Origin of the sequence: Bradyrhizobium sp. AS23.2 (genome assembly GCF_001908185.1) — a bacterium.
In the GTDB taxonomy this organism is placed as follows: domain Bacteria; phylum Pseudomonadota; class Alphaproteobacteria; order Rhizobiales; family Xanthobacteraceae; genus Bradyrhizobium.
Genome location: NZ_LGHM01000075.1, coordinates 1 through 49,468, shown reverse-complemented (window position 1 = coordinate 49,468; position 49,468 = coordinate 1). Strand labels below are relative to the sequence as shown.

Genomic DNA, 49,468 nt, shown 5'->3' with positions numbered 1-49,468 from the left:
CAGGGCGCGTCGAACTGCGACACGGCCTTACCCATGGTGAAGCCAGCGAACTGGATGAAGGCGTAGTACACGCCGAGCGAACCGCCCGAGGTGCCGCCGTCGGTCGGGTTGATCGAACCGCCAACCAGCGCCGGCGCCGTCGGATTCGACGTGTTGAGGGCGATCGTGTTGGTACCGGCGGTGCCGCCGAAAGCGGAGCCCGTGCCCTGATAGCCGGCCGAGGTCCAGGAGAACGTCGCATCGAAGAAGGTGCGGACGACGCCGTATTCGGTGGCGGTGCGCGTGTCGATGTTGAGGTCTTCACGAGCGCGCCAGGTGTAGTAGTTGCTCAGGCGATTGCGCCCGCTCGCAGGAGAGGCCGACTGGGTGCCATAAACGTTGTTCGTGTTCAGCGCGACTTCAGCACGCAGATAGCCACCCAGCTTGATGCAGGTGTCAGTGCCCGGGATGTAGTAGAATCCGGCACCGTACAGGGAGCAGATCCGCACGTATTCGACCGCCTTGGCCTTCACGGGGAGATCGGCTGCCTGAGCTCCGCCCACAGCGAGGAGACCCGCCGCAGAACCGAGCAAAAGGCTCTTAACCAACTTCATGTTAAACCTCCAAGTTGCTCTATAGGGAAGGTTCCGGATCCGCTGGGTGAATGCACCCTAAGGTTGGTTCCCTTGTCCCTTAACTCACCGCTCAGCCGCTTCGCGCCTTCGGACACACCCGCTGAACGCGAGGGACTTAAGCGAACCACCTAAAACGGGACGACCTCGGGATGCCCCCCTCCGTCGCTCAGTCACAATTACCGAACGTCCTTGCACACACAACAACAGAACGCTCCGGGACGGGCCCACGAAGCGCGTTTTCCGGCGGGTGTTGCACAAATAACACGCAGACGTGACCAAAGCCGCTCTGCAACATGTTGTTTTTGCTTATGTTTTCGAGACGGTTCCATTTGCCGCCAAAATTCCTCACTTGAGGCACAGCGGGCGGAGCACGCCGATGTTGCGGCTCTGACGCGCTCGAATCGTAGAATCGCCGAGGCGGGCAGCGGGACGTGTCGCCCCCTCCCCACAAACCGGCCAAACCTGAAAAAATGCTCCACGACGACGCATGAAGCGCGCCGGGTCGCGGGGCGGATATCTCCATTTGAGCTGGTTACGGCAGGCACGGGCAATCGACCGATTCCCGACGCGGACCTTTGCCACGTCGGCCGATCGTCCCTCACGTGTCCAAGAAAGTCGCGACGTCGATTCCCGGAGCCCCCCGCCCGGACCGAGTTGTCGCCCCCTACCCGGCTTTGAATAGGCCGCACACGACCTTATGGCCGGACCGGTAACGGGCCTTCCTCACCCGAGCGTTTGAATTTCGATATGATCTGGCGCCAGCCCGGCTTGATATCTTTGATGCATTGCCTCGAAAGCTGCTTCCAAGTGTTTCGTATAGAGGACCCCGTCAAGCAGCGGCGCTTTCAAACGGCTCTCTCGCAGCCTCTCGCGAACCCCGTGAAGCTTTTGCTCATTGAGCGCCAAGTCGATGGCGAGCGCTTCAAATTCCTCGCTCGTTCGTGTGATCAGTTCAGGCAAGCCAAAGGCGTTGAGCAAGCTCGCCGCGACGCGGCCCGCGAAGCTATTTCCGATTTGCGTCACGACCGGCAGGCCTGCCCACAATGCATCGCTCGCAGTCGTATGCGCGTTGTACGGCAGCGCATCCAGGAAAAGATCCGCAAGGCGGTGGCGCGCCAGGTGGTCGGACAACGATGAAACGTGCCTTGCAAACACCAGGCGAGCTGGATTGACACCCAGGTCTTGAGCCTCTTTTCGCAGGTTGGATCTTGCCGTCTCCGCCATATTGGACAACCACAATATGGACTGGTCCACATTCTTAAGAATATTCATCCAACGACCAAACACAGGCCGATTGATCTTGTAGGGATTGTTGAAGCAGCAAAAAACGATCCGCCCCTCCGGCAAATCGTGGTCAGCCCTTTTGACTATGATCTCGTCGATCATCGGCCCCTTGGTATCGCGCGGCATGAAGCTGCCGGGCAAACGAACCACTTTCTCTTCAAAGAAGCGATTGCTTGGCTCTGGCACGACGATGTGATCGGCAATGATGTAGTTTGACAGCTCTTTGCTACCCAGCGTCCCCGCGAATCCGAGGAAATTGACGACGATCGGAGCGGGACCGGAGGTAAACAGCGATGGCCTGCTATTCTGTGTGTGACCCGCAAGATCGACAACAATGTCCATCTGCGCGTCTTTCATCGCCTCCAGGATTTCGCTGTTACTCTTGTATTGGCAGTCGATAAAGCGATGAAAGGCCCCCTCCAGTCGCTTGCGCAGATCGCTGCTGTCATTTGGACCGATTGAAAAGGCATAGGGCTCAAATCGATTGGTATCGTGGTTCTCGAAAATTTCGGCGGCCAGGTGCGCGACCGGATGTTGACGAAAATCGGGTGAAACATAGCCGACCCGAATCTTGTCGCGCTTATGGATCGCGCCTCCTGAACCTGATTGGGAGGCTCGTGAGACCTTCGCAGCCACCCATGCTTTCGCGCACCGCAATTGATCATCAGGCGCATCGGTCAACGAAAGCAGCGCAAAGGGGGAGCTGACAACTTTTCCGGCCCGCACCCCTTCCATCAGGTGACTGATCTCTTCCTCCAGATCATCCCAATTGCACAAGTTCATTTTCGCAGAAAGACGCGCCCCTTCGATGCCCTCCAGATCGGACCTGATCGACAGTGCCTTGTCGTAGGCAGCGAAAGCTTCGTCATGGCGCTTGAGATCGGTGAAAAGGTTACCTCGGCCGAGCCACGCTTCTGCCATATCGGGCCTGACCGACAACGCCCTGTCATAAGCAGCAAATGCACCGTCATGGCGCTTGAGCTCGATGAGAACGTTGCCTTTGCCGAGCCACGCCTCTGCCAGATCAGGCCAGATGGACACCGCCCTGTCATAAGCAGCGAATGCTTCGTCATAGCGCTTGAGGTCATAGGACACGTTGCCTCGACCAAGCCAGGCATTCTCTAGATCAGGCTTGATCGACAGCGCCTTGTCGTATGCAGACAATGCTTCGTCATAGCGCTTGAGGTTCCAGAAGACATTGCCGCGAACAACCCATGCGCCCGCGAGATCAGACTTGATCGACAGCGCCTTGTCGTACGCAGCAAGAGCTTCGTCATAGCGCTTAAGATCGGCAAAAACATCACCTCGGCCGACCCACGCATCCAGGAAACCAGGGTTGACCGATAGCGCCTTGTCGTACGTGGCGAAAGCTTCGTCATACCGCTTGAGATTCCGGAGGGCATTCCCGCGGCCAAGACAGGCATTCTCTAGATCAGGCTTGATCGACAACGCCTTGTCGTAAGCAACGAGAGCGTCCTCATAGCGCCGGAGCTTTTCAAGGCAACTTCCTTTGCCTGCATATGCATCCGCAAAGTTCGGATTGTAGAATGTCGCCTTGTCGAATTGATCGATCGCATCCGAATAGTTTCGCGCAAACTCGGCGAGTATCGTAGCTCTGTTATGGTATGAGAGAGGATTGCGCGGGTTCACCGCCAACGCGCGCGTGAAATACGTCAGGGCCTCTTGCGGCCGATTCAGGGATTTGAGCGCATATCCATAATTACTGAGCGCTTCGTCGCTGCTTCCATTCAGGGCTACCGCCGCTTTGAGATGGACCTCGGCCTCCCCAAACCGGCCTTGTATGAGCTTCACCACACCCAGGAGATGTTCGACCTCGAATATGTTCCTGGACGATTTGGCGATCTGCTGCAGTATTCTTTCCGCTTTGACCAAATCATTGGCGTGAAAGGCATCGACAGCACGTCGAAATTTGGTCTGCAGTTCACCCGCCAAGCCTGCTCCTCCCCGAGATCATCCGCTCAATCATAGCAAGCGGTCCGACGAAGGCATAGCGGTAGGTCTGCCGCTCAGTTGCGGCCTCCAGTGTCTAGAACGACGACCTCCCTCCGTTCGATCGCCACATCCGCGGTCAAAGCGGCGAACAACTGAGAGCGCGGCCCACGATGGATGAACAAGAGCGCTCCGGAGCGGCAGCCCGCCTCGGGGCCTAAAACACCGGCAGCGACGCTCAAGCCCGACGCCCGGTCACCGCGTCTCGCGAGAAGCTGCCAAGCACGAAGCGGCTTCTGGTCCAAACCAGGTGCCGCGTTTCCCGGCGATGGATGTTGGGCAGATCGCGGCCAAGGCCAGGTGAGACGTTTTCGTCGTCGGACATTGAGATAGGCCATGCATGCTTAAGGCCCGGCAGCATCGAAGAAAGGACGCACAACGCAAAAAAGCAGAACAAAATCAAAATGTTAATTGATTTGCTGGCGGAGACGGAGGGATTCGAACCCTCGATAGGCCTTTACAAGCCTATAACGGTTTAGCAAACCGCCGCCTTCAGCCACTCGGCCACGTCTCCAATATGCGGGGTATGCCCGACCCGGCGGCGTGCCGCAAGCGGCAGAATTAAGGTTGGCGCGATCTTTCACCTGAAAGCGATCGTGGAGCGGCTGCGCAAGCCCCGCGAAAGGATCCGCGCGGCGCGAAAGGCGCCCGATTCGCGCGCTCCTTAATATATGTGCGCTCTTATCTAACGGCCGGACCGCCAGATCCGCCAAAACGAGGGCGAAATCAGCACCGGGTCGCCGGCCCAGACGTTGAACCAGACGCCGGACCTGCGCCGGCAGGGAAAGCTCCAAGCCCTTAAGATATTGGGCAGGATGCCCGTCTTGTGTGGCCGTCCGAGTTCCAGGTCGCAATCATCGGGTGCAATCTGAATCGGCAGCCACTGACCCGTTCCTGGGCCATTCTCGTCGGGGTCGCTCATGCCACGCGAATCTAGGCGGCGGCACGACAAACAAGCTTGATTGAGCGCAAACAGGCCCGTCCGTGAAAACACGGGGCCGGATGCGGTTCTCCGCTCAGTGAGCGGCGACCCATGCCCTCGCCTCGCGCTGTGCAGCCGAGATCTCGACGTCCGACATCTGTCCGGCGACTTCCTGGCGCAGCGCCACGGCGTCCTTGCGGCCCTTCAGCGCGGCGAGATTGAACCATTTGTGCGCTGCGACGAGATCGACGATGCCGGAGCGGCCGCTCGCCCAATAGATCCCGCGCTCGAACAGCACGTCCGACAACGCGCTCGCGTCGATCGGCGTTGCCGTCTCCAGATCGATAGTCCCCTGAAACATAACGCATCCCCGTTTTTCTTGTGCCGCCTCGTTTCCCCGAGCGCGGCTCCCGTCCAACTCTGATCTGGCATGACCCTTCCCGGAAAACCACTCTTCCGGGATCATGCGCTGTTCAACTCATCCCCATGCCGTTTGCCGGCTTGTTGGAGGCGATGATGGCGGGCAAATTTGAATGGCAGTTTAAGTATCGCGATGAAGCAGACGTAAACGCAGCCGCGCGCCACGCGTGCGGAAAATTCAAAAAGCCCCCGATTGACGGGCACTTCTGCGATTCGTCAGATTCGGTTTACCGTCGCGATCTTCGGACAACGATAACCATCGCGCGCGGTGGCGGCGTGCAGTGGCGCCCTCCCGCAGCGCTCGTCGTCAACCGCGACCCGGCTGCGCCAGGGTTCGCCAAGGACTGGTCAAGGCTTCGCCAGGGAGCCACCAAGGCTTGCGGTCCCGAGATGCCGAAACTCTGGCGAAGGCAGCAAGTGGGCGCGCTGCATTTTGGAGACAGCAATCGTCCATCAAGAAGCTGCGGCGTGCCGGATCGCCCGGTCGGGGCCGGCCGATGACACCGTGAACGGGAAACGCGCGAGGGCGTCGCGCAACGGCGACGTCGTCGCCCTCGCCTGCCCCATAGGCGGCGCGGCCACGTCGCGGTCAGATCAACAATGTCTGGAAAAGGGATGCCGGCAATACCCCGGCCTCAGGAGAACGAGGGCGTCGGCGAACACGTCAGGACCAGATTCCACTTTGACCGCGAGGCCACTCGTGAAATTGCAGAACCGGAGAACCGGACCCGCAACGAACGAAGAAATCTCGTTTCTTCTGCCGGACCTGATCTTGGCGAGCGAACCCGCGAAGAGAACGATCCGGCCGTTGACCTGATGTCTCGCCGACACCCTCTATCGTCGACCAGAACCTTTTGAAGGGCGCTGATGACGTGCCGGCTACTTAAGAGCCGGCAACTTCAGAAGCGAAGTTACTTCTTCTTCTTCGCGACCTTGCGGGTCTTCTTCGCAGTCTTCTTCACTGCGCTCTTCGCCTTCTTCGCCTTCGCCTTCTTTGCTTTCTTGGCCATGTTGCCCTCCGATGTGTGAGATGGCTTTAATCGCTGCGTGCACTCGGGGATCGAATGCACTTCATCCCGAATACACCAACACGACGAAAAAAAACAGCGTCTCGCTTAAAGAAGTGTTGACGCAGCAACGCGCGTGCGCTTGTCGAGCGCGACGCAGGCGTGCTTCGCGGCGTGTGCCTGCGATCGCAGAGAGCGCCCGTATCGTCGATGCTCGCGAGAGATGCGGTTGCAGGAAAACGCTATGTAGCAAGTATTTTCCCGCACTCATGCATCGCGCGCGATCGATGCGATGATGTGCGTCGCCGATCACGCAATCACCTCGCGAAGGCGTTTCGCGGACTCTGAGTCGCAGGTTTTGGCAACGAAAATATTTTCATGCTTAACGGCGCGAGCGCTCGTCGGAGCGTGTGCAAGCCGCCGTTTTGCGCGAATCGCATGACGGCGATTCGGTCGCCGCATCGCAGTCGTTCGGGATGAAGTTTGCCGCCGATGGCGCGCGTGAGCGTCGCATCGCGAACCGAAAGCGAGGTTACGGAGTGTGTCCGTCACCTCGTTCGAACGCGTGATGTCAGATGCCGAGCTTGGACTTGAGCAGGTCGTTGACGCTTTGCGGGTTGGCCTTGCCGCCGGACGCCTTCATCACCTGGCCGACGAACCAGCCGAGCGACTGCGGCTTGTCCTTGACCTGCGCGGCCTTGTCGGGATTGGCCGCGATGATGTCGTCGACGACCTTTTCGATCGCCGAGAGGTCGGTGACCTGCTTCATGCCACGGCTTTCGACCAGCGCGCGGGGATCGCCGCCCTCCTGCCAGACGATCTCAAACAGATCCTTGGCGATCTTGCCGCTGATCGTGCCCTCGCCGATCAGGTCGATGATCGCCGCGAGTTGCTCGGCGTTGACCGGAGAGCCCGTGATATCCCGGCCTTCCTTGTTGAGACGACCGAACAGCTCGTTGATCACCCAGTTCGCCGCCATCTTGCCGTCGCGGGCGCGGTTGCCGAGCTTGTCCAGCACGGTCTCGTAGAACACCGCGCTCTCGCGCTCGGCGACCAGCACGCTCGCGTCATAGGCGGAGAGACCGAAGTCGACGACGAACCGCGTCTTCTTCTGGTCCGGCAGTTCAGGCAGGTCCGCCTTCAGCTCGTCGACGAAGCTTTGCGAAAACTCCAGCGGCAGCAGGTCGGGATCGGGGAAGTAACGATAGTCGTGCGCCTCTTCCTTCGACCGCATCGACCGCGTCTCGCCCTTGTTGGGGTCGTAGAGACGGGTCTCCTGGTCGATCTCGCCGCCATCCTCGAGGATCTCGATCTGGCGCCGCGCCTCGTATTCGATCGCCTGGCCGATGAAGGTGATCGAGTTCATGTTCTTGATCTCGCAGCGGGTGCCAAGCGGCCCGCCCGGCTTGCGCACGGAGACGTTGACGTCGGCGCGCAAGCTTCCCTTCTCCATGTCGCCGTCGCAGGTGCCGAGATAGCGCAGGATCGAGCGCAGCTTGGTCACATAGGCCTTGGCCTGCTCGGCATCGCGGATGTCGGGCTTGGAGACGATCTCCATCAGCGCCACGCCGGAGCGGTTGAGATCGACATAGGACATGGTCGGTGACTGATCGTGCAGCATCTTGCCGGCGTCCTGCTCCAGATGCAGCCGCTCGATGCCGACGGTGACGCTGCGGCCGCCGTCGAGCTCGACCAGCACCTCGCCCTCGCCCACCACGGGCGATTTGTACTGGCTGATCTGGTAGCCCTGCGGCGAGTCCGGATAGAAATAGTTTTTCCGGTCGAACACCGAACGCAGGTTGATCTTTGCATTGAGGCCGAGCCCGGTCCGGACAGCCTGCCTGACGCATTCCTCGTTGATGACAGGCAGCATGCCCGGCATCGCGGCGTCGACGAGCGACACGTGGCTGTTCGGCTCGCCGCCGAACGCGGTCGACGCGCCCGAGAACAGTTTTGAGTTCGAGGTCACCTGGGCATGGATCTCCATGCCGATGACCATCTCCCAATCGCCGGTGGCGCCTTTGAGAAGCTTGTGCGTGGCCGTGCTCATATTTTGCTCCCGAGCAGCGTGGCAGCGATCCGCTCCCACTCCGCCTTCAATGAATCCTTTGCCGTCGGCTGGCCGGCCTGGCGGTACCAGTAGCCGGCATTGCCGAGATCGCCTTCGACGCGGTGCAGATAGGCGTGCACCCAGGCAGCCTCACGGCTGTTGTCGTCCTGAACGATCTTGTGTGCCTGGTCCCAGTCGCCCTTGGCAGCCCACCAGAGACCGGCGAGCGGCGCATTCAGCTCCGGCGCGGGCGCCGCGCCGTCGAGGCTTGCGATGAACGCCGCCACATTCACCACCACCTCGCGGGCGTGAAGCGGCCGGCCGCCTGCTCGATCACCTCGCCGAGCGAGAACAGCGTCTCCTCGTCGAAGGGACGGCCGATCAGCTGCAGACCGAGCGGCAGGCCTTGCGCGTCCTTGCCGGCGGGCACGGCGATGCCCGGCAGGCCCGCCATGTTCACGGTGACCGTGAAGATGTCATTGAGATACATCTCGACGGGGTCCGCGCCGCCCTTCTCCCCGACGCCGAAGGCGGCCGACGGCGTCGCCGGCGTGAGGATCGCGTTGACGCCCTTGGCGAAGCAATCCTCGAAGTCCTTCTTGATCAGCGTACGCACCTTCTGCGCGCGCAGGTAATAGGCGTCGTAATAGCCGGCCGAGAGCACGTAGGTGCCGATCATGACGCGGCGGCGCACCTCTGCGCCAAAACCTTCGGCGCGGGTGTTCTCGTACAGCTCGATGATGTTCTTGCCCTGCTCGCGCAGGCCGTAGCGCACGCCATCATAGCGCGCGAGGTTGGAGGACGCCTCCGCTGGCGCCACGATGTAATAGGCCGGCAGCGCATATTTCGTGTGCGGCAGCGACACCTCGACGAGCTCGGCGCCGGCCGCCTTCAGCCATGCCGCACCCTCGCTCCAGAGCTTCTCGATCTCGGCCGGCATGCCGTCGAGACGATACTCCTTGGGAATGCCGATCTTCATGCCCTTGACGGACTTGCCGATCGCCGCCTCGTAATCCGGCACGGCAATGTCGACCGACGTCGTGTCCTTCGGGTCGTGGCCAGCCATCGAGCGCAGCAGCATCGCGGAGTCGCGCACGCTGCGCGCGATGGGACCAGCCTGGTCGAGCGAGGAGGCAAAGGCGACGACGCCCCAGCGGGAGCAGCGACCGTAGGTCGGCTTGATGCCGACGGTCGCGGTGAACGCCGCCGGCTGGCGGATCGAGCCGCCGGTGTCGGTCGCGGTCGCACCCATGCAGAGCAGCGCCGCCACGGCCGAGGCCGAGCCGCCGGACGAGCCGCCCGGCACCAGCGTTGTGTTGGAACCGTCTCGTCGCCAGGGATTGCCGACGGGTCCGAAGCACGAGGTCTCGTTCGACGAGCCCATCGCAAACTCGTCATTGTTGAGTTTGCCGAGCATCACCGCGCCGTCGCGCCAGAGCTGCGAGGTGACGGTGGACTCATAGGTCGGCACGAAATTGCCGAGGATCTTTGAGCACGCCGTGGTGCGAACGCCCTTCGTGGCAAAGAGATCCTTGATGCCGAGCGGGATGCCGGCGAGCGGGCCGCCGTCGCCTTTGGCGATCCTGGCGTCCGCCTCGCGCGCCATCGCGCGCGCCTGGTCGGGCGTCTCCATCACGAAGGCGTTGAGCACGCGCGCGGCTTCGATCGCGTTTAGATGCGCGTCGGTCAGCTCGAGTGACGTGAAAGTCTTGGCCGCGAGACCCTTGCGGGCCTCGGCGAGCGTCAGCGATGTCAAATCGGTCATTTATTGATCGGGCTGCAGAAGAACGGAGACAGGGTCTTGTCGTTGGCCGGGTCGTCTTTCCTAGCGGCCGCTTTCGCGGCAGCTTCGATCTCGTCGAGCACGGCATTGACGGCGACATTGGGATCGGCAGCCTTGCCCTGCCGCTCCATCTTGTCGAGATAGTTCATATAGGCCTGATAGGCCTTCTCATCGTCGCATAGCAGGCACATCGGACAGCGTCCTGAATTGAATTACTCAACAACCTTTGGCACCAGGAAGAAGTGACCTTCGGTCGCGGGCGCGTTGGCAACGATATCGTCGGCGATCTCGCCGTCATTGACCACGTCCTGCCGCTTCTTCATCTGCATCGGAGTGACCGAGGTCATCGGCTCCACGCCCTCGACATTGACCTCCGAGAGCTGCTCGACAAAGGCGAGCATGGCGTTGAGCTCGCCCTGCAAGTGCGGAACCTCGTCCTCGGAAACCGCGATGCGCGCCAGATGCGCGATGCGGCGGACGGTAGCGGCGTCGACGGACATTATATAAGGCCTCTCACGGCAAAACCTATCCGCCGTATAGCAGAGGCCGGTTTTGCGCCGCAACCGGGGCCGGGAGTGTGATCCGGACCCGAAGGGCCGCGCTAGCGCAAAGTGCGCAGCGGTTTTCCGAAAAGATCACGCTTAAACAATAACCTAAAGCGCGATGATGACTGTCCTCAGCCTCATCGCGCCCTAGCCGGCCAGCGCTTTCAGGCGAGCCTGCGCCGATCTCGCCAGATCGCGGGTCAATTCGGCCGCTGGGACCTCGCGGCCCAGGGCGATGGCCTGCCCCGCCCAGAGATTGGTGAAATCCACCCTGCCCTGTTTTTCGGCAGCCGCCTTCAACGGCCCCAGTGCGGTCGCAGCGTGGGGGAAGGCCGGCGCATCGGGCGAGATCGGGCCGGCCTCGCGCATCAGGCGGTTCTGGACCCCGCGCGCCGGGCGCCCGGTCATTACATTGGTGATGACGGTGGAATCGTCCCGCGCCTCGGCGAGCGCCTTCCGGCCTCCGGGCGTGACCTTGGATTCCGGACACCGCAAATACGCGCTGCCGATCTGCACGCCGGATGCACCGAGCGCAAAGGCCGCGGCAATGCCGCGCCCATCGGCGATGCCGCCGCAGGCGATAACAGGCACTTTCACCGCATCGACCACCTGCGGCACCAGCGCGAAGGTGCCGGGCTGCTCGGCGATCTTGTCAGTCAGGAACATGCCGCGATGGCCGCCCGCCTCGGCGCCCTGCGCAATGACGGCATCGACGCCACGCTCTTCCAGCCAAACTGCTTCCTTCACCGTTGTGGCCGACGAGATGACGATGCAGCCGGCCGCCTTGACCCGCTTGAGCAGCGCTTGCTCCGGCAGGCCGAAGTGGAAGCTGACGACCTCCGGCTTCAGCTCCTCTACGACCTCGCAGAAGGCGGCATCGAACGGGGCACGGTTCGCCGCGTTGATCGGCGCCGTCGGATCAAGACCGTGCTCGGTGTAGTAGCCCGCCAGACGCGTCTTCCAGCGCGCCTCGGACGCGGCATCCAGCTCGACCGGTGTGTGGCAGAAGAAGTTCATGTTGACCGGCGCCTTCACGCGCTGGCGGATGAGATTGACCTGCTCGCGCGCCTTCTCCGGTGACAACATCGCACTCGGCAGCGAGCCAAGCGCTCCGCCTTGCGCAGCAGCGACCACCAGCTCTGCATCCATCACGCCGGCCATCGGCGCCAGCACGATCGGGAATTCGGTCTTGAAGAGGTCGATCAGTCGACGGTCAGGCCACATGGTTGTTCTCACTAGTTGGCTTGCTGCAAACCCTCTCCCTTGTTGGAGAGGGTGGCGCCGAAGGCGCCGGGTGAGGGGTTTGTATCCGCGGAGACAGACCCCTCATCCGGCGCGGATTGCATCCGCACCACCTTCTCCCACAAGGGGAGAAGGGAAAGAAGCACTGGAGTTACGCCGGCCGGCAAGGAGCTGCTCGGCTTCAGTCGCGATGCGTTCGACGATCTCCGCGGCGGGCGGAATGTCATGGATCAAGCCGACCGCCTCTCCTGCAAAGACCGCGGCAACCTCGAAATTGCCCGCAGCCTTCGCCGCAGCATACTCAACGGCGACCTCGCTTGCGCGTTGCATCAGCTCGATCTCGCGGCCGGTCCAAATTCTGATGTGATCGTTGACCAGCGTTCGCGCGGTGAACGGGGCCGGCCAGAACAGGCTGCGCGACCAGTCGATGATGACACCGCGCACCGTGTCGTTTGGATCTGCCGCGCGAATGCGCTGCTTCGCCTCCGCGGCGCCATTGGCCTCGACGCTCGCATAGAAGCGCGTGCCGATCAGCACGCCGGATGCGCCCAGCATCATCATCGCCGCCAGACCGCGACCGTCGGCAATGCCACCGGCCGCGACGACCGGCACGCGCCCGGCCGCAAGATCGACGATCGCCGGAACGATATCGACGGTGGTGCGCGATGCGCCATGGCCGCCAGCTTCGGTGCCCTGCGCAATCAGAATCTCCGCGCCGGCGTCCAACGCCTGCTTCGCCATGTCCTCGCTCTGCACCTGGCAGATCAATCGCGCACCGCACGCCCTAATGCGCGCTGCAAACGGCGCTGGATCACCGAATGACAGCATGATCGCCTGCGGCCCGGCGTCCAGCGCCATGTCCAGAAGGTCCGGCTGTTTTGCCAGGCTCCAGGTGATGAAGCCGATGCCGAACGGTGCAAAGCCCTTCAGCTCCCTGGTCTCAGCCTCGAGCCGCGCCCGGTCGCCGTAGCCGCCGCCCAAAATTCCGAAGCCGCCAGCCTCGCTGACGGCGCGCACGAGCCGGCTGCCCGCGATCGTATCCATCGGCGCGAGCAGGATCGGATGCCTGATCCCCAGGAGCTGGGTCAGCGGTGTCGCGATCGGCATGGCGCATCCCTCCGGTATGGACAGCGAGACTAAGCCCGACTAGCATTCTCGAAAAATGAATTCCTTCGAACGCTACTATCTCCAAAGCGAAACGATGCCATGGAACTAAGCGATCTCCAGACTTTTGCGGCCGTGGCGCGTGCCGGCGGCATCACCCGGGCGGCCGAGGAGCTCAACACGGTGCAATCCAACGTGACCCAGCGCGTGAAGGCGCTGGAGGCCGAGATCGGCACACCGTTGTTCGAGCGGCACAGCCGCGGCATGACGCTGACCAGCGCGGGCAAGCGCCTCCTGCCCTACGCGCAGCGGATGGCGGCACTCTCGCGCGAAGCCATGCTCGCCGCCCGCGACGATGGCGAGCCCAAGGGTCCGCTTGCGATCGGTTCGATGGAAACCACGGCCGCCGTGCGGCTGCCGCCGCTGCTTGCCGATTTCCACCGCCGGTTTCCCGCCGTGCGCCTTTCCTTGCGCACCGCGCCGACCGCTGATCTCGTCGCCGCCGTGCTCGACGGCACGCTCGACGGCGCCTTCGTCGCGGGCCCGATCGAGCATGCCGACCTGATAGCCACAGGCGCATTCCGCGAGGAGCTGGTGCTTGTCAGCGCGCGGCGCTGGAGCTCCCTTGCTGAGCTGCGCGCCGGCACGCCGACCTCCGGCCCGACCGCGCTGGTGTTCCGCACCGGCTGCACCTACCGCCAGCGGCTCGAACAGGTTTTTGTCGAGTTCGGCTGGCCGTCAGCCGCACGCTTCGAGCTCGGTACGCTCGATGGCATGATCGGCTGCGTCGCCGCCGATATGGGCGTGACGCTGCTGCCCCGTGCTGTCGTCGAACGTAGCGCGATGAACGGCAGCGTGTCGATGCACACGCTGAGCCCGTCGCACGCGCGCGTCGAGACGCTCTTCATCCAGCGCCGCACCGGACATCAATACAGCGCGCTCAGCGGTTTCGCCGCCTGCCTGAAGAAGGATGATGACGTCATCGCGGCCTGAACGTTCCATGTCACGAAGTTCCGCGACACAAATCTGTCGCCGTTGAATCAATCGACGCCGGGCACATTCGATACTGCGTTCAGCCGTCGCAACGCCGCACGTCGAAAAGCTTTGAAGCCCGAGGCTATTCTACGTTAGGATGTGTCACTGGCCAGCGCAAAACCACAACGAAGCCAAAACATCGGGAGGACTATGATGCGCAATACGCTCGTGTTGTGCTGTGTCGCCGCGCTGTCGGTGACGATCGGAACTGCAAGCGCACAGGACTGGACCAAGTCGAAGTGGGGACCGAACGACGAGATCGGTGCCGCCAACTACATGACGCCTGAACTCGTGCTGAAGGCCGCTTCGCTGGTGAAAACCGGAAAGACCTACGCACTCGGCATTCCCGTCTCGCCGCAGACGCCCGCATATCCGCCGCGCGCGTTCAAGCTCACCATCGTACAACCCGGACAGGCCGGCAGCCCGGGCCTCGGGCCGAACAAGGCCACCTACAATGACGACATCCTGGATACCTGGGTCGGCATCGGCAGCCAGATCGACGGCCTCGGCCATCTCGGCGTCGAGCATGTCTATTACAACGGCAACAAGCTCGCCGATTTCGCCGATCCCAACGGCCTGAAGAAGCTCGGCATCGAGAAGGTGCCGCCGATCGTCACGCGCGGCGTGCTGCTCGACATGGCCGCCTATTACAACACCGACATAGTGAAGGAAGGCACAGCCTTCAACGTCAAGGAGATCGAGGAAGTCGCCAAGAAACAGGGCGTCGAGATCCGCCAGGGCGACGTCGTCATCTTCCACACCGGTTGGCTCAGCCTGATCGGCAAGGACGACAAGCGCTACTCGGCCGGCGAGCCCGGTCTCGGGGTCGAAGGCGCAAAGTACCTCACCGGCAAGGGCGTCGTCGCGATCGGCGCCGACACCTGGGCGCTCGAGGTGCTGCCGTTCGAGTCCAAGAACGTCTTCGAGGTGCACCAGATCCTGCTCGCGATGAACGGGACCTACATCCTCGAGAACATGGACACCGCCGCGCTCGCCCGGGACAAGGGCTACGAATTCCTGTTCGTGCTCGGACAGCCGCGCTGGACCGGCGGCGTGCAGGCGATGATCAACCCGATCGCGATCCGCTGATCTGATACCCGGGCGAGGAGCCTCCTGCCGGCCGGCAGGCGCCCTCGCCCGATCTCTCCGTCACTGCGGCCTGAGATGCCACCGCCGCAGCGCAACGAAGGCCCAGATGGCCTCGACGAGGCCGAACGGCCAGGCTCCTTGCAGGAAGCCGTAGGCCGAGCCGAGCGCGCAGGACGCGGCGAACAGCAGCACGAACCAGTGGCTGCGATCCTCCAGGGCATAGCAGACCAGCATGGCGGTCACGGCAAACAGGCCGAATAGTGTCAGTGCATCCATGGTCCGGGGTTCACTCCGCAGCGCGACGCGTGATATGCGCTAGTGCCATGCCGGCTCCTATCCTACCCCTCGTCGATGTTGCAACCCACTGGCCCGCGCGCGGCGCGCTGGTCGGGCTCGATCTCGGCACAAAGACCATCGGCGTCGCCGTATCCGATCCGGACCGTCGGCTTGCGACCGGCGTCGAGACGATCCAGCGCAAGGCGTTCAAGCAGGACGCGGCCCGGCTGCTCGCGATCGCGGCCGAGCGCAAGGTGGTCGGCTTCGTGCTCGGCCTTCCCATCAACATGGACGGCAGCGAGGGTCCGCGCGCGCAATCCACCCGCGCCTTCGCCCGCAATCTTGCCGGCCTCACCGTGCTCCCCATCGGCCTGTGGGACGAGCGCCTCTCGACCGCGGCGGTCGAGCGCGAGCTGATCGGCATGGACGTCAGCCGCGCCAAGCGCGCCGAGGTCATCGACGAGCATGCCGCGATCTTCATCCTGCAAGGCGCGCTCGACCGCCTCGCCAATTTGCGCACCGGGACCGACTGATCCATGACCGTCGTGATCGCGGCGCTGCTGCCGGTCTTCATCCTCATCGTGCTCGGCGTCGTGCTCAGGCACAGCCTGATGCGGCTCGACACGCAATGGCACGGGCTGGAGCGGCTGACCTATTTCGTGTTGTTTCCGATGCTCCTGATCCAGACGCTGGTGAAGGCCGACCTGTCCAAGGTGCCGGTCGCCGGCGTCGGCGGCGCGCTGCTGCTGTCCGCGCTCGCTATGTCGGTCCTGTGCCTCGCGCTGCGCCCGACCCTGTCGCGGCTCGACATCGACGGCCCCGCCTTCACGTCGATCTTCCAGGGCGCGACGCGCTGGCAGACCTATGTCGCGCTCTCCGTCTCCGCCAACATGTTCGGCGATGTCGGGCTGGCGCTGGCGTCGGTGGCGATGGTCGCGATCATTCCGCTGGTCAATGTGTTCAGCGTCGCCGTGCTCGCCCACTACGCCGCGCCGGAAAAGCAATCCGTCCGCGCCATCGTCATGACCGTGATCCGCAATCCCCTGATCTGGGCCTGCGCGATCGGGCTCTTCATCAACGTCATCCATTTGCCGCTGCCAAGAATCTGGCACGAGGTTGCCGATGCGCTCGGCCGTTCCTCGCTCGCCATCGGCCTGCTCGTCACCGGCGCCGGCCTGCAGCTCAGAGGCCTGCTCCGCCCGAGCGCCAGCGCGACGATCGGCGTCGCATTCAAGCTGGTCTTGATGCCCGTGCTCGCGCTGGCGCTCGCCGCCTGGTTTGGCCTCTCCGGCGAGAGCCTTGCGATCGTCGCGATCTGCGCGGCGGTGCCGACCTCGCCCAGCGCCTATGTGCTCGCCCGCCAGATGGGCGGCGATGCGCCGCTCCTGGCGCAGATCATCACGCTGCAGACGATCCTGGCGGCGATCACGATGCCGATCACGATCGCGCTGGTGGCCTGAGCGCTAGACGTAGCGCCCCAACGTAAAGAAGATGACTGCATTGCATGCCGAATGAGCCACCACAGGGGTCCACGTGGAATTGCTGGTCCATCGAAGGTGCCCAAGAACAAGTCCAAAGGCAAAAATGATTGCGCGTCCAAACCAATCGTATTGAGTATGATTTAGTGCCCATACAGCCGACGTAAGGACGATGGCGCCGACCGGTCCGAGAAAAGATTCCGACCAACCGCGAAACAGGAAGCCGCGAACCACAAACTCTTCCATAAGAGGTGCGGCGATACAGCCGCCAATGAGCCACGCAAGCAATCCGCCGGCACCTCCTACGATAAGCGCGGAGTCGGATTCATATCCCCCCCGTGCTCATCTTCGACAGCACAAACCCCTCAATCGACATAAAGATCGTCGTGATGGCGAGAGCCCGGACGATTTCGCCCCCGGATGGCCAACTCAGAGCGAGGTATTCGCCGAACTCTCTCCCGGCCATCCGGATCGCAACCCAAAGCACTGCGATGGCCGGCGGCGCTCCCGAAATCAGGAAAACTCCATACCAGCGTCCCTGTGACGCCAACGTCTGGAATTCTCCTGGAGCGAAAGCCTTCGGTCCGACGCTCGCGGCCAGAATGACGTTCAACACCATCCAGCCCGTCAGAACGGAAGCGCCGTACGCAATCAAGGCAACTAGCGTTGTCTCCCAAAAATCCCACGTCCGAGCAGACTGCGAGCCGAGGATGGGATCGCCTACGTTTTTGAAATCGACCATAATGGATTTTCACAACAACTTTTCAGGGATAAAAGCACTCTCCTCTACCAAGAGTATCTAGGCGTATCGTCGAGCGTCAATAAGAAATGGCCCCCACAGCGGCGGCACGCCTACAGGGCCTGCGGAAAGCTCGGAGTGGCAGACGCTTCGCTATGCGCCCAGCCACATCGTCAGCACCACCGCGGTCATGTTGTTCAGCGCGTGGAGCACGATCGTGAGCCAGAGCGAGCCAGAGCGATAGCGCATGTAGCCGAACCACAGGCCGATGGTGAAGACTTCGGCGAGGAAGTACATGTCGTACTGCAGATGCACGACCGTCCACACCAGTGACGACAGGATGATCGCGCCGGGCACGCGCAGGAAGCTTGCCGACCAGCCGCGATAGAGGAAGCCGCGCGCAAGGACTTCTTCCGACATCGGCGCTGCCACGCTGAAGGCGACGAGCAGCAGGAGCGCCGCGCCCGTGTCGCGGCCCGACTTCAACAGATCGGTCATGAAGCCCGGCGTCGCCTCGCGGCCAAGGCCGCGCGATATCGTCTCCCAGGCCAGCACGAGAACGATGAGGCCGACCGCACCGAACAGGAGCTGCTTCCAGGATGGCCAATGCAGCGCGAGATAGTCGACGAAGGAGGCCTTCTTGATGCGGATGGCAAGCCACACCGCGGCAAGCGTCGCCGGCAGGCCCATAATCACCGACAGCGCGAGCGCCTGGGGCTCGCGGCCGACGAGCTGGATCGAGGCCATGTCGATCGGGAGCCCGCGAAGCGCCACCAGCAGGAGGATCGCGCCGACCTGGCCGACGAACATCGCGACGAAGATGAAGAGGCTCCACAGCGCCGTGCCCCAGAACTTCCAGACGCGCGGCGCGTGCTCTGCAGGCGTCACGGTGAGCGGCGGGTGGTCGGGATTGAGGGAATCCATCAGGAGGCCTTCGTTAGGCACGCCAAACTATCTCGTCATGCCCGGGCTTGTCCCGGGCATCCACGTTCTTCGTGCCGCGCTGCAAGACGTGGATGGCCGGGTCAAGCCCGGCCATGACAATACGGATACAACATGCCCCGCTCACGGCAGCGCCCGTTCCAGCAGCGCGCGCACCTCGCCGCCCTCCAGCTCCACAGCGCCATACATGCTGGCGTGATTGGCAGCGAGCCGCGTGGCGGCGAACAGTTCGGCGTTGCGCGGCGACACGCCGTTGAGCGCGGCGGCAGCGGCGAGCAGTGCAAGCTTCTCGACGGCGAGACGTGCGACACGCTCGCCATCCGCGCGGCGGAAGCTCTTGCCGATGAACGCGACGGCCTCGCCCGCCCCTGGCAGCCCCTTGGTCTCGGTCGCAAGCGATTGCAGCACCGCCATCGCCGCCTCCGGCTCGCGCGCGAGCGCCCGTAGCACGTCGAGGCACATGACGTTGCCCGATCCTTCCCAGATCGCGTTGACCGGCGACTCCCGGTAGTGGCGCGCCAGGATTCCGTCCTCGACATAGCCATTGCCGCCGAGGCATTCCATCGCCTCGTAGAGAAAGCTAGGGGCACTCTTGCAGGTCCAGTATTTGATCGCGGGCGTGAGCAGCCGCATATAGGCGGCCTCCGCAGCATCGTACGGCGTGCGGTCGAAGGCGCGGCAGAGCCGCATCATCAGGGCTGTGCTCGCCTCGACATGCAGCGCCATGTCCGAGAGCACGGCCTGCATCAAGGGCTGATCGGCGAGATGCTTCTGGAACACGCTGCGGTGACGCGCATGATGCAGCGCATGCGCAAGCCCCGAGCGCATCAGGCCGACGGAGGCGATCGCGCAATCCTGCCGCGTGAGCTGCACCATCTGGATGATGGTGCGGATGCCCTTGCCCTCCTCGCCGACGGCTTCCGCGTAGGCGCCGACGAACTCGACTTCCGAGGACGCGTTCGAACGATTGCCGAGCTTGTCCTTCAAGCGCTGGAACTGGACGGCGTTGACCGATCCATCCGGTGCAAAGCGCGGCATGAAGAAACAGGTCAGCCCCGCACCGGCCTGCGCCAGCACCAGGAACGCATCGCACATCGGCGCCGACATGAACCATTTGTGGCCGGTGACGCGATAGGCATTCCCGTCGCGCACAGCGCGCGTCATGTTGGCGCGAACGTCGGTGCCGCCCTGCTTCTCGGTCATGCCCATGCCGAGCGTCATGCCGCACTTTTCCCACCACGGCGCGAAGGTGGGATCGTAGCTCTTTGTTGACAGCACCGGCATCACCTTGCCGAGCAGATCCGGCTGCATCGCCAGCGCAGCAACGGAAGCGCGCGTCATCGTGATCGGACAGAGATGGCCGGTCTCGACCTGCGAGGCGATGTAGAATCTTGCCGCGCGAATGACCTCGGCGGCATCGCCCGCAGGCTTTCCATCCGCCGTCCACGTCGAATTGTGCACGCCGGCATGCGCGCTGTGCGCCATCAGCTCGTGATAGGCCGGATGAAACTCGACCTGGTCGCGGCGATTTCCCTTTGCATCGAAGGTGCGGAGCTTCGGCGTGTTCTCGTTCGCCACGCGCCCGCGATCGGCCATCGCGGCCGAGCCCCAATGCTTGCCGAACTCCGACAGCTCCCGTTCCGCCGCTGCGCCGCCATTGGCCCTGACCGCCTCGACCAGCGGCCGATCCACGGCAAAGAGATCGACGTCCTCGAACGGCGGCGACTGGTTGAAGACCTCGTGGGTCGCGAAGCTGGGCTGGGTCATCTTGTTTCCTCGGCGCGGAATCAGTTCCGCCGCGGCTGGATCGGGAAATCATAGGCCGCCCCGCCGGCCCCCGGCAGGGAAAAATGCCACCACTCCTTCGAATAGTTCACAAAGCCTTGCCGGGCCATCGCAGCCACCAGCCGCTTGCGCCAGGCGCGCTGGTCCGGCGTGATCGACGGTGCTGCGGTATGCCCCTTCGCGTCAGTACAATCATATCCGGTGCCCATGTCGACGCTGCCTTCAGGGGGCCGCGCCTCAACCGGCGCCGTGCAGTCGGCATAGGCCTTCGATAGGTCATATTTGCCGGAGTTGTCGGCTTTCAGATCGACCAGGGTGAGGTCGAGCGCGGCTCCGGTCGAATGCTGCGAACGGCTCGCGATGTAGCCGAGGCGGAACAGCTCCGTCTTGGGAATCCTTGGATTGTAGCGCCGCTCGGCGGCCGTCTCGCGACCGTTCTGCGACCACTTCACCATGTCGAGCGAGGCCCGGGCCGGCCGGTAGCAGTCGAACATCTTCAGCGACAGGTTCTGCGCGGCCAGTTCCTGCTGAACTGCTTTCAGCCGCAGCCCCACCTCCCGCTTCACCACGCATTCGCCGGCGCCGTAGCCGTTCAGCGGACGGCCGATGAAATTATTGGAGGTGGCGTAGCGGATGTCCTGCACGATGGTGGGATCGATGTCGCGCAAATAGACGAAGCCGCCGGGGAGCAATTGGGCTTGGGCCCTGCCAGCGAATATCGTAACCAAGAGCACTGTTAGAATTGTCTTCAACGGAAGCCCCCCACATCGTCATGGCCGGGCTTGTCCCGGCCATCCACGTTCTTGTTGCGTCGAGAAAGTCCGTGGATGCCCGGGACAAGCCCGGGCATGACGGAGAGAGAGCCCGCGCCGACAGATCAGGGGATAACTCACTTCCTCACCTTTGGCCCTTGCCCACCCCGCCATCCACGCCTATAGCTCTGCTTTTAATGACATCGAAATCGACCTTTGTCCTCGGCCACCGGCATTTGCTGGGCATCGAGGGCCTTTCTGCGGCCGACATCACCGGCCTCCTCGACCTGTCCGAAGAATATGTCGAGCTCAACCGCCAGGTTGACAAGAAGCGCACCGTCCTGCGTGGACGGACGCAAGTAAACCTCTTCTTCGAGGCCTCCACCCGGACCCAGTCCTCGTTCGAGCTCGCCGGCAAACGGCTGGGCGCCGACGTCATGAACATGTCGGTGTCCTCGTCGTCGATCCGCAAGGGTGAGACCCTGATCGACACCGCGATGACGCTGAACGCGATGCATCCGGACATCCTGGTGGTGCGCCATCACGCCTCCGGCGCGGTGGAACTGCTGGCCCGCAAGGTTGATGGTTCCGTGATCAATGCCGGCGACGGCGCGCACGAGCATCCGACGCAGGCCCTGCTCGACGCGCTGACCATCCGCCGCAACAAGGGCCGCATCGAGGGGCTCGTGGTCGCGATCTGCGGCGACGTGCTGCATTCGCGCGTTGCCCGCTCCAACATCATCCTGCTCAACACGATGGGCGCGCGCGTCCGCGTCGTCGGTCCCTCCACACTGCTGCCGCCGGGCATCGAACGGATGGGCGTCGAGGTCGCGCGCGACATGCGCGAGGGCCTCGAAGGCGCCGACATCGTGATGATGCTGCGGCTCCAGCGCGAGCGCATGAACGGCTCGTTCGTGCCGTCATCCTCCGAATATTTCAACTATTTCGGGCTCGACCAGAAGAAGCTCGCTTACGCCAAGCCGGACGCACTCGTGATGCATCCCGGCCCCATGAACCGCGGCGTGGAGATCGACTCGGCCGTGGCCGACGGCGCGCAATCCCTGATCCGCGAACAGGTGGAGATGGGTGTCGCCGTGCGCATGGCCGTGCTGGAAGCGCTCGCCCGCAACCTGCCGAACGCGTGATGCCGATGTTGATTGACCGCCGACCGATCCTGCTCGCCAACGCCCGCGTCGTCGATCCTTCGCGGGATTTCGACGGCGTCGGCGACGTCCTGATTGCCGATGGCACCATCCGCGAGACCCGCCGCGGCATTGGCGCTGCCGGCGTCCCCGAGGGGACCGACATCGTCAACTGCTCCGGCAAGATCGTGGCGCCGGGCCTGGTCGACATGCGCGCCTTTGTCGGGGAGCCCGGCTTCAGCCATCGCGAGACCTTTGCGTCCGCAAGTCAGGCGGCCGCGACCGGCGGCATCACCACCATCATCTGCCAGCCCGACACCTCGCCCGTCATCGACAATTCGGCGACCGTCGACTTCGTGATGCGGCGTGCCCGCGACACCGCGATTGTCAACATCCAACCGATGGCGGCGTTGACCAAAGGCATGCGCGGCGAGGAGATGACCGAATTCGGCCTCCTCAAGGCCGCCGGTGCGATCGCCTTCAGCGACGGCGACCGCAGCGTGACCGATGCGCAGGTGATGCGCCGGGCACTGACCTACGCCCGTGATTTCGACGCGCTGATCGTGCACCACACCGAAGACCCTGATCTCGTCGGCGAAGGCGTGATGAACGAAGGCGAGTTCGCGACCCGGCTCGGCCTGATGGGCATTCCGAACGCCGCCGAAGCGGTGATCCTCGAGCGCGACATGCGCCTCGTCGCACTGACCGGCGGTCGCTACCACGCGGCCTCGTTGTCCTGCATCGACTCGCTCGACATCCTCAAGCGCGCCCGCGACGCCGGGCTCACCGTCAGCGCCTCGGTCTCGATCAACCATCTCGCGCTGAACGAGAACGACATCGGTCCCTACCGTTCGTTCCTGAAGCTGTCGCCGCCGCTGCGGACCGAGGACGACCGCCGCGCGCTGGTGGCAGCGGTGGCCTCCGGCCTCGTCGACGTCATCATGTCCGACCACAATCCGCAGGACGTCGAGGTCAAGCGCCTGCCGTTCGCGGAAGCCGCTCCCGGCGCCGTAGGGCTCGAGACCATGCTGCCGGCGGGCCTGCGCCTCGTGCATAATGGCGAGATGGAACTGAAGACGCTGATCCGGGCGATGTCGACGCGGCCGGCGGAACTGCTCGGGCTAGCAGGCGGAACCCTGCGTACTGGCAGCCCGGCCGACGTGATCGTGATCGACCCCGATACGCCCTGGGTGGTCGATCCCGCCGACCTCAAATCGCCCTGCAAGAACACCCCGTTCGACGAGGCCCGCTTTACAGGCCGCGTGGTGCGCACCATTGTCGGGGGACGGACGGTCTACGAGCATGTCTGACGAGCGGGATCATGCGTGGCGTCTCGGTTCGACATGCAGATGCGGCCATTGGAGATGCGGCCATGTGGCTTGAAGCATTCCTGCCGGTGGCACTCGTCATCGGCTACCTCCTCGGCTCGATTCCGTTCGGGCTGGTTCTCACCAAGCTCGCCGGCACGCAGGATCTGCGCTCGATCGGCTCCGGCAATATCGGCGCCACCAACGTGCTGCGCACGGGACGCAAGGGCCTTGCCGCGGCCACCCTGTTGCTCGACGCGCTCAAGGGCACGGCGGCGGTGGTGATCGCCGGCTACATCGCAGGGCCCAATGCCGCGATGATGGCCGGGCTCGGCGCCTTCCTCGGCCATCTCTTCCCGGTCTGGCTGAAGTTCAGAGGCGGCAAGGGCGTCGCCGTCTATATCGGCATCCTGCTCGGCCTGTTCTGGCCGGGCGCGGTGGTGTTCTGCCTGCTCTGGCTCGCGACCGCCTTCACCACCCGCTATTCCTCGCTCTCGGCGCTGGTGGCAGCTTTCATCACGCCGCTGTTCCTCTGGTGGTTCGGCCACCCCGCACTGGCCTCGCTGTTTGCGGTGCTGACGCTGCTGCTGTTCTACATGCATCGTGAGAACATCAAGCGGTTGCAATCGGGCAAGGAAGGCCGGATCGGCGAGAAGGCCTGAGCCGGAAAAAGTACAGATACCGCCGCACCCCCTCCGCATTATGTGCCAAATTCTGTTCGCAACTCGCGGCCGACTCGCGGCCGGAGTGGCGAACGGGTTCTACGGCTGTCATCCTGACAGCGGAAATGGCGTTACGCGGTTGCTCAGAATGAGCGAGAAGATTGTCGGCGCGAATAACGAGGTTGGCTCGCGGGGTGCAGCCCGCAGCGCGGCAAGCCGGCTGCTCTCGATGACCAGTATCTGGTCCGATGCGCCCTCGCCGCTTCCTGCGCCAGAGCCTGCTCCCGTTTTGCCGCCCGCGCCGCAGCCCGATCCCGTCGCGCAAACTCCGGTGCCTGTCGAGGTCGCAACCACGGTCGCGACCGTGGCGTCCGATCAGGCGACCTCAAAGCAATGGCCGCCGCAAAAGCTGTCACTGGCGCTTCAGGGCGGCGGCACCTTTGCCGCCTTCACCTGGGGCGTGCTGGAGCGGCTGCTCGAAGAGCCATCCATCGCATTCGACAGCATCAGTGGCGCGAGCGCCGGCGCGGTCAATGCGCTGCTGCTGGCTTGCGGCCTTGCCGAGGGCGGCCGCGAAGCTGCCCGCGCCCGGCTGAACCGGTTCTGGGTCCGGCTGATGCACGAGGCCTCGTTCCGCTCGCTGATGCTGGTCGGCGGATTTTCGCCGGCGGGAAGCTCGGTCGCATTCGGTCCGACGCTGCGCTCCGGCCAGTTCGATCCGTTCGATCTCGACCCGCTGCGGCAGGCGTTGTCGCGCGACATCAATTTTGCCGCCTTGCGCGACGCGGCGTGCCCAAAACTGCTGATCGCGGCGACGCGGATCCGCGACGGCCAGCAGCAGATCTTCCGCAACGACGCTGTTACCCCTGACGTCGCGCTGGCCTCGACCTGTCCGCCTCTGGTTCACTGCGCCGTCGAGATCGACGGCGAGGCCTATTGGGACGGCGGCTTTGGCAGCAATCCGCCGCTGCTGAAGCTGGCGCAGGAAACGACGACCTCCGACGTCCTGCTCGTCCAGGTCACGCCGGCGCTCGACAGCTACGTGCCGATCACGCTCGCCGCGATCGACCGCAGGCTCGATCAGATCGCGGCCAACGCCGCCCTCAAGGCTGAGATCGCAGCGATCGAATGGGCTCAGTCACACTCCGCGCCTTCGCTGCGACTGTTCAAGATCGCAGCAGAGGACTTCGTCGACGGCCTGGCGCAGCGCTCATCGACCGATCTCGGCCGCGGCTTCATTCGGCTGCTGCATCGGAGCGGCCGCGAGGCCGCCGAGCACTGGCTTGGGCAAGGCGCGACTAGGGCTGCAGCATCGCCCGCATCCGGTCTGCGCGCTGTTTCCGCCGAACCCGCGCTAGCCTGATTTCGCCAGCGCGTCCTCAAGGAACCACGCTGCCGCAAGCGCATGCGCGTCATTGCCGAAGCGCGCGATCACCTGAACGCCGATCGGAAGACCGCCGACCTTCAGCACCGGCACGTTGACGCAAGGGTTGCCCATCAGCGTCCAGAGCCGGTTGTAGCGGGGGGAGCCGGTCGTCGCGAGCTCCTTGGCCGGCGCGGTGCCCGGCGCCGAATAGGTGAGCAGCACATCGACGCCCTCGAACACTTCACCGAGCTCGCGGCGGCCGCGGCGGCTGATCCGCCGCGCCTCGTCATATTCCTTCGGCGTCAGGCCGACGGTCGCATCGAGGCTGGCGCGCAGCATTGGCGCGATCTCGTCGTGACGCTCCGAAAACTCCCAGGCGAGCGCGCGATGCGCCTCGAAATCCTGGATGATCGGGTGGATGCGCCAAGCCTCCCGTACCGCCTCGGGCAGATCGATGGTCTGCACGCTGGCGCCGGCACGCTCGGCGGCTTTGATCGCAGCCTGCAAGCCCTCCTCGGCCGCCGGCTCCACGGTATCAGCAAATTCCTGCCTGACCACACCGATGCGCGGAGATTTGGCCGCAACGATGCCGGAGAACTCGGTCCGGCCGGTCATCGCCAGCAGTCCACGCGCGAGATCTTCCGCACGCGATCCGAACAAGCCGACGGTGTCGAGCGCCCACGAATAGCATTTCACGCCGACCGTCGGCAGCATCCGGAACGACGGCTTGATCGCGGCGGCCCCGCAATAGGCCGCAGGCCGGATCACCGAGCCGCCGGTCTGGGTGCCCAGCGCCAGCGGGATCATGCCGGCGCCGACGGCCGCCGCCGAACCCGAGGACGAGCCGCCCGGCGAATGGCCAGTATTGTGCGGATTGAGCGTCGGGGTTGGATCGCGCGAGGCGAACGCCGTCGTCGTGGTCTTGCCGATGATGGTGGCCCCCGCCCGCTTCAGCATCATCACGACAGGCGCATCGCTCCGCGGCTGCCAGCCGCGATAGATCTCCGAGCCCATCTCGGTCGGGAAATCGGCGGTGTCGATGATGTCCTTGATGCCGACCGCGATGCCCCGCAGCGGGCCGGAGGCCTGCGCCTTCGCGGACTTGTCATGGCGGACGAAGGCGCGGACGTCCTTCTCCCGGGCCTCGATCGCCACATGCGACTGGGCGATGGCGGCATCGGGCGAAAGCTCGCCCGCTTCGATGCGGCGCTGGAGGTCGGCGAGTGAGATCATGGGAGTCCCTACGTGAACGTGCCACGTTCGTTGAATGGCATAGGCAGGCTGTGCTCATCCAGAATGGCTTTGTAGTGATTGAGATACGACCAAAGCTGGTTTCTGAGCTGGTTGGCGGGTTCGTACTCTTCTGACGAACGATCGATGGCCGCACAGGCATCGTCCGCCAGGCAGCACAGCGAGTGGAGAGTGTCGCCCTGAATCAGCACGCCGGGGAAACGCCGTCCCGGATGACGCATCACTGCCGCGTTTGTCGTGTCTGCGAAAATCTCGACCGGTGCGACACGCATTTCAATTCCTCAGAAACTAATCCGCTTGGCCACTATCCATTTATTAGGCTCTCGCAGCCGGGTCCACCCCTTCCCTACGCTCTCAGGTTGTTCCATGCTATCCCCACAAGGAGACCCCGTGGACGCCATCTATCCGAGCATAGAGCTGACCGAGGCTGAGAGGATCGACCGCCTGCGGCTGATCCGCTCCGACAATGTCGGGCCGCGCACTTTCCGTTCGCTGGTCGATCATTTCGGCAGCGCACGCGCCGCGCTGGAGCGCCTGCCCGATCTGGCGCGCCGCGGCGGCGCGACGCGGTCGGGGCGCATCTGCAGCGTGGATGAGGCAAAGGCCGAACTCGCCGCGAGCCGCAAATTCGGCATCGCCTGGATCGCGCCCGGAGAGGATGGCTATCCGGCACGGCTTGCGACGCTCGACGATGCGCCGCCGCTGCTCGCGATACGCGGTGACAACGCGACGCTGATGCGTCCAATGATCGCGATCGTCGGCTCGCGCAATGCCTCCGGCGCCGGGCTGAAATTCGCCGGTCAGCTCGCGCGCGAGCTCGGCGAGGCCGGCTTCATCGTCATCTCGGGGCTGGCGCGCGGCATCGACCAGGCCGCGCACCGCGCGAGCGTCGAGAGCGGCACGGTCGCGGTGCTCGCTGGCGGCCATGATTGCATCTATCCACCCGAGCATGGCGATTTGCTCGCATCGATCCTCGATCACGAGGGTGCTGCGATCTCCGAGATGCCGCTCGGCCATGAGCCGCGCGCCCGCGACTTCCCCCGCCGCAACCGGCTGATCTCGGGCGCCTCGCTCGGCGTCGTCGTGGTGGAGGCGGCGCACCGCTCGGGCTCGCTGATCACCGCGCGCATGGCGGCCGAACAGGGCCGCGAGGTGTTCGCGGTCCCCGGCTCGCCGCTCGATCCGCGCGCTGCCGGCACCAACGATCTGATCAAGCAGGGCGCGACGCTGGTCACCGAAGCCGCCGACATCATCAACGCGGTCCAGCCGATCATGGAGCGGCCGCTGATGCATCCGGTAGGCGAGCCCGACAGCGAACCATTCGAGAGCGATCCGCAAGCGCACGACCGCGACCAGATCAGCGGCCTGCTCGGCCCTGCCCCGATCTCGATCGACGATCTCGTGCGGATGTCCGGCGCCTCGCCCGCGATCGTGCGCACGGTGCTGCTGGAGCTCGAGCTTGCCGGCCGGCTCGAACGCCACGGCGGCGGATTGGTGTCGCTGCTTTAGGTTCGATCGGCTGTCCGGGCGGGCACCTCTCCCCAGCGGGGAGAGGTGCCCGGGGCTCGCATCGGTTCAAGTAAAACTCATTCCGCTTCAGGTCTCGTTGCGCCCATCGAAGCGTGTGCGCGCCGCGGCGATCTGCTCTAGGTGTTCGATCGCCCACTCCCCGAGCGCCTTCACCGGCTCCTGCAGTCCGCGGCCGAGATCGGTCAGCTCGTAATCCACCCGCGGCGGAATGGTCGGAAAGATCGTGCGCGTGACGAGGCCGTCGCGCTCCAGCCCGCGCAGCGTCAGCGTCAGCATCCGCTGCGAGATGCCGTTGATCATGCGCTTCAGCTCGTTGAAGCGCTTGGGGCCGTCGCTCAGCATCATGATGACGAACACGCTCCATTTGTCGCCGACGCGGGACAGCACGGAGGCCACGCCGCGGCAGTCGGCATGATCAGGGTCAGGCATTCGCGGTGCAGGCAAATCGGTGTGTTTCGGTTTCAATAATGTGCCCATGGCTCAAAAAAGTGCGTTCTTGCGGGGATTTTGGTAGTCACTCATGTAGTGCGGGTTACAAATCTATACCACGGATGACCCCAATGAAACTCCTCCATATCGACTCCAGCGTGCTCGGCCCCCACTCCGTCAGCCGGCAGGTTTCCGCCGCAATCGTCGACCGGCTGCGGCAGGCGACGCCGTCGCTCGACATCGCCTATCGCGACCTGACCCAGACCCCGCTCGCCCATCTCTCCGGCTCGCACCTCGCGGCCGCCCAGGGCGCGCCCGCACCGGCGGAACTCGGCCCCGACCTTGCCGCGAGCGCGGCGGTGCTGAACGAGTTCCTCGATGCCGACGTCGTCGTGATCGGCGCGCCCATGTACAACTTCACCATCCCCAGCCAGCTCAAGGCCTGGATCGACCGCATCATCGTGCCGGGGAAGACGTTTCAATACGGCGCGAACGGCCCGCAGGGGCTTGCCGGCAACAAGCGCGTGATCGTGGCGATCTCGCGCGGCGGCTATTACGGCGCGGACACGCCGGCCGCGTCAATGGAGCACCTCGAAACCTACCTGCGTGGGGTGTTCGCTTTCATGGGCATCACGAGTCCCGAATTCATCACCGCTGACGGCATCCAGGTTGGCCCTGAGCATCGCGAGAAAGCGCTGGCGGGCGCACTTCAGGCCGCCACCAGCTTGCGTGCAGCGTAGAGCTCACGCGGACAACAGCCGCTGCCGGATTCCGGCGGCGGCTGAAAGATCGGCCGAGCTAAAACCAGGCGCCCTGAACGCCCAGGATCACGGCCACCAGCGAGATGAACAGGCCGATGCCGGAGAAAAGAGCCACCCCGATGAACTCGGACATGTCAGAGCGCTTGGCGGGAATGGCGGAACGTTCGGTGTAAATACGCGGTGATGAAATCGGCGAAAAAATGCGGGCTGCTTTCGGCATAATGGACTCCATTAAAAATGAGTCTTTTGACCCCCTGCCCGTAGAAATGTCTTTGCAGCTCACGCGAAGGTTCAACGCGTCACGCAACGTTCAGAAAATACAGCTCGCAAGACGTAGGAACCGGACGGCGCAACCGCTTGCCGCTGCGAGGTCCGGTTCAAATTCTCACTTCACTTGATCAGCCGCGATAGATCGGCGCGCCGCTCGGAGACGCAACTGCGCCGCCGTCGACGAAGATCTCCTGGCCCTGAATGTGCGCGGAATCATCGGAGGCGAGGAACAGCACGGTCTTCGAGATGTGATCCGGTTCACCAATACGTCCGAGCGGCGTCGACAGCGCAATCCGCTTCTCGAATGCCTTCTCGGCCTCGGGGGGTTGCGATCGCGGCGCCCCAGATCGGCGTGCGGATCGCACCGGGCGCGACCACGTTCACGCGGATGCCGCGCGGCGACAGCTCCGATGCCATGATCCGCGCCATCGCCCGCACGCCGGCCTTCGCGGCGCCGTAGGCCGAATAGCCGGGGATGCCGAGCACCGAGATCACCGAGCCGTTGAGGATGATCGAGGCGTTGTCGTTGAGATAAGGCAGCGCCGACTGAACGGTGAAGAACACGCCGGTCAGATTGGTGCCGATGACCTTCTCGAAGACATCCAGCGTCGCCGAGCCGAGCGGCGTGCTGCCGGGAATGCCGGCATTGGCGAACACGATGTCCAGCTTGCCGAACTTTTCAGCCCCCTTCTTGATCGCAGCTTCCGTCGCGACGACGTCGGTCGCATCCGCTGCCACCGCCAGCGCGTTCGGTCCAAGTTCCTTCGCTGCGGCCTCCAGCGTCTCCTTGTTGCGCCCGGTGATGATCACCCTGGCGCCCTCGGCCACGAACAATTTTGCCGTCGCCAGCCCAATGCCGCTGTTGCCGCCGGTGATCAGGGCCGTCTTGTTCTTCAGTCTCACGCTCGCCTCCAGTGGTTGCATCATAAAACTAAATTGCCATCTAGGGCAGATAGTTTTATGATGCAACCACACAAGCGCGTGATCGACGCCGAAACCTGGCGAATGCTGTGGGACGAAGACGATGGTGAAACGAACGAGTTTTGAGGGCGATGCCTGCCCGATCGCGCGCTCGCTGGAGGCGATCGGCGATTGGTGGTCGCTCCTGATCATCCGCGAGGCGCTGTTCGGCGTGCGCCGCTTCGGCGAATTTCAGAGCAAGCTCGGGATGGCGAAGAACATTCTGTCCGTGCGGCTGCGCGCGCTGGTCGACCACGGCATTTTGACCACGGCCCCCGCCTCCGACGGCAGCGCTTATCAAGAGTACGTGCTGACGCCGAAGGGCCGCGGCGTCTTCCCGGTCCTGGTGGCGCTCCGGCAATGGAGCGAGGAGTTCGACGATCGCCCCGAAGAGATCGCGACCATCCTTGTCGATCGCGACAAGGGCCGCCCGGTGAAGAAGCTCGAGCTGCGCGCGGAGGACGGTCGCCTGCTCACCCCCGCGGAGACCACGTTGAAGCCGCAGCCGGCGCGGCGGCGACGGTCGGCTTGATGGCGCCAAACTGTCACGACACCGTCATTGCGAGCCAACGGGTCCGCGCGAAGCGCGGCCCGATGACAGGCTCCGCGACGAAGCAATCCAGAATCCCGCCGCGGAAAGACTCTGGATTGCTTCGCTGCGCTCGCAATGACGACGATAGAGAGGGCTCCCCGTCTCCGCCCCCCCTCACGACAGCTTGCGCTTGCTCCGCAGCCTCAAGTGCTCGTCGGCCTCTAACTTGGTCATGCCCAGGAGATGATGCAGCACATCGAGCTTGTGGCGCTCGGCGAGCTTGCGCAATGCCGCCACCTGCTCGGCGATGAAGGCCACTGCCTCATCCGCGCCGCCCTCCCCTGGTTCCTCACTGCGCAAACGTGCCTGCACGCCTGACGCGGCGCGCGCGCGCTTCCTTCCCGGCTTTGTCACCAGACCCACCCGAATCCATTCCCCGGAGAAACTTTACGCCGACAGGGATCGCAACTCCAAGGTGGTATTCTACAACTTTCTCGATATGAAACTTTTCCCATCGGGAGGGCTTTCAACACCCCTCGATTTGACAGCGACGGCCTCACCACCCATGTTCGGATCGAAACGGCCGACCCGAATCCCTTCGAAATCGGCCCAGGATTTTCCCGTAAGTTACTGGAACTACATGAATATCGTCATTGTGGAGTCGCCGGCGAAAGCCAAGACGATCAACAAGTATTTGGGCTCGTCCTACGAGGTTCTGGCCTCGTTCGGCCATGTCCGCGACTTGCCCGCGAAGAACGGTTCCGTCGATCCCGACGCAAATTTCAAGATGATCTGGGAGGTCGACCCCAAGGCGGCCGGCCGGCTCAATGACATTGCCAAGTCCCTGAAGGGTGCTGACCGCCTGATTCTCGCCACCGACCCTGATCGCGAGGGCGAGGCCATCTCCTGGCACGTGCTGGAGGTACTTAAAGAGAAGCGCGCGCTGAAGGACCAGAAGATCGAGCGCGTGGTGTTCAACGCCATCACCAAGCAGGCCGTCTCGGACGCGATGAAGAATCCGCGCCAGATCGACGGCGCGCTGGTCGACGCCTATATGGCGCGCCGCGCGCTGGACTATCTGGTCGGCTTCACCCTTTCCCCCGTGCTGTGGCGCAAGCTGCCGGGCGCCCGCTCGGCGGGTCGCGTGCAGTCGGTGGCGCTGCGGCTCGTCTGCGACCGCGAGCTCGAAATCGAGAAGTTCGTGCCGCGTGAATACTGGTCGCTAATCGCGACCCTGCTGACGCCACGTGGCGATGCCTTCGAGGCGCGTCTCGTCGGCGCCGACGGCAAGAAGATCCAGCGCCTCGACATCGGCAACGGCGCGGAAGCCGAAGACTTCAAGAAGGCGCTGGAAGCTGCCGCCTACGCCGTGACCTCGGTCGACGCGAAGCCGGCCCGGCGCAATCCGCAGGCGCCCTTCACCACCTCGACGCTGCAGCAGGAAGCCAGCCGCAAATACGGTTTTGCGCCGGCGCACACGATGCGGATCGCGCAGCGCCTTTATGAAGGCATCGACATCGGCGGCGAGACCACCGGACTCATTACTTATATGCGTACCGACGGCGTCCAGATCGCCCCCCGAGGCGATCACCCAGGCACGCAAGGTGATCGGCGAGGACTACGGCAACGCCTACGTGCCGGGCGCCCCGCGCCAGTACCAGGCCAAGGCCAAGAACGCGCAGGAAGCCCACGAGGCGATCCGCCCGACCGACATGTCCCGCCGTCCTGACAGCATGAGCCGCAAGCTCGATGCCGATCAGGCCAGGCTTTACGAGCTGATCTGGAAGCGCACCATCGCGAGCCAGATGGAAGCCGCCGAGCTCGAGCGCACCACCGTCGACATCACCGCGAAAGCCGGCGGCCGCACGCTGGAGCTGCGCGCGACCGGTCAGGTCGTCAAGTTCGACGGCTTCCTCGCGCTCTACCAGGAAGGTCGCGACGACGAGGAAGACGAGGATTCCCGCCGCCTGCCCGGCATGAGCGCGGGCGAAGCCTTGAAGCGGCAATCGCTCGCCGTCACCCAGCACTTCACCGAGCCGCCGCCGCGTTTCTCCGAAGCCTCGCTGGTCAAGCGCATGGAAGAGCTCGGCATCGGCCGGCCCTCGACCTATGCCTCGATCCTCCAGGTCCTGAAGGACCGCGGTTACGTCAAGCTCGAGAAGAAGCGCCTGCATGGCGAGGACAAGGGCCGCGTCGTGGTCGCGTTCCTGGAAAGCTTCTTCAGCCGCTACGTCGAATACGACTTCACCGCCGGCCTGGAGGAGCAGCTCGACCGCATCTCTAACAACGAGATCTCCTGGCAGCAGGTGCTGAAGGACTTTTGGCGCGACTTCATCGGCGCCGTCGACGACATCAAGGATCTGCGTGTGGCGCAGGTGCTCGACGTGCTCGACGAGATGCTGGGGCCGCACATCTATCCGCCCCGCGCCGATGGTGGCGACGTCAGGCAGTGCCCGAGCTGCGGCAACGGCCGGCTCAACCTGAAGGCCGGCAAGTTCGGCGCCTTCGTCGGCTGTTCCAACTATCCGGAGTGCCGCTATACCCGTCAGCTCGCCGCCGATGGCGAAGCCAGCGCCGACCGTTCGCTCGGTCAGGATCCCGACACCGGCTTCGAGGTCTGGGTCAAGGCCGGCCGCTTCGGGCCCTATATCCAGCTCGGCGAGCCCAAGGATTATGCGGAAGGCGAGAAGCCGAAGCGCGCAGGCATTCCCAAGGGCACCTCGCCCGGCGATGTCGATCTCGAGCTCGCGCTGAAGCTGTTGTCGCTGCCGCGCGAGATCGGCAAGCATCCGGAAACCGGTCAGCCGATCACGGCGGGCCTCGGCCGCTTCGGACCGTTCGTGAAGCACGAGAAGACCTATGCGAGCCTGGAAGCGGGCGACGAGGTCTTCGACATCGGCCTCAATCGCGCGGTGACGCTGATCGCCGAGAAGGTCGCCAAGGGCCCGAGCCGCCGCTTCGGCGCCGATCCCGGCAAGGCGCTCGGCGACCACCCGACGCTCGGCACCGTCACCGTGAAGAGCGGACGCTACGGCGCCTATGTCACGGCAGGCGGCGTCAACGCGACGATCCCTGCCGAGTTCGAGAAGGACACCGTCACGCTGCCGCAGGCGATCGCACTGATCGACGAGCGCGCGGCCAAGGGTGGCGGCAAGACCAAGGCGAAGAAGGCAGCCAAGCCGGCCAAGAAGCCGACCAAGGCCAAGAAGGCTGCCGATGGCGACGACGCCGCGTCGAAACCTAAGAAACCGGCCGCGAAGAAAGCCGCGGCCAAATCCAAAACTGAATCAACCAGCAAGGCGCGCGCAGGCGTGGCGTCGACGGCCAAGACGTCGCCCACCAAGGCGCCCGCCACCAAGGCTCCGGCCAAGAAGAGTGCCGGCAAGAATTAGAGGTTAAGTGAAACGCAAGAATGACCGTGGCTTTCCCGACCGGAATGCCATCGTCGCCTTCATCAAGGCAAATCATGGAAAGGCCGGAATCCGCGAAATTGCGCGCGAGTTCGGCCTGAAGAACGCCGATCGCGTCGAGCTCAAGCGCATTTTGCGCGAGCTCGCCGACGACGGAATCATCAAGAAAAAACGCCACAAGGTTTCGGATCCGGAGAGCCTGCCGCCGACGCTGCTCGCCGACATCACCGGCCGCGACAGCGATGGCGAATTGATCGCCTCCCCCGCCGAATGGGACGAGGTCGAGAGCGGCGAACCGCCAAAGATCGTCATCGAGATGCTGCGCCGGCCGAAGCCCGGCACTGCGGCAGGCGTCGGCGACCGCGCGCTGCTGCGCATCGAGCGCACCGACGAGACCGAAGGCCGGGCCTATCGCGGCCGCATCATCAAGATCATCGACAAGGCGAAGAGCCGCATCCTCGGCGTCTTCCGCAGCCTCCCCGAGGGCGGCGGCCGCCTTGTCCCCGTCGACAAGAAGTTCGCCGACCGCGAGCTCAACATCGCCCGGACCGATACGTCAGGCGCGCAGGACGGCGATCTCGTCAGCATCGACATCGTCCGCTCGCGCGGCTTTGGCCTCGCCTCGGGCCGGGTCAAGGAGAAGCTCGGCTCGGTCAAGTCGGAGAAGGCGATCAGCCTGATCGCGATCTACGCCCACGAGATCCCGCTGCAATTCTCGCCCGCGGCCGAGCGCGAGGCGGAGGCGGCAGAGCCGGCCAACCTTAGGGGGCGCGAGGATTGGCGCGACGTCCCGCTCGTCACCATCGATCCGCCCGACGCCAAGGATCACGACGACGCGGTCCATGCGCAGGCGGATGACGATCCGAACAACAAGGGCGGCTTCATCGTCAACGTCGCCATTGCGGATGTCAGCTTCTACGTGCGGCCGGGCACCGCGCTCGACCGCGACGCGCTCGATCGCGGCAACTCCGTCTATTTCCCCGACCGCGTCGTGCCGATGCTGCCCGAGCGCATCTCGAACAATCTCTGTTCGCTGGTGCCGGGAGAGCCGCGCGGCGCGCTCGCGGTCCGCATGGTGATCGGTCCGGACGGCCGCAAGCGCTCGCACACGTTCCACCGCATCCTGATGCGTTCGGCGGCGAAGCTGAACTACGCCCAGGCACAGGCCGCGATCGACGGACGGCCGGACGACACCACCGGCCCCCTGCTCGATCCGATCCTCAAACCCCTCTATGCGGCCTATGCCTGCGTCAAGCGTGCCCGCGACGAGCGCGATCCGCTCAATCTCGATCTGCCCGAGCGCAAGATCCTGCTCAAGAGCGACGGCACGGTCGATCGCGTCGTCGTTCCGGAGCGTCTCGACGCGCACAAGCTGATCGAGGAGTTCATGATCCTCGCCAACGTCGCGGCAGCGGAAATGCTGGAGAAGAAATCGCTCCCGCTGATCTACCGCGTGCATGACGAACCGACGCTTGAGAAGGTCCACGCGCTCTCGGAGTTCCTGGAGACGCTGGACGTCCCCTTCGCGAAAACCGGCGCGTTGCGCCCGACGCTGTTCAACCGCGTGCTGGCCCAGCTCGAGGGCCATGACTATTACCCGCTCGTGAGCGAGGTGGTGCTGCGCGCCCAGGCACAGGCCGAATATTCCTCGGAGAATTACGGTCATTTCGGCCTGAACCTGCGCCGCTACGCGCATTTCACCTCGCCGATCCGCCGCTATGCCGACCTCATCGTGCATCGCGCGCTGGTCCGTGCGCTCGGCCTCGGCGAAGGCGCGCTGCCCGACAGCGAGACGCCGGAGAGCCTTGGCGAGGTCGCCGCGCATATTTCGCTGACTGAGCGGCGCGCGATGAAAGCCGAGCGCGAGACCGTCGACCGCCTGATCGCTCACCATCTCGCCGACCGCATCGGCGCCAGCTTCCAGGGCCGCGTCTCCGGCGTCACGCGCGCAGGCCTGTTCGTCAAGCTGAGCGAGACCGGCGCCGACGGCTTGATCCCGATCCGATCCCTTGGCACGGAATATTTCAACTATGACGAGAGCCGCCATGCGCTGGTCGGCACGCGCAGCGGCACCATGCATCAGCTTGGTGACGTGGTCGACGTCCGTCTGATAGAAGCAGCCCCGATAGCCGGCGCGTTGCGCTTCGAGCTGTTGTCGTCGGCCGGCGAGACCGCACCCCGGGAGCGCAGGCAATTCCGCCCGTTGCGCAAATCGTCCAAGGCGAATCCCGGACGCAGCCCGAAACAGAAGAAGCGCAGGCCGGAGAAGCAGAAGAAGTCCGGCAAGGGGAAGAAGAGCAAGGGAAAGAAGGGCAAGGCATGGTCACAATGAGCACGACCCCAAAAATCTGGACGCGCGAGACCGGCCTCGTCGAGAAGCGCGACGTCTGGAGCGCGATGAAGCGCGGCTTTCGCGGGCGCTGCCCGCGCTGCGGCGAGGGCAAGCTGTTCCGCGCCTTCCTGAAGACGGCGGACAATTGCTCGAAGTGCGGCCTCGACTTCACGCCGCATCGCGCCGACGATCTGCCCGCCTATCTCGTGATCGTCATCGTCGGTCACATCGTGGTCCCGAGCATCCTCTGGATCGAGACCAACTATTCGACACCGGTCTGGCTCACCTTTGCGGCCTATCTACCCTTCACCTTCTTCGCCTCGCTGGCGCTGCTGCAACCGGTGAAAGGAGCCGTGGTCGGATTGCAATGGGCTCTGCGCATGCACGGGTTTGACGAGAACCCTCCGGATGGTATTCCGCCTGTGTAAGCAAAATAAGCAAGAACAGTTTGGGTGAGGACATGACGGATACGGTGCAGACAACGGAGAAGGCTAGGGTTCACGAGGAGAAGGAAGCCGATCATCATCCCTATTTTCGTCCGAGGGATGCGGCGACCCTGATCCTGGTCGATCGCAGCGGCACCATTCCGAAGGTTCTGGTCGGCAAGCGCCACGACAAGGTGGTGTTCATGCCCGGCAAGTTCGTCTTCCCCGGCGGTCGTGTCGACAAGGACGACCACCGCGTTCCGGTCGCAGCTCCCATCACCTCCGAGCTGGAAACCAATCTCGCCAAGGGCAGCCCGAAGACCCCGGCTTCGCGCGCGAAGTCGCTCGCCATCGCCGCGATCCGCGAGGCCTGCGAGGAGACCGGCCTCTGCCTCGGGCGCAGGGCCGAAGGCAAGGTGGCTAAGCTTGAAGGCGCCTGGAAGCCGTTCGCGGATGCGGGCCTCCTGCCCGATCCCTCAAGCCTGTTCCTGATCGCACGCGCGATCACGCCGCCCGGCCGCGTCAAACGCTTCGACACGCGCTTCTTCACCGCGGATGCCTCCGCGATCACCCATCGCGTCGAGGGCGTGATCCATGCCGATGCCGAGCTCGTCGAACTGGTCTGGGTGGAGCTCGGCTCGAAGCCGCTTGCTGACCTGCATCCGATGACGCGGAACGTGCTCAACGAGCTCGACACGCGCCTTGCCACCGGCCCGCTGCGCCACGATGCGCCGGTGCCGTTCTTCCATTTCTACGGCGGCAAGATGCAGAAGGATATCTTGAGCTGATCGGCTCTCGGCGTCGGGCACGGCGCAGAGACCATCCTCCGTCATTCCGGGGCGCCGCGTCAGCGGCGAGCCCGGAATCCATCGGGCCGCGGAGATTGCGGGGAAATGGATTCCGGGCTCGCGCTGCGCGCGCCCCGGAATGACGTGCTGAGAGCGCATCGAAAAACAAAATATTCTTCCCGCCCCTGCGGATGGCGGAGTTCCCGGTCGTCCCTATGTCTCCCCCAACGACACCCAGAACGGATACGGGGCGATGGCACAACGGCAACTCAAGCTTGGCGCGTTCATGCGCCCGATCAGCATCCACACCGGCGCCTGGCGCTATCCCGGAGCCTGGCCGGACGCCAACTTCAATTTCGGTCACATCAAGACGCTGATCAGGAAGCTCGAGGCCGGCAAGTTCGACGCCTTCTTCATGGCCGATCACCTGGCCGTGCTGAACATGCCGATCAACGCGCTCAAGCGCAGCCACACGGTGACGTCGTTCGAGCCCTTCACGCTGCTCTCGGCGCTCTCCGCCGTCACCGAGCGGATCGGCCTGATCGCGACAGGCTCGACCACCTTCGATGAACCCTACCATGTCGCGCGGCGCTTCGCCTCGCTCGACCATCTCAGCGACGGCCGCGCGGGCTGGAACATCGTCACCACCTCGAACCCCGACGCTGCGCTGAATTTCGGCCTCGACGATCACATGGAGCACGCCGAGCGCTACAAGCGCGCCCGCGAATTCTATGACGTGGTCACCGGCCTCTGGGATTCCTTCGCCGACGACGCTTTCGTGCGCGACGTCGAGGAAGGCCTGTTCTTCGAGCCGTCGAAGATGCGCGTGCTCGATCACAACGGCAAATATCTAAAAGTGCGCGGTCCCCTCAACATCGCCCGCCCGGTGCAGGGTTGGCCGGTGATCGTGCAGGCCGGCGCCTCGGAAGACGGCAAGCAACTCGCCGCCGAGACGGCGGAAGCCGTGTTCACCGGCGGCGGCAGCCTCGCCGACGGACAGAAGCTCTATGCCGACATCAAGGGCCGCATGGAGAAAGCCGGCCGCGATCCCGAGCATCTCAAGATCCTCCCCGGCGCCTTCGTCGTGGTCGGCGACAGCATCGACGAGGCCAGGGAGAAGCGCGCTCTCCTCGACAGCCGCGTGCATTACGACAGCGCCATCGCCTCGCTCTCGGTGATCCTCGGCACCGATGCCTCAGGCTTCGATCCGGACGGCCCGCTCCCCGAAATCCCCGAGACCAACGCCAGCAAGAGCGGCCGACAGCGCATGGTCGACCTCGCCAAGCGCGACAAGCTGACGGTTCGCCAGCTCGCCCAGCGCGTCGGCGGCTATGGCGGGTTGTCCTTCGTCGGAACGGCCAAGACCATCGCCGATCAGATGGAGGAATGGCTGGTCGGGCGCGGCTCCGACGGCTTCAACATCATGTTCCCGTTCCTGCCCGCCGGCCTCGACGACTTCGTCGACAAGGTGGTGCCGGAGCTGCAGCGGCGCGGGATTTTCCGGAAAGAGTATGAAGGGGCCACTTTGAGGGAGAATCTGGGCCTGCCGCGCCCCAAAAACCGCTTCTTTGAGGCCTGATCGGGCCGATTTGGGTGGTTTTCCGGCCTAGAGCCCGTTCGGGGCTCCAGGTTCTTGTTTTTGACGCGTTTTCTTTACGCGAACCGGCACCCACTTCGCTGGAAAACGCTCCGAAACCTTGACATCAGGCGGTTTCTGGCTAGGTTGCCGGCCAACGCGGGCCGTTTGGCCGGCTCCAGATTCCCTTCATTTTGAGGTCCTGAACATGGCCAAAGCGGTCACCATCAAGGTCAAGCTCGTGTCCTCGGCTGACACCGGCTTCTATTACGTCGCCAAGAAGAATTCGCGCACCATGACCGACAAGCTGGTCAAGAAGAAGTACGATCCGGTCGCGCGCAAGCACGTCGAATTCCGCGAAGCCAAGATCAAGTAAGATCGCGGGACGCTAGCGACTTAGGCGGGGCCCTCGAGGCCCCGTTTTTATTTGCGGCCGATGGTCGTAGCCTGCCGTCCATGATCACAACCCTGGACGAGGGACACGTCGGTGGCTACTCGGTCGCCTATAGCCGCGACGACACCTATTTCCCCGTCTATGTCACGGCGGCCCTCGCCGCGGTCTTCTGCACCACTGCCCTCGTCACCGGCGCGCTCTACTGGCTTGTGCTCGCAGCGCTTGCGGCCGGTTTCACCTACTACAACATTCCGCTGCTCGAGACCGGCCGGCCCATTATCGGCGCGAACCAATACGGCGTCTTCATCCAGGCCTTCGGCCTGATCCGGTGGCGCGCCATCGAGCGCATCGATCTCGTCGAGATCGCCGAACGCGCCATGACGGTGCACGAGCTTCAGATCGTGCTCAATGCGCCCCTCACCAGCGCGCTGGTGGCCGACTGGCGCAAGCAGCCTTCCTGGCGCTGGCTGATGCGCCTGCCCTGGCGGATGAGCCACACCAACATGGTACGGATCAATGTCGAGCCGTTCGATCAGCCGCCGGACATCATCCATCGCACGTTCCTGAGGATGTGGCGCTACTACCGCAGCTAGGGCGTTTTCGAGCGACATTGCGCTCGGCTGTCTCGAGCGTTTTCAAGCGAAGTGGATACCGGTTCGCGTAAAGAAAACGCGTCAAAAACAAGAATCTAGAGTCCCGTTCCGATTCCATCGGAACGGGCTCTAGTGCACGACCTCGCCATGCACTGTGAGATCGAGACCGTCGCGCTCCATATCCGCCGAGACCCGCAGACCGACGAACAGCTTGACCACATAGAGAATGATCAGACTGACGACGGCGTCATAGACCAACACCGTGCCGACACCGATGCACTGGTTGATGAACTGGCCGGGATTGCCTTCGAGCGCGCCCGCTGTGCCGCCATACTGCTCGACAGCGAACACTCCGGTCAGAAGCGCACCGACAATGCCGCCGACGGCGTGAACGCCGAAGCAATCGAGCGCGTCGTCGTAGCTGAACATGCCCTTCAGCCCGGTGCATCCCCAGTAGCAGAGGACACCGGCTGAAATGCCGATCACGAAGGCGCCGATCGGGCCGACGAAACCGGAGGCAGGCGTGATGGCGACGAGGCCTGCGACCGCGCCCGAGCACATACCGACGACCGTCGGCTTGCCCTTGAGCGACCATTCGACCAGCATCCAGGTGAAAGCCGCAACGGCCGTTGCGATCTGCGTCACCAGCATCGCCATGCCGGCCTGCATGCCTGCCGTCACCGCGGACCCCGCATTGAAGCCGAACCAGCCGACCCAGAGCAACGAGGCGCCGATGAAGGTGAGCACCATGTTATGGGCCGGCCCCGTCTCCTTGCGCTTGCCGAGCATAATGGCGCACATCAGGCCCGCCACGCCGGCATTGATATGCACGACGGTTCCGCCGGCGAAATCGAGCACCTTGACCCGGGCGGCGTCGTTGCCGGAGGCGAAGATTCCGTCGGGGCCCCACACCCAATGCGCAATCGGCGCATAAACGAAGATCGCCCACAGGCCGATGAACCACAGCATCGCGGAGAATTTCATCCGCTCGGCAAAGGCCCCCGCGATCAGCGCCGGCGTGATGATTGCAAACGTCATCTGGAAGCAGATGTAGACGCTTTCGGGAATCGTCGCCGCGAGCGGATTGGGATTGCCGATGCCGCCCTTGCCGATGTCGCTCAGGATGTCCCTCAGGAACACGCGGTCGAACCCGCCGATGAACGGCGTGCCGGCGCGGAATGCCAGGCTGTAAGTCAGGATCGCGAACAGGATCGTGACCAAGCAGGTCACAGCGAAGCTCGTCATCACCGTGTCGCCCACGTTCTTCTTGCGCACCATGCCGCCATAGAACAGCCCAAGCCCCGGGATCGTCATCATCAGCACCAGGGCAACGGAGGTGAGCATCCAGGCGGTGTCGCCGGAATTGGGCGTGCACTTCTCGAGGATCTTGCCGCCGCAAGCCGGCGGGCCCGCGTCCTCCGCAAAAGCAACGTCGCCGAGGGCGACGCAGAGAAGCGCAATTCCCAACAACGCGACCACCAACGTCACGAGCCTTTGGCGCGTGGATTTTCCTGATTCCATTGTCGTCCTCCCAAGGCGCAAGAGATGTCGCAAGAGATGTCGTCTGGCCGTGGCTTTGACTGGAATCCGCGAGATGAACGTTCGCGCCGGCGCGATGGCGCCAGCGCGATCAGCTCGGATTTTTGCGACACAACGATCGGGACTCGGCGCGCTGAGGTCGTCGAGCTTCAATGGCTGGAGACTGGCGTCGACCAGCCTCATGGCTTATCGGCCTTTCCCTTCGCGCCAGATCGGGAAGCGTCGGAGACGGTTCCAATTCTCCGTCAAGGCAGGCAAGATTCACGCCATGGACGGGTTTCTCACCCAACCCACTGACTGCGCTTCGATTCCAATTTGCTGCTTTGCGACAAGCCCGTTTCACGCTGCTTCACGCAGTGGCGCTTCGCCCAACAAATGAGCAGACTGCGCCTATGCCGTTCGCAACACCGGCGGCTGCGACGGCCGGATCAGCGCGAACGCGACCTGGATGATGCCGCCGGCAAGGCCAAGCGCCACGCCGATGCGCCAGGCCATCGTGTATGAGCCGAGCGAGTCATAGAGCACCCCGCCCCCGTAGGCGCCGAGGAAGCTGCCGATCTGATGGCTCATGAAGGCGAGTCCCTGGATCATCGCCTGCCAGCGCAGGCCAAACATCTCGGCGACCGCGCCCGCGACCAGCGGGCCGACGCCCATCCACAGGAAGCCCATGATCGCGCCGAACAGCAGCGTCGAGAATGGCGTCGCAGGCAGCATGAAGTACCAGGCGAGCGCGAGCGAGCGCAGGATGTAGATCCCGCCCAGCAGCGCCAGCTTGTTCCAGCGCTGGCCGGCCCAGCCGAAGAACAGCGAGCCCAGCACGTTGAAGCCGCCGATCATGCCGAGCGTCTGCGCGCTCAGCATCGGATCAAGGCCACAGATCGCGAGATAGGACGGCAGGTGTGTGGTGAGAAATACGAGCTGCATGCCGCAAACGAGATAGGCGCAGGTCATCACCATGAAGGGCGCATTGCCGAACGCCGCCTTCGCCACCGACGCGGCCGTGGCATCGCCGATGTCGTCAGCGGACGGCGTCGGCAGCGGAATCCTGTCGATGCGCCCGGCATACCAGGCGGCGGGAATCATCAGCACCGACATGACGACGAAGCCGGCGAGCCCGATGCGCCAGCCAAAACCCTCATTGAGCATCTGCCCGATCGGCGCCGACAGCAGCGCACCGAGCGAGCCCGCGCCGGACACAATGCCGAGCACGGTGGAGCGCACCGTTGCGGGCACCGCGCGCGCCGCCACCGACATCGCGATCGCCGCCGCGGTGCAGGCCAGCGAGGTGCCGATCAGCACGCCCCCGCCGATCATCACGCTGATGAGGCCGTTGGCGGTCGCCATGAAGACGAGGCCCGCAATGTACATCAGCGAACCCGCGATCATGATCGGCCGGAAGCCGTAGCGCACCGTCATTGCGCCGGCGAGCGGTTGCAGGAAGCCCCAGGCGAGGTTCTGCACGGCCAGCGCCAGCGTGAAGTCCGACACCGAGATGTGGATGTCGTGCGTCAGCGGTTGCAGGAAGATGCCGAGGCTTTGCCGCAGCCCCATGCTCAGCGTGAGCATGATCGAAGCGCCGATCAGGATGGGCAAGGTCGGACGCAGGACCTGCAACAGGGGCATTTTTCTTCTCCCTCATGGGCGCGGCGCAGTAGCCGTCGTCTGCAATTCCCGCTGATTTTGGTTACACAGACCTGTTTACTTAGTCTATAGTTAGCGGGTGCTGTCAAGCGCAGAGGACTTATCCCGTCGCATGGCTCCCTCGCCCGCCCAACAGACGATGAAAGAGCGGATCCTCGAAACAGCCGACAAGCTGTTCTATCTGCAGGGCATTCGCGCAATCGGCGTTGACACCATCGCGGCCGAGGTGGGCATCTCCAAACGCACGCTCTACAACCACTTCCCCTCCAAGGACGCGCTGATCGCGGCCTATCTGGAGCGCCGCTTCGTGCAGCCGCGCCCGTCCGACAAGCCTCCGGCCGAGCAGATCCTCGCCACCTTCGATTCGCTGGAGCGGCGTTTTGCGGCGAAAGACTTTCGCGGCTGCCCGTTCGTGAATGCAGTGGCGGAGCTCGGCGCAGAGGACCGCGCGGTAAAAAAAATCGCCGTCGCGTTCAAGGAAAACCGCCGCATCTGGTTTCGTGATCGGCTGAACGAGCTCGGTATTGCGGACGCGGATGCGCTGGCGACCCAGCTCGTGCTGCTGGTCGACGGCTCGATCGCGCAGGATCTCGTCCGCGACGATCCAGCGATGGCCCGCGCGGCGAAGGAAGCCGCGAAGGTGCTGCTGCGGAGTGCGGGCGTGGAAGTGGCAGAGGATACGGCGAAGCCTGCGGTGACGCGAGCCAAGCGCACGCCACAGTAACTGCTGTCTTCGTGTCGCAAGCTGTCATCACCCGCGAAGGCGGGTGATCCAGTATTCCAGAGACAGTGTGGTTAGAACCGAGAAGCCGCGGCGTACTGGATTCCCCGCCTTCGCGGGGAATGACAGCAGAGCTTGGGACACCGCGCAATGTTGGCAAAATGCGCCTGTTTTGCCCGACGTGTCAAACAGGTTGCTGCTCGCGTAAGCCGTTGATCCGGCTATCGTCGGCTACTGTGCATGGGGTTGTTTTCGCGCTTTTTGTTTCGGGCGCTTCTTGGCGCACTATTTCTCCGGCGTCGTCCCGGACAAGCGAAGCGCAGATCCGGGACCCATCACCACAGGGAGGAGTTTGGCGGAGACTCGTGGTTATCAGCTCGCGCCATAACCCCTCCCCGGGGTTATGGGGTCCCCGCATTCGCGGGGACGACAGCCGAGTTGGTGGCGCGCAGCCTGCGTCACGCCGCCTGCGACACCACGCGATTGCGGCCGTCGTGCTTGGCGCGGTAGAGCGCCGTGTCTGCGCGCTTGAGGACATCGGCGACCGCCTCGCCCTTCTGCTCCAGCGTCGTGAGGCCGATCGAGATCGTGACCTCGATGCGCTTCGTCCCCTTGTGGATCGCGAACGGCTCTCCGGCGATCGAGCGGCGCAGGCGCTCGGCAACCATGCCGGCGACATGGAGATCGGTCTCCGGCATCACGATGACGAACTCCTCGCCGCCGTAGCGGCAGGCGAGATCGATGCCACGGATCGACTTGCGCACGCGCACCGCGAACTCGCGCAGCACATCGTCGCCGGCATCATGGCCGTAACTGTCGTTGATCGACTTGAAATAGTCGATGTCCAGGATCATCAGCGCCAGCGGCTTGCCGCGGATCGAGGCCTGCTCGGCAAGGGTCGCCAGATGGCTTTCCATGTAGCGGCGATTGTGCAGGCCGGTGAGCGCATCGGTGATCGCCATCTCGATCGAATTCTGCACGTTGTCGCGCAGATGGTCGGTGTAGCGGCGGCGGCGGATCTGGGTGCGGGCGCGGGCCAGAAGCTCGTTCTTGTCGATGGGACGCAGCAGATAGTCGTTGACGCCGATCTCGAGGCCGCGGAGCAGTCGCGTCGAGTTCTCGGGATCCGCGATCGCCAGGATCGGCACATGACGCGTGCGCTCCAGCGAGCGTGCCTGGCTGCACAGCCGCAGGCCGTCGAAATTGTTGAGGTCGAGCGAGACGATCAGGAGGTCGTAATTGCCCTCGGCGGCGTGGAACAGCGCTTCCGTCGGGTTCGGCTCGACATCGACGGTGTGCTCGGCCGCGAGCAGCGTCGCCAGCCGCTCGTAGGAGGACTCGCGGTCGTCAACCAGCAGGATGCGGCCGCCCTTGCCCGTATCTGCGACCGCGCTGCGCTCCGGCGCCTGCATGCCGATCTCGATCGAGGTGATGGCGCGCATGCGCAGTTCATCGGTCATCATCTTCAGCCGCGTCAGTGAGCGCACGCGCGCGATCAGCACGACATCGGAAACGGGTTTGGTGAGGAAATCGTCGGCACCGGCCTCCAGCCCGCGGTTGCGGTCAGCGGGGCTATCGAGCGCCGTCACCATCACGACGGGAATGTGGTGCGTGGCTGGATCGGACTTCAGGCGGCGGCAGACCTCGTAACCATCGATGTCGGGCATCATCACGTCGAGCAGGATGATATCGCACTCGGCGCGGCGGCAGATCGCCAGCGCCTCGGTGCCGTTCGAGGCGGTCATCACGTCAAAATATTCGGCGGAGAGTCGGGCTTCGAGCAATTTGACGTTGGCAGGGACGTCATCGACGACCAGGATACGCGCGGACACTGAAATTCACTCCCTACCCGATGAAACGTCGGACCGTCTCAATGAATTTGCCGACCGAGATCGGCTTGGACAAATAGGCTTCGCAGCCGCCCTCGCGGATGCGCTCTTCGTCGCCCTTCATGGCGAACGCGGTGACCGCGACGACGGGAATGGCGCGCAGCTCCGGATCGTCCTTGATCCAGCGCGTCACCTCCAGGCCCGAGACCTGCGGCAATTGGATATCCATCAGCACGAGGTCGGGCCGCATCTTGCGAACGAGGTCGAGCGCCTCGTAGCCGTTGCTGGTGCCCGAAGTCTGGTAGCCGTGTGCCTCCAACAGGTCGCGGAAGAGCTTCATGTTGAGCTCGTTGTCTTCCACGATCAGGACGGTCTTAGCCATCCCGCCCTCCTGATTGGCCCGAAGACCGATACATATGACGCCTCAGGCGCCGCTCGCCGGCGCTTCGAAAACTGGATTCAAACTAGCCTCAGATTTGCTTGAGTTTCGTTAAACCCGAGGGTCGACTTTTTGCGATGTGGTTTCCAGCTGCTTGTCTGCGGTCGCAAGACTCAGGCCGAAGACTCGGGCATGATGATTCCAAATTAGAGACCGAAAGTTAATGGAAAGGCAAACCGCCCCCTTGAAAAAGCCTGTTCACAACCCCCGTGAAGTCGCTGAAATCGTTGCGATTCAGGCGCTCTCTTTCGTTGCGAGCGAGCCTGAGCGGCTGGGCCTGTTCCTGGCCGAGACAGGTGTCGGTCCGGAGACCCTGCGCAACGCCGCCTCGGATCCGAATTTCCTCCTCAGCGTGCTCGATTTCGTGATGCGCGATGACGCCACCGTGAAGGCCTTTGCCAGTGCCTCGGAACTGCATCCGACCAACGTTGCCGCGGCGCGGCAGGTGCTGGGCGACGCGCTCGGTGACCCCTCCTGGGAGCGCGACGTGCCGTGAGCACCCCCGACCCGGCCGGGCCCCGCTGCTTCTGCCGGGATTGTCTGGCCGATCTGGATATGGGCGTGCGGCGCTGTTCCGCCTGCGGTTCCCCTCGCCTCGTCCGCCACCGCGCGCTGTCAACGCTGACCATCGCCCATATCGACTGCGACGCCTTCTATGCGACCGTCGAGAAGCGCGACAATCCTGACATCGCCGACAAGCCCGTCATCATCGGCGGCGGCAAGCGCGGCGTGGTGTCGGCCGCCTGCTACATCGCGCGCACCTATGGCGTTCGCTCGGCCATGCCGATGTTCAAGGCGCTGGAAGCCTGCCCGCATGCAACCGTGATCCCGCCGGACATGGCGAAATACGTCCGCGTCGGCCGCGAGGTGCGTCAGGCCATGCAGGCGCTGACGCCGCTGGTCGAGCCGCTCTCGATCGACGAGGCCTTCCTCGATCTCTCCGGCACCGAGCGCGTGCACGGCATGGTTCCGGCCAAGGTTCTGGCGCGGTTCGCCCGCAACATCGAGCGCGACATCGGCATCAGCGTCTCCGTCGGCCTGTCCTGCAACAAGTTCCTGGCCAAGATCGCCTCCGACCTCGACAAGCCGCGCGGCTTCGCGGCGCTCGATCAGGAGGAAGCCCGTTTGATGCTGGCGGAAAAGCCGGTCGGCTTCATCTTCGGCGTGGGACCGGCGACGCAGGAGCGGCTGGTCCAGCGCGGCTTCCGCATCATCGCCGACCTGCAAAAGGCCGACGAGATCGAGATGATGCGGCAGTTTCCCAGCGACGGCCGCAGGCTGTGGCGGCTCGCCCGCGGCATCGACGACCGCCACGTCGAGCCCGACCGCGGCGCCAAGACGATTTCCAGCGAAACCACCTTTGAAACCGATATCCGCGATTTCGCAACGCTGGAAAAGATCCTGTGGCGGCTCTGCGAGAAGACGTCATCGCGGCTGAAGAGCAGCGAGCTTGCCGGCTCGACCATCACGCTGAAGCTGAAGACCGCCGACTTCCGCCAGCGCACCCGCTCGCAATCGATCGCGGCCCCGACGCAGCTCGCCGCGAAGATATTTTCGATCTGCCGCGAGATGCTGGCGAAAGAGATCGACGGCACCGCCTTCCGCCTCATGGGCGCCGGCGTCAGCGCGCTCCGCGAAGGCTCGGCCTCTGACGACACCGACATGCTCGACCGCCGCGCCGCGCACGCCGAACGCGCGGTGGACAGTTTGCGCAAGAAGTTCGGCAATGCCGCCGTCATTCGCGGCATTGCCTATGACGGGCCGGAGAAGGCGCAGGAGTGATGGATCCACCCTTCGCCTTCCACATCGTCATTGCGAGCGCAGCGAAGCAATCCAGAGTCTTTCCGCGGTGGCAGTCTGGATTGCTTCGCTGCGCTCGCAATGACGGGATTCGGCGGCGCCGCTTGCCGAGAGGCAGACAGCGATGACGGCTGAACGCGATCTCACTAGCCTACTGAGACACATGAAGCCGGAGCTCCGACCAGGCACCTTCGTGTTTTGCACGATCCCGACAAACGCAAGCATTCCGTCAGAGGTCAACCCGCTGGCGACATTCCGCGAGCAGGAAGGAACGACGCTCGTGATCTTACGCGAAGAGGCTGAGGCGGCTGGACTCCGCTACGCGTTCGCCTCGCGACTGATCACCTTGACGGTTCACTCCGCGCTCGATGCGTTGGGCTTTCTGGCGGAAGTTACGGCGCGTCTTGCCGAAGCCGGCATCAGCGTGAACGCCGTTTCGGCTTTCCACCATGATCATCTCTTTGTGCCGGCGGACGGAGCCGACGAAGCGATGGCTGTTCTGCGAGCCATATCCGCAGCAAAGTAGGATGGGTAGAGCGAAGCGAAACCCATCAAGCTCCTTCGGCGCAACAAGGGCGATGGGTTTCGCTTCGAGGCTGGGCAAGTATCTGTTTTGCGCCCACCTTACACGGCGTATTCGAATGTTGGACGAATTTGGCCTCGGAGTGGCGGTGGGGCGGCCCGTAGCCGGGCG

General features: G+C 64.0%; 48 protein-coding genes, 1 tRNA gene and 2 pseudogenes. 23 read left to right on the top strand and 28 right to left on the bottom strand.

The features are described 5' to 3' along the window. The 5 genes from AC630_RS16850 to AC630_RS16825 form a co-directional block, all read right to left on the bottom strand. On the bottom strand, positions 1-593 hold a 593-nt coding region (locus AC630_RS16850), incomplete at its 3' end, for a porin (protein ID WP_143198092.1). Between the two features lie 744 nt (positions 594-1,337). After that, on the bottom strand, positions 1,338-3,851 hold the full coding sequence (locus tag AC630_RS16845) for a tetratricopeptide repeat protein (RefSeq protein ID WP_074119619.1): 2,514 nt from the start codon (positions 3,849-3,851) through the stop codon (positions 1,338-1,340). 477 nt (positions 3,852-4,328) lie between these two features. Beyond that, positions 4,329-4,422: transfer RNA gene (locus AC630_RS16835), tRNA-Ser, on the bottom strand. Between the two features lie 171 nt (positions 4,423-4,593). After that, the gene (locus tag AC630_RS16830) at positions 4,594-4,830 is read right to left on the bottom strand and encodes a hypothetical protein (protein ID WP_074119617.1); all 237 of its coding nucleotides are present in this window, start codon (positions 4,828-4,830) and stop codon (positions 4,594-4,596) included. A 94-nt stretch (positions 4,831-4,924) separates the two neighbouring features. After that, positions 4,925-5,191, bottom strand: coding sequence for a hypothetical protein (locus tag AC630_RS16825; RefSeq protein WP_074119616.1), 267 nt, complete (start codon positions 5,189-5,191; stop codon positions 4,925-4,927). A 155-nt stretch (positions 5,192-5,346) separates the two neighbouring features. Here AC630_RS16825 and AC630_RS45455 point away from each other — a divergent pair, with 155 nt between their 5' ends. Further along, positions 5,347-5,751, top strand: a complete 405-nt coding sequence (locus AC630_RS45455; protein WP_167561225.1) for a hypothetical protein — start codon at positions 5,347-5,349, stop codon at positions 5,749-5,751. Positions 5,752-6,828: 1,077 nt separating this feature from the next. On the opposite strand, the gene gatB is transcribed toward AC630_RS45455, so the two are convergent. From gatB to AC630_RS16785, 7 genes are all read right to left on the bottom strand, one after another. Next, positions 6,829-8,307, bottom strand: coding sequence for an Asp-tRNA(Asn)/Glu-tRNA(Gln) amidotransferase subunit GatB (gatB, locus tag AC630_RS16815; RefSeq protein ID WP_074119614.1), 1,479 nt, complete (start codon positions 8,305-8,307; stop codon positions 6,829-6,831). Next, a complete protein-coding gene (locus tag AC630_RS16810) occupies positions 8,304-8,606 on the bottom strand; it encodes a hypothetical protein (RefSeq protein WP_143198091.1) in 303 nt (100 codons plus the stop codon). The genes gatB and AC630_RS16810 overlap by 4 nt, the downstream gene beginning before the upstream one ends. Further along, complete coding sequence (gatA, locus tag AC630_RS16805; RefSeq protein ID WP_074119613.1) at positions 8,597-10,072, bottom strand: Asp-tRNA(Asn)/Glu-tRNA(Gln) amidotransferase subunit GatA; 1,476 nt, start codon at positions 10,070-10,072, stop codon at positions 8,597-8,599. Before gatA ends, AC630_RS16810 begins: the two co-directional genes overlap by 10 nt. Then, entirely contained in the window at positions 10,069-10,281 is a 213-nt protein-coding gene (locus AC630_RS16800) for a hypothetical protein (RefSeq protein WP_074119612.1), read from the bottom strand. The genes gatA and AC630_RS16800 overlap by 4 nt, the downstream gene beginning before the upstream one ends. Before the next feature lie 21 nt (positions 10,282-10,302). Then, the gene (gatC, locus tag AC630_RS16795; protein ID WP_008548395.1) at positions 10,303-10,590 is read right to left on the bottom strand and encodes an Asp-tRNA(Asn)/Glu-tRNA(Gln) amidotransferase subunit GatC; all 288 of its coding nucleotides are present in this window, start codon (positions 10,588-10,590) and stop codon (positions 10,303-10,305) included. 192 nt (positions 10,591-10,782) lie between these two features. Then, positions 10,783-11,859, bottom strand: a complete 1,077-nt coding sequence (locus tag AC630_RS16790) for an NAD(P)H-dependent flavin oxidoreductase (RefSeq protein WP_074119611.1) — start codon at positions 11,857-11,859, stop codon at positions 10,783-10,785. Positions 11,860-11,961: 102 nt separating this feature from the next. Continuing rightward, positions 11,962-12,984 carry an NAD(P)H-dependent flavin oxidoreductase gene (locus tag AC630_RS16785; protein ID WP_074119610.1) on the bottom strand — a complete coding sequence of 341 codons (1,023 nt, stop codon included), beginning with the start codon at positions 12,982-12,984 and terminating at the stop codon, positions 11,962-11,964. 99 nt (positions 12,985-13,083) lie between these two features. On the opposite strand from AC630_RS16785, the gene AC630_RS16780 reads away from it, so the two are divergent. Then, positions 13,084-13,974, top strand: a complete 891-nt coding sequence (locus AC630_RS16780; RefSeq protein WP_074119609.1) for a LysR family transcriptional regulator — start codon at positions 13,084-13,086, stop codon at positions 13,972-13,974. A gap of 195 nt (positions 13,975-14,169) precedes the next feature. Next, entirely contained in the window at positions 14,170-15,105 is a 936-nt protein-coding gene (locus AC630_RS16775; protein WP_074119625.1) for a cyclase family protein, read from the top strand. A 60-nt stretch (positions 15,106-15,165) separates the two neighbouring features. Here the strand turns inward: AC630_RS16775 and AC630_RS16770 are convergent, their stop codons facing one another. Beyond that, positions 15,166-15,381: a hypothetical protein gene (locus AC630_RS16770; RefSeq protein WP_074119608.1), complete on the bottom strand. Its 216-nt coding sequence runs from the start codon at positions 15,379-15,381 to the stop codon at positions 15,166-15,168. A gap of 47 nt (positions 15,382-15,428) precedes the next feature. Between AC630_RS16770 and ruvX the strand changes: the two genes are divergently transcribed. Together ruvX and AC630_RS16760 are read left to right on the top strand one after the other, a co-directional pair. Further along, a complete protein-coding gene (gene ruvX, locus AC630_RS16765; RefSeq protein WP_074119607.1) occupies positions 15,429-15,914 on the top strand; it encodes a Holliday junction resolvase RuvX in 486 nt (161 codons plus the stop codon). 3 nt (positions 15,915-15,917) lie between these two features. Continuing rightward, complete coding sequence (locus tag AC630_RS16760) at positions 15,918-16,841, top strand: AEC family transporter (RefSeq protein WP_074119606.1); 924 nt, start codon at positions 15,918-15,920, stop codon at positions 16,839-16,841. 3 nt (positions 16,842-16,844) lie between these two features. Here AC630_RS16760 and AC630_RS42905 read toward each other — a convergent pair whose 3' ends face one another. The 5 genes from AC630_RS42905 to AC630_RS16740 form a co-directional block, all read right to left on the bottom strand. Then, positions 16,845-17,147 carry a CPBP family intramembrane glutamic endopeptidase gene (locus tag AC630_RS42905; protein WP_502691517.1) on the bottom strand — a complete coding sequence of 101 codons (303 nt, stop codon included), beginning with the start codon at positions 17,145-17,147 and terminating at the stop codon, positions 16,845-16,847. Between the two features lie 37 nt (positions 17,148-17,184). After that, positions 17,185-17,601 (bottom strand): hypothetical protein, encoded by a 417-nt coding sequence (locus AC630_RS42900; protein WP_083636296.1) that lies wholly within the window; start codon positions 17,599-17,601, stop codon positions 17,185-17,187. 150 nt (positions 17,602-17,751) lie between these two features. Next, positions 17,752-18,522 (bottom strand): CPBP family intramembrane glutamic endopeptidase, encoded by a 771-nt coding sequence (locus AC630_RS16750; protein WP_074119605.1) that lies wholly within the window; start codon positions 18,520-18,522, stop codon positions 17,752-17,754. Positions 18,523-18,663: 141 nt separating this feature from the next. Next, on the bottom strand, positions 18,664-20,307 hold the full coding sequence (locus AC630_RS16745; RefSeq protein WP_074119604.1) for an acyl-CoA dehydrogenase family protein: 1,644 nt from the start codon (positions 20,305-20,307) through the stop codon (positions 18,664-18,666). 20 nt (positions 20,308-20,327) lie between these two features. After that, entirely contained in the window at positions 20,328-21,077 is a 750-nt protein-coding gene (locus AC630_RS16740) for a M15 family metallopeptidase (protein WP_074119603.1), read from the bottom strand. 20 nt (positions 21,078-21,097) lie between these two features. Here AC630_RS16740 and AC630_RS16735 point away from each other — a divergent pair, with 20 nt between their 5' ends. From AC630_RS16735 to AC630_RS16720, 4 genes are all read left to right on the top strand, one after another. Beyond that, positions 21,098-22,222, top strand: a complete 1,125-nt coding sequence (locus tag AC630_RS16735; protein WP_502691515.1) for an aspartate carbamoyltransferase catalytic subunit — start codon at positions 21,098-21,100, stop codon at positions 22,220-22,222. Further along, the gene (locus tag AC630_RS16730) at positions 22,222-23,529 is read left to right on the top strand and encodes a dihydroorotase (RefSeq protein ID WP_143198088.1); all 1,308 of its coding nucleotides are present in this window, start codon (positions 22,222-22,224) and stop codon (positions 23,527-23,529) included. The genes AC630_RS16735 and AC630_RS16730 overlap by 1 nt, the downstream gene beginning before the upstream one ends. 62 nt (positions 23,530-23,591) lie before the next feature. Continuing rightward, positions 23,592-24,188: a glycerol-3-phosphate 1-O-acyltransferase PlsY gene (gene plsY / locus AC630_RS16725; RefSeq protein ID WP_074119601.1), complete on the top strand. Its 597-nt coding sequence runs from the start codon at positions 23,592-23,594 to the stop codon at positions 24,186-24,188. A gap of 148 nt (positions 24,189-24,336) precedes the next feature. Next, a complete protein-coding gene (locus AC630_RS16720; protein ID WP_074119600.1) occupies positions 24,337-25,551 on the top strand; it encodes a patatin-like phospholipase family protein in 1,215 nt (404 codons plus the stop codon). Here AC630_RS16720 and AC630_RS16715 read toward each other — a convergent pair. Further along, positions 25,543-26,787, bottom strand: a complete 1,245-nt coding sequence (locus AC630_RS16715; RefSeq protein WP_074119599.1) for an amidase — start codon at positions 26,785-26,787, stop codon at positions 25,543-25,545. The two genes, AC630_RS16720 and AC630_RS16715, sit on opposite strands and share 9 nt — an antisense overlap. 8 nt (positions 26,788-26,795) lie before the next feature. After that, positions 26,796-27,077, bottom strand: a complete 282-nt coding sequence (locus AC630_RS16710) for a DUF6959 family protein (RefSeq protein ID WP_074119598.1) — start codon at positions 27,075-27,077, stop codon at positions 26,796-26,798. 94 nt (positions 27,078-27,171) lie between these two features. Here AC630_RS16710 and dprA point away from each other — a divergent pair, with 94 nt between their 5' ends. Next, positions 27,172-28,314 carry a DNA-processing protein DprA gene (gene dprA, locus AC630_RS16705; RefSeq protein ID WP_074119597.1) on the top strand — a complete coding sequence of 381 codons (1,143 nt, stop codon included), beginning with the start codon at positions 27,172-27,174 and terminating at the stop codon, positions 28,312-28,314. 87 nt (positions 28,315-28,401) lie between these two features. Here the strand turns inward: dprA and AC630_RS16700 are convergent, their stop codons facing one another. Then, complete coding sequence (locus AC630_RS16700) at positions 28,402-28,812, bottom strand: winged helix-turn-helix transcriptional regulator (protein ID WP_074119596.1); 411 nt, start codon at positions 28,810-28,812, stop codon at positions 28,402-28,404. Between the two features lie 83 nt (positions 28,813-28,895). On the opposite strand from AC630_RS16700, the gene AC630_RS16695 reads away from it, so the two are divergent. Further along, positions 28,896-29,504: an FMN-dependent NADH-azoreductase gene (locus AC630_RS16695; RefSeq protein WP_074119595.1), complete on the top strand. Its 609-nt coding sequence runs from the start codon at positions 28,896-28,898 to the stop codon at positions 29,502-29,504. A gap of 58 nt (positions 29,505-29,562) precedes the next feature. On the opposite strand, the gene AC630_RS16690 is transcribed toward AC630_RS16695, so the two are convergent. Together AC630_RS16690 and AC630_RS16685 are read right to left on the bottom strand one after the other, a co-directional pair. Next, positions 29,563-29,745, bottom strand: a complete 183-nt coding sequence (locus AC630_RS16690; protein WP_074119623.1) for a hypothetical protein — start codon at positions 29,743-29,745, stop codon at positions 29,563-29,565. Positions 29,746-29,923: 178 nt separating this feature from the next. Continuing rightward, positions 29,924-30,698: pseudogene (locus AC630_RS16685) on the bottom strand (glucose 1-dehydrogenase). 121 nt (positions 30,699-30,819) lie between these two features. Here AC630_RS16685 and AC630_RS16680 point away from each other — a divergent pair. Continuing rightward, positions 30,820-31,287, top strand: a complete 468-nt coding sequence (locus tag AC630_RS16680) for a winged helix-turn-helix transcriptional regulator (protein WP_074119594.1) — start codon at positions 30,820-30,822, stop codon at positions 31,285-31,287. A 174-nt stretch (positions 31,288-31,461) separates the two neighbouring features. On the opposite strand, the gene AC630_RS47025 is transcribed toward AC630_RS16680, so the two are convergent. Beyond that, positions 31,462-31,605: a hypothetical protein gene (locus AC630_RS47025; protein WP_245330421.1), complete on the bottom strand. Its 144-nt coding sequence runs from the start codon at positions 31,603-31,605 to the stop codon at positions 31,462-31,464. A gap of 322 nt (positions 31,606-31,927) precedes the next feature. Between AC630_RS47025 and topA the strand changes: the two are divergent. The 7 genes and pseudogenes from topA (at position 31,928) to AC630_RS16640 (ending at position 40,805) form a co-directional block, all read left to right on the top strand. Beyond that, a pseudogene (topA, locus tag AC630_RS16670) lies at positions 31,928-34,679 on the top strand (type I DNA topoisomerase). Positions 34,680-34,686: 7 nt separating this feature from the next. Further along, positions 34,687-37,029: a ribonuclease R gene (rnr, locus tag AC630_RS16665; RefSeq protein WP_074119593.1), complete on the top strand. Its 2,343-nt coding sequence runs from the start codon at positions 34,687-34,689 to the stop codon at positions 37,027-37,029. Beyond that, positions 37,017-37,457: a DUF983 domain-containing protein gene (locus AC630_RS16660; protein WP_074119592.1), complete on the top strand. Its 441-nt coding sequence runs from the start codon at positions 37,017-37,019 to the stop codon at positions 37,455-37,457. Before rnr ends, AC630_RS16660 begins: the two co-directional genes overlap by 13 nt. Before the next feature lie 32 nt (positions 37,458-37,489). After that, positions 37,490-38,242 carry an NUDIX hydrolase gene (locus tag AC630_RS16655; protein ID WP_074119591.1) on the top strand — a complete coding sequence of 251 codons (753 nt, stop codon included), beginning with the start codon at positions 37,490-37,492 and terminating at the stop codon, positions 38,240-38,242. 253 nt (positions 38,243-38,495) lie between these two features. Further along, positions 38,496-39,821 carry an LLM class flavin-dependent oxidoreductase gene (locus tag AC630_RS16650; protein ID WP_074119590.1) on the top strand — a complete coding sequence of 442 codons (1,326 nt, stop codon included), beginning with the start codon at positions 38,496-38,498 and terminating at the stop codon, positions 39,819-39,821. 205 nt (positions 39,822-40,026) lie between these two features. Continuing rightward, on the top strand, positions 40,027-40,194 hold the full coding sequence (rpmG, locus tag AC630_RS16645; protein WP_007603295.1) for a 50S ribosomal protein L33: 168 nt from the start codon (positions 40,027-40,029) through the stop codon (positions 40,192-40,194). An 80-nt stretch (positions 40,195-40,274) separates the two neighbouring features. Continuing rightward, positions 40,275-40,805 (top strand): hypothetical protein, encoded by a 531-nt coding sequence (locus tag AC630_RS16640; protein ID WP_074119589.1) that lies wholly within the window; start codon positions 40,275-40,277, stop codon positions 40,803-40,805. A 129-nt stretch (positions 40,806-40,934) separates the two neighbouring features. Here the strand turns inward: AC630_RS16640 and AC630_RS16635 are convergent, their stop codons facing one another. Together AC630_RS16635 and AC630_RS16630 are read right to left on the bottom strand one after the other, a co-directional pair. Then, positions 40,935-42,326, bottom strand: a complete 1,392-nt coding sequence (locus tag AC630_RS16635; RefSeq protein WP_083636295.1) for an ammonium transporter — start codon at positions 42,324-42,326, stop codon at positions 40,935-40,937. Between the two features lie 408 nt (positions 42,327-42,734). Next, complete coding sequence (locus tag AC630_RS16630) at positions 42,735-43,967, bottom strand: MFS transporter (RefSeq protein ID WP_074119588.1); 1,233 nt, start codon at positions 43,965-43,967, stop codon at positions 42,735-42,737. A gap of 130 nt (positions 43,968-44,097) precedes the next feature. Between AC630_RS16630 and AC630_RS16625 the strand changes: the two genes are divergently transcribed. Then, positions 44,098-44,709 (top strand): TetR/AcrR family transcriptional regulator, encoded by a 612-nt coding sequence (locus tag AC630_RS16625; RefSeq protein WP_074119587.1) that lies wholly within the window; start codon positions 44,098-44,100, stop codon positions 44,707-44,709. 455 nt (positions 44,710-45,164) lie between these two features. Here the strand turns inward: AC630_RS16625 and AC630_RS16620 are convergent, their stop codons facing one another. Together AC630_RS16620 and AC630_RS16615 are read right to left on the bottom strand one after the other, a co-directional pair. Further along, positions 45,165-46,538, bottom strand: coding sequence for a PleD family two-component system response regulator (locus AC630_RS16620; RefSeq protein ID WP_074119586.1), 1,374 nt, complete (start codon positions 46,536-46,538; stop codon positions 45,165-45,167). A 13-nt stretch (positions 46,539-46,551) separates the two neighbouring features. Further along, complete coding sequence (locus AC630_RS16615; RefSeq protein WP_008566616.1) at positions 46,552-46,917, bottom strand: response regulator; 366 nt, start codon at positions 46,915-46,917, stop codon at positions 46,552-46,554. Between the two features lie 241 nt (positions 46,918-47,158). Here AC630_RS16615 and AC630_RS16610 point away from each other — a divergent pair, with 241 nt between their 5' ends. The 3 genes from AC630_RS16610 (at position 47,159) to AC630_RS16600 (ending at position 49,300) form a co-directional block, all read left to right on the top strand. Further along, entirely contained in the window at positions 47,159-47,470 is a 312-nt protein-coding gene (locus AC630_RS16610; RefSeq protein ID WP_074119620.1) for a DUF3572 domain-containing protein, read from the top strand. After that, positions 47,467-48,756, top strand: a complete 1,290-nt coding sequence (locus AC630_RS16605) for a DNA polymerase IV (RefSeq protein ID WP_074119585.1) — start codon at positions 47,467-47,469, stop codon at positions 48,754-48,756. Before AC630_RS16610 ends, AC630_RS16605 begins: the two co-directional genes overlap by 4 nt. A 142-nt stretch (positions 48,757-48,898) precedes the next feature. Continuing rightward, entirely contained in the window at positions 48,899-49,300 is a 402-nt protein-coding gene (locus tag AC630_RS16600) for an ACT domain-containing protein (protein WP_074119584.1), read from the top strand. The last annotated feature ends 168 nt before the right edge of the window (positions 49,301-49,468 follow it).

Excerpts from the sequence above, each read along its gene's own strand:
- gatA (WP_074119613.1), bottom strand. The coding sequence starts at position 10,072 with ATGACCGATTTGACATCGCTGACGCTCGCCGAGGCCCGCAAGGGTCTC.
- rpmG (WP_007603295.1), top strand. The coding sequence starts at position 40,027 with ATGGCCAAAGCGGTCACCATCAAGGTCAAGCTCGTGTCCTCGGCTGAC.
- AC630_RS16825 (WP_074119616.1), bottom strand. The coding sequence starts at position 5,191 with ATGTTTCAGGGGACTATCGATCTGGAGACGGCAACGCCGATCGACGCG.
- AC630_RS16750 (WP_074119605.1), bottom strand. The coding sequence starts at position 18,522 with ATGGATTCCCTCAATCCCGACCACCCGCCGCTCACCGTGACGCCTGCA.
- AC630_RS42900 (WP_083636296.1), bottom strand. The coding sequence starts at position 17,601 with ATGGTCGATTTCAAAAACGTAGGCGATCCCATCCTCGGCTCGCAGTCT.
- AC630_RS16655 (WP_074119591.1), top strand. The coding sequence starts at position 37,490 with ATGACGGATACGGTGCAGACAACGGAGAAGGCTAGGGTTCACGAGGAG.
- gatB (WP_074119614.1), bottom strand. The coding sequence starts at position 8,307 with ATGAGCACGGCCACGCACAAGCTTCTCAAAGGCGCCACCGGCGATTGG.
- AC630_RS16635 (WP_083636295.1), bottom strand. The coding sequence starts at position 42,326 with ATGGAATCAGGAAAATCCACGCGCCAAAGGCTCGTGACGTTGGTGGTC.
- AC630_RS16650 (WP_074119590.1), top strand. The coding sequence starts at position 38,496 with ATGGCACAACGGCAACTCAAGCTTGGCGCGTTCATGCGCCCGATCAGC.
- AC630_RS16710 (WP_074119598.1), bottom strand. The coding sequence starts at position 27,077 with ATGCGTGTCGCACCGGTCGAGATTTTCGCAGACACGACAAACGCGGCA.
- AC630_RS16730 (WP_143198088.1), top strand. The coding sequence starts at position 22,222 with ATGCCGATGTTGATTGACCGCCGACCGATCCTGCTCGCCAACGCCCGC.
- AC630_RS16775 (WP_074119625.1), top strand. The coding sequence starts at position 14,170 with ATGCGCAATACGCTCGTGTTGTGCTGTGTCGCCGCGCTGTCGGTGACG.
- AC630_RS45455 (WP_167561225.1), top strand. The coding sequence starts at position 5,347 with ATGGCGGGCAAATTTGAATGGCAGTTTAAGTATCGCGATGAAGCAGAC.
- AC630_RS16715 (WP_074119599.1), bottom strand. The coding sequence starts at position 26,787 with ATGATCTCACTCGCCGACCTCCAGCGCCGCATCGAAGCGGGCGAGCTT.
- AC630_RS16600 (WP_074119584.1), top strand. The coding sequence starts at position 48,899 with ATGACGGCTGAACGCGATCTCACTAGCCTACTGAGACACATGAAGCCG.
- AC630_RS16760 (WP_074119606.1), top strand. The coding sequence starts at position 15,918 with ATGACCGTCGTGATCGCGGCGCTGCTGCCGGTCTTCATCCTCATCGTG.
- AC630_RS16640 (WP_074119589.1), top strand. The coding sequence starts at position 40,275 with ATGATCACAACCCTGGACGAGGGACACGTCGGTGGCTACTCGGTCGCC.
- ruvX (WP_074119607.1), top strand. The coding sequence starts at position 15,429 with ATGCCGGCTCCTATCCTACCCCTCGTCGATGTTGCAACCCACTGGCCC.
- AC630_RS16720 (WP_074119600.1), top strand. The coding sequence starts at position 24,337 with ATGAGCGAGAAGATTGTCGGCGCGAATAACGAGGTTGGCTCGCGGGGT.
- AC630_RS16700 (WP_074119596.1), bottom strand. The coding sequence starts at position 28,812 with ATGGGCACATTATTGAAACCGAAACACACCGATTTGCCTGCACCGCGA.
- AC630_RS16770 (WP_074119608.1), bottom strand. The coding sequence starts at position 15,381 with ATGGATGCACTGACACTATTCGGCCTGTTTGCCGTGACCGCCATGCTG.
- dprA (WP_074119597.1), top strand. The coding sequence starts at position 27,172 with ATGCTATCCCCACAAGGAGACCCCGTGGACGCCATCTATCCGAGCATA.
- AC630_RS16625 (WP_074119587.1), top strand. The coding sequence starts at position 44,098 with ATGGCTCCCTCGCCCGCCCAACAGACGATGAAAGAGCGGATCCTCGAA.
- AC630_RS16800 (WP_074119612.1), bottom strand. The coding sequence starts at position 10,281 with ATGTGCCTGCTATGCGACGATGAGAAGGCCTATCAGGCCTATATGAAC.
- AC630_RS16660 (WP_074119592.1), top strand. The coding sequence starts at position 37,017 with ATGGTCACAATGAGCACGACCCCAAAAATCTGGACGCGCGAGACCGGC.
- AC630_RS16680 (WP_074119594.1), top strand. The coding sequence starts at position 30,820 with ATGGTGAAACGAACGAGTTTTGAGGGCGATGCCTGCCCGATCGCGCGC.
- AC630_RS16615 (WP_008566616.1), bottom strand. The coding sequence starts at position 46,917 with ATGGCTAAGACCGTCCTGATCGTGGAAGACAACGAGCTCAACATGAAG.
- AC630_RS16690 (WP_074119623.1), bottom strand. The coding sequence starts at position 29,745 with ATGCCGAAAGCAGCCCGCATTTTTTCGCCGATTTCATCACCGCGTATT.
- AC630_RS16695 (WP_074119595.1), top strand. The coding sequence starts at position 28,896 with ATGAAACTCCTCCATATCGACTCCAGCGTGCTCGGCCCCCACTCCGTC.
- plsY (WP_074119601.1), top strand. The coding sequence starts at position 23,592 with ATGTGGCTTGAAGCATTCCTGCCGGTGGCACTCGTCATCGGCTACCTC.
- AC630_RS16790 (WP_074119611.1), bottom strand. The coding sequence starts at position 11,859 with ATGTGGCCTGACCGTCGACTGATCGACCTCTTCAAGACCGAATTCCCG.
- gatC (WP_008548395.1), bottom strand. The coding sequence starts at position 10,590 with ATGTCCGTCGACGCCGCTACCGTCCGCCGCATCGCGCATCTGGCGCGC.
- AC630_RS16785 (WP_074119610.1), bottom strand. The coding sequence starts at position 12,984 with ATGCCGATCGCGACACCGCTGACCCAGCTCCTGGGGATCAGGCATCCG.
- AC630_RS16630 (WP_074119588.1), bottom strand. The coding sequence starts at position 43,967 with ATGCCCCTGTTGCAGGTCCTGCGTCCGACCTTGCCCATCCTGATCGGC.
- AC630_RS16780 (WP_074119609.1), top strand. The coding sequence starts at position 13,084 with ATGGAACTAAGCGATCTCCAGACTTTTGCGGCCGTGGCGCGTGCCGGC.
- AC630_RS16735 (WP_502691515.1), top strand. The coding sequence starts at position 21,098 with ATGGCCGGGCTTGTCCCGGCCATCCACGTTCTTGTTGCGTCGAGAAAG.
- AC630_RS16830 (WP_074119617.1), bottom strand. The coding sequence starts at position 4,830 with ATGAGCGACCCCGACGAGAATGGCCCAGGAACGGGTCAGTGGCTGCCG.
- AC630_RS16745 (WP_074119604.1), bottom strand. The coding sequence starts at position 20,307 with ATGACCCAGCCCAGCTTCGCGACCCACGAGGTCTTCAACCAGTCGCCG.